Source organism: Pseudomonas guariconensis (assembly GCF_015680235.1).
GTDB lineage: Bacteria > Pseudomonadota > Gammaproteobacteria > Pseudomonadales > Pseudomonadaceae > Aquipseudomonas > Aquipseudomonas guariconensis_A.
In genome coordinates this window covers 57,075-114,624 of sequence record NZ_JADLJL010000012.1, presented here as the reverse complement: position 1 = coordinate 114,624, position 57,550 = coordinate 57,075, and the positions used below count along the sequence as shown (strand labels likewise).

The window sequence follows — 57,550 nt, the reverse complement described above, 5'->3', positions numbered from 1 at the left end:
CAGGTAGTCGGTGAGGTCCTCGGCCATGCGCTTGGTCAGCGTCGTGGCCAGCACCCGCTCCCCGGCAGCGACGCGCTTGTGGATTTCCGAAAGCAGGTCGTCGACCTGGGTCAGCGCCGGGCGCACCTCCACTTGCGGGTCCACCAGGCCGGTGGGCCGTACCACCTGCTCCACCACCCTGCCCGCATGTTCGGCCTCGTAGGGGCCGGGGGTCGCCGAGACGAAGATGGTCTGCGGGCTGACCGCCTCCCATTCGTCGAAACGCATGGGCCGGTTGTCCAGCGCCGACGGCAGGCGGAAGCCGTATTCGACCAGCGTTTCCTTGCGCGAGCGGTCGCCCTTGTACATGGCACCGACCTGGGGAACGCTGACGTGGGACTCGTCGATCACCAGCAGCGCATCGGCCGGCAGGTAGTCGTACAGGGTCGGCGGCGGCGCGCCGGCCGGGCGCCCGGACAGGTAGCGCGAGTAGTTCTCGATGCCATTGCAGTAGCCCAGCTCCAGGATCATCTCCAGGTCGAAGCGGGTGCGCTGCTCCAGGCGCTGGGCCTCCACCAGCTTGTTGGCCTTGTGCAGATACTCCAGGCGGTCCTTGAGTTCTTCCTTGATGCCCTCCACCGCCTCGAGCAGGGTTTCGCGCGGGGTGACGTAGTGGCTCTTGGGGTAGAAGGTGAAGCGCGGCAGCTTGCGGATGACCTCGCCGGTGAGCGGGTCGAAGGCGGCGATGTTCTCCACCTCGTCGTCGAACAGCTCGATGCGAATGGCTTCGAGGTCCGATTCGGCCGGGAAGATGTCGACCACATCGCCACGCACGCGGAAGGTGGCGCGGGCGAAGTCCATCTCGTTGCGGGTGTATTGCAGGTCGGCCAGGCGGCGCAGCAAGGCACGCTGGTCGAGCTTGTCGCCACGGTCGACGTGCAGGACCATCTTCAGGTACGTCTCCGGGCTGCCCAGGCCGTAGATGCATGACACCGTGGTGACGATGATCGCGTCACGACGCTCCAGCAGCGCCTTGGTCGCCGACAGGCGCATCTGTTCGATGTGGTCGTTGATCGACGCGTCCTTCTCGATGAAGGTGTCCGATGACGGTACGTAGGCTTCCGGCTGGTAGTAGTCGTAGTAGGAAACGAAGTACTCCACCGCATTGTTCGGGAAGAACGCCTTGAACTCGCCATACAACTGCGCGGCCAGGGTCTTGTTCGGTGCCAGCACCAGGGTCGGGCGTTGTACCTGCTGGATGACGTTGGCGATGCTGAAGGTCTTGCCCGAGCCGGTCACCCCGAGCAGGGTCTGGTGCGAAAGCCCGGCCTCGATACCCTCGACCATCAGGCGGATGGCCTCGGGTTGGTCGCCGGCCGGCTGGAAACGGGTGACGAGCTGGAACTCGGACATGACGGGACCTCGTGGATGACGCGGCAACTGTAAATTTAGCCAGTAGTCTAACCCAAATGAGCGCGCCCGGCGCCCGTTTCAAGGACTGGCCTTTCAATGGACCGGGCAATTAGACCAATGGTCGAAAAATATTCGCACAAAAGCCCGGAAAAGCTGCGCCAGACTGTCGCGGTGACCGGTCGGTATCACTATACTGACTCCCCGTTTGCGCACCGCTTCAACGCACTCGGCCGGAGCGTGCGCGCCCTATCACTCTCCCATTCAGAGCCAAGGTAACAATGAGCCTGTTTTCCGCTGTCGAGCTGGCACCCCGCGACCCCATCCTGGGCCTCAACGAAGCATTCAACGCCGATACCCGTACCGCCAAGGTCAACCTGGGCGTGGGCGTCTATTGCAATGAGGAAGGCCGTATCCCGCTGCTGCGCGCGGTGATCGAAGCCGAGACCCAGCGTGCCGCCCAGCACGCCTCCCGCGGCTACCTGCCGATCGACGGTATCGCCACCTACGACCAGGCAGTACAGAAGCTGCTGTTCGGCGCCGAGTCGCCGCTGCTGGCCGCAGGCCGCGTGGTGACCGTGCAGGCGGTCGGCGGCACCGGCGCTCTGAAGATCGGCGCAGACTTCCTCAAGCGCCTCTCGCCCGACGCCGTGGTCGCCATCAGCGACCCGAGCTGGGAAAACCACCGAGCCCTGTTCGAAACCGCGGGCTTCCCGGTGCAGAACTACCGTTACTACGATGCGCCGAGCAACGACGTCAACCGCGCCGGCATGCTCGAGGACCTGAACAACCTGCCGTCCGGCTCGATCATCGTCCTGCACGCCTGCTGCCACAACCCGACCGGTGTCGACCTGGGCCTGGACGACTGGAAGAACGTCCTGGAGGTGGTCAAGGCCAAGGGCCATGTGCCGTTCCTCGACATGGCCTACCAGGGCTTCGGCGATGGTATCGCCGAAGACGCCTTCGCCGTGCGCCTGTTCGCCGAGTCGGGCCTGGACTTCTTCGTTTCCAGTTCGTTCTCCAAGTCGTTCTCGCTGTACGGCGAGCGCGTCGGCGCGCTGTCGATCGTCACCGGTTCCAAGGACGAAAGCACCCGCGTGCTGTCCCAGGTCAAGCGCGTGATCCGCACCACCTATTCCAACCCGCCGACCCACGGCGCCAGCATCGTCGCCGCCGTGCTCAACAGCACCGAGCTGCGCCAGATGTGGGAAGCCGAGCTGGGCGAGATGCGCGGTCGCATCCATGGCATGCGCAAGCAGATGGTCCAGTTGCTGGCCGAATACGGTGCCAAGCGCGATTTCAGCTTCGTCGGTCGCCAGCGCGGCATGTTCTCCTACTCGGGCCTGACCGCCGAACAGGTCGGCCGCCTGAAGGACGAGTTCGGCATCTATGCCCTGGACACCGGCCGCATCTGCGTGGCCGCGCTGAACCAGAGCAACATCCACGTGGTCACCAAGGCCATCGTCGAAGTGCTGTAACCCGTTGATTGCCAGGGGGTAAGCTTGACTTCCCCTTGGCAATCAGTAAGATACGCCCAGATTCCGCGATAGCTCAGTCGGTAGAGCAAATGACTGTTAATCATTGGGTCCCTGGTTCGAGTCCAGGTCGCGGAGCCAAACACTGAAAAAACCTCCAGTTGCGCAAGCACTGGAGGTTTTTTCGTTTCTGGCGCCGGCGCTTTTATTTCAGCGGCTCGGTCACTGGCTTGTCTTCGTCCACCAGGCTCCAGACCAGCAGCTTGGCTGACTGGGTCTTGCTGGCATTACGCGAGACGCTGTGCACGGTGCCCGGCGCTTCGTACCAATACTCCCCCGCCTTGTAGGTGTGTTCCTGGTCATCGTTGAGCTTCGATACCACCGCGCCTTCAAGCACGTAGGCCATCACCGCCCCTGGGTGCTGATGGGCAGGCGATGCCTGGCCTGGAGCATAGTGAACGGTGAGCATCACGGCTTTCTTGCCCGGCGCATTGCTGGGGCGCTTTTCCTGCAGGACCTTGACCTGATCGGGCTGCTCACCGTGGGCCCAGACGGGAGCCTGGACGCCTAGTACGCAGAAGGCAAACAGCATGGCGATGGATAGACGGGGAATGTTCATGGTGTTCTCCTGTTGGCGACTGCCAGCAGGTTATGCCCAGGCGGCTCGCGGACAAATGGCCAATACAGGGAAAAACGAGGAGGCCTATTAGGGCCGCAGGCGACGCACACGCTGTACCCATGTACGAGCGGCCTCGCCCGCGATAAGGCTGCAAGGCAGCCCCAGAATCCTCAAAGACGCCCCACCGGATAGAACTCCCCGCCACTCCAGACCCCAAGCCACTCCTGCCCGTCGATCTCACGCGGCACCGCCAGCTCCACCAATTGGTAGAACACATTGCGGTGGATCAGCGCCTCGAGGTTGCTGCGCATCAGGATGTAGGGCGAAGGCTCTTGGGTCAGAGGGTCGATCTCGACCCGCAACGGGTGCTCTGGGCCCGCCTCGACCTGATCATCGACATTGCTGGTAAAGCGCAGCACCTGCTGCTCGCCACTGCCCTGCACCTCGAGCAGCACGGCGACGAAAGGCGCGTCATCGACCCGGATACCGACCTTCTCTACCGGCGTAACCAGGAAATAGTCATCGCCATCACGACGGATGATGGTGGAGAACAACCGGACCATCGGCTTGCGCCCGATCGGCGTCCCCAGGTAGTACCAGGTGCCATCGCGGGCGATGCGCATGTCGATGTCGCCGCAGAAATCCGGGTTCCACAGGTGTACCGGCGGCAAACCCTTTTCCTTGGGGATCTGCGCCAGAAGATCATTGGCCTTGCCGGTACCTGTCATCACCCTACCCTCAACGACTCATGCCCAAGAGGCTACGAGCGTAATCGCGCATAGGGGGGCCAAGCAAATCTTCCGGCGCCTTGTCGTGAAACGTCAACAAACCGCCACGGCTCTTGATCCGCGCGGTATCGATCAAGTAGCGGGTGCTGGTCTCGATCAACATCATTTGCACCACGCCGGTGTCGACGCCCAGGCGGTCGACGGCCTGCTCGTCATACCATTCGTCACCGTTGCCAATGCGATCGTCGGTTCGGGCGAAACGGGTGTAGAGCACATAATGAGCGCCCACCGAACGCGCTTCGGCCAATGCCTCCTCCAACCCCAGCGGGCCTTGGGCACGACGCACCAGCGGGAAGTATTCGACGAAGCTCTTGTAGGCCTCCTCGGCCACCACGTTCGGCCGAGGCACAGGCCCCTTGCCTGGCGGTGCGAAATGCCCCTGGCCGATGAAGATGAACGAGTCGGGCTGCAGGCGCACCGACAGGCTGCGACGGGTATCGCTGTGATCCAGCAGCCCGGCATCGCTCATGTGGTAGCGAACCCCCTCGCCCATATCACTGACATTCATGCAACCGCCCAGCGCCAACAGCGCCAGCGGCAAGACCAGCCTACGCATTCTTCCTCCAGAAACCGGCGACGAAAAACCGGCGAATAGCCGCCAGATGCAGCTTTTACGCCAGGTCAGCCGCCGATCACCTTCATCACCGTCACACCACCGGAAAACGCCACGTCCTGCTTGTCCGCCAGAGCCTTGACCAGCAAGCGTTGCAGGGCCGGCAAGGCTTGGTGGCGAGGCTTTTCCAGTAGGTCGCCGACAAAATGCCGGTTACCCGACGACAGGCAGCCGTGCAACCAGCCCGTGGAAGACAAGCGCAGCCGTGAGCAGGTCCGGCAGAACGGCACGCTCTCGTTGGCGATCACGCCAAAATGGCCTTTACCGGCCACCCGATAGCGTAAGGCGGTGGCATCCAGCGGCGCGCTGGCCTGTTGGAAGGCATGGGCTTGGCCAACCAGGCCGAGCAATTGCTCGAGGCTGACGAACTGCTGAAGAAATGCGTTGTGGTCGCGGGCAAGATGGCCCATGCGCATCAGCTCGATGAAGCGCAATTCGTAGCCCCGTTCCAGGCAGTAGTCGAGCAATGGCACTACCTGGTCCAGGTTCTGCCCGCGCATCGGCACCATGTTCACCTTGATGCCCATGCCGGCGGCACTGGCCTGTTCCATGCCGGCCAGCACCGTGGCCAGGTCGCCGCCACGGGCGATGCGGCGGAAGGCGTCGGGGTCGAGCGTGTCGAGGGATACATTCAGCCGACGGATACCGGCGGCCTTGAGCAACGGGAGCTTGCGCGAAAGCAACTGGCCATTGGTGGTCAGGCCGATATCCGCCAGGCCCAGCTTCCCCACGGCCTCGAGAAAGGCCTCGAGCCGCGGGCTGACCAGCGGCTCTCCCCCAGTGATACGCAGCCGCTCGATACCGGCAGCCTCGACCAGGTAGGCCACGCCGCGGGCCAGCAGCTCGGCCGAGAGTTCGTCCTGCGCCGCCACCAGACGCTTGCCGTCAGGCACGCAATACGTGCAGGCGTAGTTGCAGGCAGCCGTCAGGCTGACACGCAGGTTGCGAAAGCGCCTGCCTTGACGATCGACGATCATGGGTGGGTGACTCCGGCACGGATGAATCGGGGCTGGCAAAACCTGACTCATAAATCAGGTTTTTGCAAGCCCCTTCTTTTGCCGGGCGATCGAATGGAGGCTGCTACGCGGCCTTTTCGCGGCATAGGCCGCTCCTACAGGCGCGCAAGCCTTGCGTATACCTGGGCTCTAGTTCGCGATTTCCGGGTCGCGCTTGCGCTTGTTGCCCATGCGCACGCCGATGTCCATGAGGAACTGGAAGAAGCCTTCCTGATCCTCCAGCACATTGCTCCAGAACGGCGAGTGATACAGCGCCACGGCGCCATGCACCAACGCCCAGGCGGCGCAATAGTGGAAGTAAGGCGGCACATCCTCGAGCTTGCCCTCGCTGATGCGGCCCTTGATCAACAGGGTGAGGCGATCGAAGTTGGAGGCGCGGATACGGTGCAACTCCTCGACCATCTCCGGCACCTGGTTGCCCTTGACGACCTTTTCTTCCAGGCGGTCGAACAACCGGTAGCGCTGCGGGTCGCGCATGCGGAACTCGAAATAGGCGCGCGACAGGGCTTCCTTGTCGCGGTCGACGTCGTCCGAGTGCAACAGGGCGTTCAGGTCGCGTTCATAGTCGAGCATCAGGCGCAGGTAAATCTCCGCCTTGGACTTGAAGTGCTTGTAGATCGTGCCTTTGCCGATACCCACGGCGTCGGCGATCATCTCGACGGTGACGGTATCTTCACCTTGGTCGAGGAACAGCTTGAGCGCGGTATCGAGGATCTCTTGTTCGCGGCGGCGAAACTCACGGACCTTACGAGGTTCTTTCTGCATAGGAAGGACTGGATGGACAATCGAAGCGGTTTATTATGCCTAACTTGCAGGAAAATGCACGGATCATCCTCGCTTCTATGTATCACGATACGTGTAGAAGGCTTTCCAGGCGGGCAGAAAAACCGCCATTGGCCCTGCGTGCCATGCAGGGAAGACCCTATGGTTTCCAGGCGTATTCCAAATCTGTTTAAAAAACGACCAGTTGTCGCTGGCACTGTGCCAAACCTGACCGATACTTGGAGTGTTGGCGCGGCGCATCCCCCCAAGTGGCGCGTCAATAAAGGTGCCCAGGGACCGCGGTACCTTTGTTTTACTCCTAATGGTCTTAACCCGGATTCCCCCCCCAGAACCCGGGTTTTTTTTATGCGTGTGCCTTGTGAGGTGTCCGACGTGAAAGGCTCAGCGCCTGTAAGATCGAGCGCCGCCCGCGCGGCGCGCGATTTACGCCCCAGCACCAGCCAGTCAGGCCACTCGCGCCAATGGGAACAACCGCTTGAAGTTGGCCGTGGTCTGCTCGGCCAACTGTGCATAGCTCACCCCACGCAACGAGGCGACGTATTCGGCCACTTCACGCACATACTGCGGCAGGTTCGGCTTGCCGCGGTACGGGATCGGCGCAAGATACGGCGAGTCGGTTTCCACCAGCAGGCGGTCGGCAGGGACCTGGCGAGCGACCTCGCGCAAGGCATCGGCATTGCGGAAGGTGACGATGCCCGACAACGAAATGTAGTAGCCCAGGTCCAGCGCGGCCCGCGCCATCTCCCAGTCTTCGGTGAAGCAGTGCAGCACACCAGCTTGCGGCAGGCCGGCCTCGCGCAACAGCGCCAGGGTGTCGGCCCGCGCCGCGCGGGTGTGGACGATCACCGGCTTGCCGGTCTGGCGCGAGGCTTCCAGGTGCAGGCGGAAGGACGCCTGCTGCAGCTCGGCGGCCTCAGGCTCGTAGTGGTAGTCCAGGCCGGTCTCGCCGATGGCCACCACATGCGGGTGGGCCAGCTCGCGTAGCAGCCATTCCAGCGCTGGCGTTTCGCCGGGCGCCAAGTCCAGCGGGTGGATACCGACCGAACAGTCCACATCGGCGTAGCGCTCGCTCAGGGCCTTGACCGCCCCGGCGTTCTCGGCGCTCACGCCGATGCACAGGAAATGCCCCACGCCCCGCTCGCGGGCCGCCTGCAGGGCAGCATCGAGGGAACCGCCATGGGCGCCCAGGTCAAGTCGGTCGAGGTGGCAATGGGAATCTACGAGCATGGAATTTCGACACACATGAAGGAAACGAAAGAGGAATCAGCGTGAACCCGGCAGCTGGACCCAGTGGGCCAGCAAGGCTTCGAGCAGCAGGACACGATTGAGGTTGGCCTTGGCGAGTACCTTCTGACGCTGCTCGAGGATCCACGCCTGGACCTCCAGCACCCTGCCCTGCCGGCTTTTCTGCGCCAGGTACTGGACCACCTTGCGCATATCGCCCAAGCCTAGCCCCTCCTCGTCCTGGGTCAATTGGTAGCGCAGGATCAGGTGCGACCAGTCGCAGAACCAGTCGAACAGCAACAGCAATGGCACGTTGCTCCAGGCCTCGGCCAGCTGGCTGGGGGACTGTTGCTGCTTGAGCAGCTTCTTCACCCCATCGGTGACCAGGGCACGCTGTTCGCGCACGCCCTGGGCCTGCAAGCTCATGGCCATCAATGGCGAACCGGCAGCCAGGGCCAACAGTTCGTCGCGCTCCTCTGGCGCAACGTCGGGCAAGGCGTCGGCCAGGAAGGCCTGGCTTTGGGCCAGGCTCGGCTGCGGACAGGCGACCTGCTGGCAGCGGCTCTTGATGGTCGGCAGCAGGCGGCTGGGCTGATGGCTGACCAGCAGCAGCACGGTATCGCCCGAAGGCTCCTCGAGGCTCTTGAGCAAGGCATTGGAGGCATTGACGTTCATCGCCTCGACCGGCTCGATCAACACCACCTTGCGCCCGCCCTGCTGCGCGGTCTGCACCACGAACGACACCAGCTCGCGCACCTGGTCGATCTTGATCGGCTTGTCGGCCTCCTCCGGCTCCAGCACGAAGTTGTCCGGATGGCTGCCGGCCTTGAGCAACAGGCACGCCTTGCACTGGCCACAGGCATCCAGGCCCTGGGGTTGCTGGCACAGTAGACGCGCCATCAGGCGCTCGGCCAGGGCCCGCTTGCCGATCCCCTGGGGCCCGTGCAACAGGTAGGCATGGGCGTGCTGGGCGCGCCCGGCCAACTGCTGCCAGAGCGCCTGTTGCCAGGGGTAGGCCTCAGCCACGGCAACGCTCCAAGATGCCCGGCAACAACGCGTCGATGGCGCGCTGTACAGCGGCCAACGGCTGCGCGGCATCCAGCAGGCTGTAACGCTGGGGCTCGCGCGCGGCGCGCTGCAGGTAGGCTTGGCGCACGGCCTCGAAGAATGCCTGGCCCTCCTGCTCGAAGCGGTCCAGGCGACCCCGGGCGGCGGCCCGGGCCAGGCCCACTTCCACCGGCAGGTCGAAGACCAGCGTCAGGTCGGGGCGCAAGGTGCCCTGGACGAACGCCTCAAGGGTGGCGATGCGCGCCTGGGGCAAGCCGCGACCACCGCCCTGGTAGGCGTAGGTGGCGTCGGTGAAACGATCGCAGAGCACCACCGCACCGCGGGCCAGTGCCGGGCGGATGACCTCGGCCAGATGTTGGGCACGGGCGGCGAACACCAACAGCAGCTCGGTGTCGGCAGCCATGGCCTCGTCGCTGGGCGCCAGAAGCAGCTCGCGGATCCGCTCGGCCAGCGGCGTACCGCCGGGCTCGCGAGTCAGAACCACGTCCAGGCCCTGTTCGCGCAGGTGCTCTGCCAGGTATTCGCGATTGGTGCTCTTGCCCGCGCCTTCGGGGCCTTCCAGGGTGATAAACAAACCGCTCACGGGCAGTCCTTACTGTTGTTCGTCGGGAGCCGGCGCATCGGCCGGCGCGGGTTCGCTGGCGGGCGCGTCATTCTCGGGCGCCAGGCTTTCGCCAGATGGCTCGTTGGAGGGAGGAGGCGCAGGTTCGCCCGGCGCCTGCTCGCCAGCACCAGGCACCTGGGGCCCGGGGCTTGAGCGGTAGCCGCTGCGGCGCTTGAGCTGGAACTCCCGCACGGCGCTGTTGTGGTCGTCCAGGTCGTCGGAGAACACATGGCTGCCGTCGCCGCGAGCGACGAAGTACAAGCTGGAGCCGTCGGAGGGGTTCAGCGCGGCATGGATGGCCTCGCGGCCGACCATGGCGATCGGCGTAGGCGGCAACCCGGTCATGGTGTAGGTGTTGTAGGGCGTCGGCTCGCGCAGGTCGGCGCGGGTGATACGGCCGTTGTAGCGCTCGCCCATGCCGTAGATCACGGTCGGGTCGGTCTGCAGCATCATGCCCAGGCGCAGGCGGCGCACGAACACGCCGGCGATCTGCCCACGCTCCTGGGGAATACCGGTTTCCTTCTCCACCAACGACGCCATGATCAGCGCCTGGTACGGGTCGCGGTATGGCAGGTTGGTGGCACGCTCGGCCCATTCTTTGGCGAGCACTTCTTCCAGGCGCATGTAGGCCTGCTGCAGCAGCTCGACATCGCTCATGCCGCGCACGAAGCGGTAGGTGTCGGGGAAGAAGCGGCCCTCGGGAAATACCCCGGTATGGCCAAGCTTGTCCATTACCTGCGAGTCGGACAGCCCGTCGAGGGTGTGCTTGATCTTTTCATGCTTGGCCACGGCCGCGCGCACTTGGCGGAAGGTCCAGCCTTCGACCAGGGTCAGGTTGTACTGCACCACGTCGGCACGGCGCCAGGCATCGAACAGCTCGGCCACGGTCATGCCGGGGGTGAGGCGGTATTCGCCGGTGTGCAGCGGGGTTCCCGCCATGTTGAAGCGCCAGTACAGGCGCAACCAGATGGCGTCGTCCAGCAGGCCCTCGTTCTGCATGCGGTAGAACATGCGGTTGGGCGTGGTGCCGGTGGGCACGTCGAGCAGTTGCTCCTGCGTCACGTGCAAGGGCTGCTCCAGGACCGAGTTGACCTTCCAGGCCGACCAGCCCAGGGCCAGGCCAGCGAGGATCAACCCCATTTCCAGCAGCAGCAGGAATTTGCGTCTCACGAATCAGGTTTCCAGTAACGTACGGGCAACGGCCTGCAGTTTACGGGTGAGTGGGCCTGGCGGCCAGTCGAGCTTTAAGGCAGAAAATGTACGCACCGGCCATACACCATAGACGCTGTTGCACAGGAACACTTCGTCGGCCAGTTCCAGGTCGGCGAGCTCGAGGTCGCGCACCCGAACCGCGATGCCCAACGTTGCAGTCTGCTCCAGCAAGGCTGCACGCATGACGCCCGCCACGCCGCAACGGCTGAGGTCGGCCGTCAGCAGTTCGCCGTCGCGGACCAGGAAGAGATTGCTGTACACACCTTCGATCAGCCGGCCGCGCATGTCACGCATCAGCCCTTCGGCGTATTCGCCACCTTGCCATTCGCTTCGCGCCAGTACCTGCTCCAGGCGGTTCAGGTGTTTGAGGCCGGCCAGCAGCGGTTGTTCCGCCAGGCGGGTCTGGCAATCGAACAGGCTCACGCCCAGCTCGGCGTTTTCCTTCGGGTAGGCGGGCAACGGGCTGCCCTGCAGAATGCGCCGGGGCGCGGCCCCCACCACAGGTGCATAGCCACGCTGGCTGTCGCCACGGGTAAGGATCAGCTTGGCCACGCCTTCGCCGAGTTGGCTGGCATAGGCGATGATTTCGTTGCGCACAAGAGACACGTCGGCTTCGATCGCCAGACGCTGGCAACCCAGCGCCAGGCGGTCGAGGTGCTGCGCAAGCAGGCTGGGCCTGCCGGCACGCACGGCGATGGTCTCGAATAGGCCATCGCCGTAGGCCAGGCCGCGGTTCTGCAGGTTGAGCGCAGTCGCGGGCTGGCCGTCGATCCAGCTGTGCATCAGCCGACGAACCGGCGGAATACCAGCGAACCGTTGGTTCCGCCAAAGCCGAAGGAGTTGGACAGCACCACATCGATCGGCATGCTGCGGGCTTCGTGGGGTACGAAGTCCAGATCGCAGCCTTCGTCCGGCTCGTCCAGGTTGATGGTCGGCGGCGCCATCTGGCTGTTGATCGCCAGCACGCTGAAGATCGCCTCGACCGCACCTGCAGCACCCAACAGGTGGCCGGTCATCGATTTGGTCGAGCTGACCGCCAGCTTGTAGGCATGCTCACCGAACACCTTCTTGATCGCGGCCACTTCGGCGATGTCGCCGGCCGGGGTCGAGGTGCCGTGGGCGTTGATGTAGCTCACCGCTTCAGGCGCGATGCCGGCGTCACGCAAGGCGTTGACCATGCAGCGTGCGGCGCCGTCACCGGTATCGGGTGGCGAAGTCATGTGGTACGCGTCGCCACTCATGCCGAAACCGACCAGTTCGGCATAGATGGTCGCGCCACGGGCCTTGGCGTGCTCGAGCTCCTCCAGGACCAAGGCACCGGCACCATCGGACAGCACGAAGCCATCGCGGCCCTTGTCCCACGGACGGCTGGCGCGGGTCGGCTCGTCGTTGCGGGTCGACAGGGCGCGGGAGGCACCGAAGCCGCCCATGCCCAGGCCACAGGCAGCCATTTCGGCGCCGCCAGCGATCATCACGTCGGCCTCGCCATAGGCGATGTTGCGCGCGGCCATGCCGATGCAGTGGGTGCCGGTGGTGCAGGCCGTGGAAATGGCGTAGTTCGGGCCCTGCAACCCCAGGTGGATCGACAGGAAGCCGGAGATCATGTTGATGATCGAGCCGGGCACGAAGAACGGCGAGATCCGCCGCGGGCCCTGGTCATGCAGGGTCCGGCTGGTTTCCTCGATGTTGGTCAGGCCGCCGATGCCCGAGCCCATGGCCACGCCGATGCGCTCACGGTTGGCGTCGGTGACTTCCAGGCCGGCGTTGCGCACCGCCTGGAAACCGGCCGCCAGACCGTACTGGATGAACAGGTCGAGCTTACGGGCCTCTTTGGCCGACAGGTACTGCTCGACCTCGAAGCCCTTCACCGAGCCGCCAAAACGGGTGGTATAGGCAGACAGGTCCGTGTGTTCGATCGGCCCAATGCCACTGCGGCCAGCCAGAATGCCCTGCCAGGTGCTCGGTACATCGGTACCCAGTGGCGACAGCATACCCATACCGGTGACCACGACGCGTCTACGCGACACAGTACTCTCCTCTTTTAATCACAGAGTTTCTTGCCATTGCATTTCAAGGCAATGGAATGAAATGGCAACAAGCTCTCGGCGCTCAAAGAAAAAACCGCACGCCGGCAAAGGCAGTGCGGTTTTTCCCGACAAGAAGCGTCGACTACTGCGTCTTAGGCCTGGTGGCTTTTGACGTAGTCGATTGCAGCTTGAACGGTAGTGATCTTCTCGGCTTCTTCGTCAGGGATTTCGGTCTCGAATTCCTCTTCCAGAGCCATCACCAGCTCAACGGTGTCAAGCGAATCGGCACCCAGGTCATCGACGAAGGACTTCTCGGCAGTCACTTCTTCTTCCTTGACGCCCAGTTGCTCGGCGACGATTTTCTTGACGCGTTCTTCGATGGTGCTCATACCTAGTTTTCACTCCTAATGGACATATGTCAGGCAGCTGGCCGGTGACCAAGTTTATAGAAAGACGCCTGCTTTTCAAGCGCAACGCGCCGTTCACCCAGTCACCCCACCCTCTGCCTGGAATCTGGTTGCAGCTTTATAACGGATTTTAGGCTTCGTGTATGACTCTTTTTTGAAGCGATCCGTCACATTGCACTGCGTTTTTTACATGTACATACCGCCGTTGACCGGCACGGTGGCGCCGGTAACGTAGCCTGCACCTTCGGATGCCAGGAAGGAAACCACTTTGGCGATCTCCTCGGCCTGGCCCAGGCGGCCCAGCGGAATCTGGGTTTGCAGCGCTTCACGCTGCGCTTGCGGCAGCTCGCGGGTCATGTCGGTGTCGATGAAGCCCGGGGTCACCGAGTTGACGGTGATACCGCGAGAACCCACTTCACGCGCCAGGGCGCGGCTGAACCCTTCCAGGCCGGCCTTGGCGGCAGCATAGTTGGCCTGGCCGGCGTTGCCCATGGCACCGACGACCGAGCCGATGCTGATGATACGACCCCAACGTGCCTTGGTCATGCCGCGCAGCACACCCTTGGACAGACGGTAGAGGCTGTTCAGGTTGGTGTCGATCACATCGAACCACTCGTCGTCCTTCATGCGCAGCATGAGGTTGTCGCGGGTGATACCGGCGTTGTTGACCAAAATGGCCGGCGCGCCGAACTGCTCGCCGATGGCGGCCAGCACGGCGTCCACGGACTCGGCGCTGGTCACGTTCAGCTCCATGCCGGTACCAGTGATGCCGTGTTCCTTCAGGGTGGCGGCGATGCGTTCGGCGCCCGAAGCCGAGGTAGCGGTGCCGATCACGGTCGCGCCCTGGCGGCCCAGTTCGAGGGCGATGGCCTGGCCGATACCACGGCTGGCGCCGGTGACCAGTGCGACTTTACCTTGCAGGCTCATGCAAGCTTCTCCAATTTCAGGCCAGCGCCGCGCGGGTGGCGGCGACAGCGTCAGGGGTATTGAGGTTGTAGGTGGTCACGCCGTCGGCGCAACGCTTGTTCAGGCCAGCCAGGACCTTGCCCGGGCCACACTCGACCAGGTTGACCGCGCCATTGGCGGCCAGGGTCTGCACGCACTCGACCCAACGCACCGGCTGGTACAGCTGGGCCAGCAGGTCTTGCTTGAGGGCGGTGAGGTCGGCGGCGACCGCAGCGGTGACGTTCTGCACCACCGGAATTTGCGGGGCCTTCCATTCGATGGCGTTGACCGCTTCGGCGAAACGCTCGGCAGCCGGCTTCATCAATGCGCAGTGCGACGGCACGCTGACCGCCAGCGGCAGCGCGCGCTTGGCACCCTTGGCCTTGCACAGCTCGATGGCGCGGTCGACCGCAGCCTTGTTGCCGGCGATCACGACCTGGCCTGGCGAGTTGAAGTTGACCGCGCTGACCACTTCGTCTTCGGCGGCCTCGGCACAGATGGCGACGACATCGGCGTCATCCAGGCCGAGGATCGCGGCCATGGCACCATGGCCTGCCGGTACGGCTTCCTGCATCAGTTGGCCACGGCGCTCGACCAGGCGCACGGCGTCCTTGAGGCTCAGGCTGCCAGCGGCGACCAGCGCACTGTACTCACCCAGGCTGTGGCCCGATACGAACGCCGGGCGGGCGCCGCCCTCCTCCAGCCACAGGCGCCACAAGGCGATGGAGGCGGTGAGGATCGCCGGCTGAGTTTTGTCGGTTTGGTTGAGTTGTTCTTCCGGACCTTCCTGGACCAACTTCCACAGGTCGTAGCCCAGAGCCTCGGAAGCTTCCTTGAAGGTCTCGACGATCACCGGCTTTTCTGCGCCGAGTTCGGCGAGCATGCCCAGCGACTGGGAGCCTTGACCGGGAAAGACGAATGCGAGGGATGCAGACATTGAACAAGCCCTTATGATCTTGTCGTCGGATAGGGTGCGCCAGCCCCAAGGCCGGACGCGGAAACTGAAAACTTGGATGGGAAAAGGGACCAAGCGGTCACATTTAAGCACTTCATAGCCGATATGCCTAAGGTCTTTGTTTGACTGTACCGCCCCTGTGGCAGCAGGCTCGTCCCGCGATCAAGGGCCAAGCCCTTGCCAGGCGACGGTGATATCGGGCCCGGCCAATCGCGAGGCAAGCCCGCCCCTACAGTAACAAGTCCTCCAGGCGACCATGCAGGCGCTGCGGCAGGTTCTCCTGGATCTCGATCAACGCCCGCTGGATAGCGCTCTGGAAGCCTTGCACGCCCGCCGAGCCATGGCTCTTGATGACGATGCCCTGCAGGCCAAGGAAACTTGCGCCATTGTGCCGGGCCGGGGCCAGGTCGGCCTGCAGGCGCTTGAGCAGCGGCATGGCCAGGGCACCGGCGGCGCGCGCCAGCACACCTGCGCGGAACAACGCCTCGATGCGCGCACCGATCATGGTCGCCAGGCCCTCGCTGGACTTGAGCAGGATATTGCCGACGAAACCGTCGCACACCACCACATCGGCTTCACCCCGATACAGGCCATCGCCTTCGACGAAACCGATGTAGTTGAGCCCACGCGCGCTCTGCAGCAGGTTCGCCGCCAGCTTGACCTGCTGGTTGCCCTTGATGTCCTCGGTCCCCACATTCAGCAACGCCACGCGTGGCCGGGGGATACCCAGGGCCTGGGCCGCCACGGAGCCCATCACCGCGAACTGGTAGAGGTTCTCGGCACTGCAATCGACATTGGCGCCCAGGTCGAGCAATTGACAGTAGCCGGCCTGGGTCGGGATCGCTGCCACCATCGCCGGCCGGTCAATGCCCGGCAAGGTCTTGAGCACGAAGCGCGACAACGCCATCAGCGCGCCCGTGTTACCGGCACTCACGCAGGCCTGAGCCTTGCCGTCTCGCACCAATTCCAGGGCGACGCGCATCGACGAGTCAGGCTTGCCACGCAACGCCTGGGATGGCCGCTCGTCCATGCCCACCACCTCGCTAGCCGCAACGATCTGCAGGCGCGCGCGATCCGCAGCCGCAAGGCCACTGATGAGTTCTTCGAGGAGGGAGGGTTGACCGACGAGGGTCAGGTGCAGCGAGGGGGTAGCCGAGAGGCAAGCAATACTTGCCTGGACAATGCTGCGGGGACCGAAGTCCCCGCCCATTGCGTCGATCGCGATGATCTGAGCGGACAAGGATTACTCGTCAGCGCCCTTGTCGATCACTTTGCGACCACGGTATACGCCTTCTGGCGAAACGTGGTGGCGCAGGTGTACTTCACCGGTGCTCTTTTCTACGGACAGCGCGTTTTCCGACAGGGCGTCGTGGGAACGGCGCATGTCACGGGCAGAGCGGGATTTTTTGTTCTGCTGAACAGCCATAATTGATTAACTCCTAAACGTTTGGGTCACGCTTTAACTGCGCCAAAACACTGAACGGGTTGGACCGCGATACCTCGTCCTTGCTCGGTTCGGGCTCATCGGCGCCCGCCGGCTGCTGGCATTCTTCCGGATGATGAGCAGGTACGATCGGCAGGGCGAGCAATAGCTCTTCCTCGATCAGCGCCTGCAGATCCAAAGGATCTTCGCCCAGTTCCAGCACGTCATAGCCTTTCGGCAACGACTGGGTATTCGCACCCTCCTTCACCACGGCGTACGTACATTCGCTGTGGATCGGCAGGGTGACCAGCTCAAGACAACGCTGGCAAACCATCTTGACCTCGACGTCGAGTTCGCTGTGGATAACCACGGCGTTCTGTTCGTCTCGCTCAAAATCGAACTTCGCCTGCACCGTACCGACATCGTCGGAAAGCGGGTCGCAGAGTCTTTCCAAATCAGCGAGTTGCAGCGAACCTTGGATGGTTACGCCGCGATCAGCCAATTTGCGCGGGTCAACGTGAGGTGGAATCGGGTCATTCAACATAGGCGCAGCATTCTAGGGATGCCCCCCGCCCCTGTCAAAGGAAATTCGGCAGCATCACGCATGTTAGAATCGGGGTCATCTGCCCAGGAGTCTATCATGCTTCCCTTGTTACTGGCTTCCAGCTCCCCCTACCGGCGCGAACTGCTCGAGCGCCTGCACCTGCCCTTCACCTGGGCAAGCCCCGACATAGACGAGCGGCGCCTGGATGACGAGCCGGCCGTCGAACTGGTTCGCCGCCTGGCCCGACAAAAAGCCGAGGCCCTGGCCAGCAGCCACCCCGACCATCTAATCATCGGCTCCGACCAGGTGGCGGTCCTCGGCGAACAGGTCCTGGGCAAGCCGCACACCTTCGAACGCGCCTGCGAGCAATTGCTGGCTGCCAGTGGGCAGCAGGTCAGCTTCCTCACCGGCCTGGCCCTGTACAACAGCGCCACCGGCCAGTGCCAGGTGGACTGCGTGCCGTTCACCGTGCACCTGCGGGAGCTGGACCGTGAGCGTGTGGAGCGCTATGTGAGGGCGGAGCAGCCGCTGGACTGCGCAGGCAGTTTCAAGGCCGAAGGGCTGGGGGTGAGCCTGTTTCAAAGCACCCACGGCTGCGACGCCACCAGCCTCATCGGCCTACCGCTGATCCGCTTGGTGGACATGCTGACCCGGGAAGGCGTGGTCATTCCTTAGCCCGACACCTCTACCGCCCGTTAGATCGAGCGCCGCGCGGGCGGCGCTCGTTCGCACAGCCGCCGCAAAACATGCGACGGACTCAACGCAATTGCGGCCCCTGGAACCCCATCCACATGGCCAGGCGCTCGGCCACGCTAGCGCCCAGGCGCTTGGAGAAGCGATCGAACGGCGACTCCTCGACCGTGAAGTCCACCAACTCCTTCTCGCCCACGACCTCACGCGCCACGTAGCTGGCACTGCCCAGGCCATCCACCAGCCCCAGGGTCTTGGCCTGCTCGCCCGACCAGATCAGGCCGCTGAACAGCTCCGGGTGCTCCTTATCCTTCAGACGATCGCCCCGCCCCTGCTTGACCATGGCGATGAACTGCTGGTGGGTGGTGTTCAACACGCCCTGCCAGAACTCGGTTTCCTCGGGCTTCTGCGGCGAAAACGGATCAAGGAAGGCCTTGTGTTCGCCGGCCGTGTAGGTACGCCGCTCCACACCCAGCTTCTCCATGGCGCCGACGAAGCCATAACCGGCTGCCGTCACGCCGATAGAGCCCACCAGGCTGGCCTTGTCGGCATAGATCTCGTCGGCCGCACTGGCAATGTAGTAGGCACCCGAAGCGCCCAGGTCGGCGATCACCGCATAGAGCTTGATCGCCGGGTACTCGGCGCGCAGGCGACGGATCTCGTCATAGACGTAGCCCGCCTGCACCGGACTGCCACCCGGACTGTTGATGCGCATGACCACAGCCTTGGTCTTCGGGTCCTTGAACGCATCGCGCAGGCTCTTGACGATGTTGTCCGCGCTGGCCGGCTCCTGGTCGGCGATGATGCCGCGCACTTCGACCAATGCGGTATGGCTGGCGCTGCGCGAAGCCGCCTTGTCCATGTCCATCAACGGCGTGAACAGCAGCAAGATGCCGAACAGGTAGACGAAGGTCAGCAGCTTGAAGAAGATCCCCCAGCGCCGCGCCCGACGCTGCTCCTGCACACCTGCCAGCAGGGTCTTCTCCAGCAGTTTCCAACCCTTGCGCTCGTCGTTGCCCCCAGAGCCCTCGGGCTCGGGTGCCCGCCACTCGTCAGCCATGCTCACCTACCTTGGAATGAGTGCGCGACGCGGCCAGCCACTCGCGCAACTGTGAAAAATGATCGATGCACACCTGCGGGCCGAATTCGCTCAAGGCCGCCAGGGACATGGCACCATACCCCACCGCGACCGAATGCATGCCGGCATTGCTGGCCATCTGCAGGTCGAATGCCGAATCTCCGACCATTAGTGCGCGCTGCGGTTCGACCCGGCAATGAGCCAGGATCTGCTCGAGCATCAGCGGGTGCGGCTTGCCTCGGGTTTCGTCGGCAGCACGGGTGATGTCGAAGTAACCCTCCCAACCATTGGCCTTGAGCACCCGGTCCAGGCCACGGCGCGCCTTGCCGGTGGCGACCGCCAGGCGGTAGCCCTCGGCCCGGAAGGCCTCCAGCGACTCCACCACCCCCTCGAACAGCGGCGAAGGCTCCTGGTCCAAGGCCATGTAGATCTCGGCGTAGTACTGACGAAACACCTCGACCTGAGCGGTATCCAGGTGTGGATACAGCGTGGCGATCGCCTCGCCCAGGGCGAGACCGATGATGCCCTTGATCGCGTCATCGCTGCTGGGGGCCACGCCGGCACGCTCGGCGGCGCTGTTCATGGCCAGGACGATGCGCCCGATGGAGTCGGCCAGGGTGCCGTCCCAATCGAAGATCAACAGCTCATAGCGTTTGTTCATGAGAAGTCAGGTCGCACTCAGGCGCTCCACGGTCTTGGCCCACACCTCGTCCACCGGCGCCTCGACCTTCAGCTCGCCGCCGTCAGGCAGTGGCACGGTCAGGGCGTAGGCATGCAGGAACAGGCGCTTGCCGCCCAGGTCGCGGATCTCCTTGGAGAAATCCTCGTCGCCATACTTGCTGTCGCCGGCGATGCTGTGCCCGGCGTGCAGGGTGTGCACGCGGATCTGGTGGGTGCGGCCAGTCACCGGGCGCGCCTCGACCAGGGTGGCAAAGTCGCCAAAGCGGCGCAGCACGCGGAACAAGGTCAGCGCCTCCTTGCCTTCGTCGTTGACTTCGACCATGCGCTCGCCCGAACGCAGGTTGCTCTTCTGCAGCGGCGCACTGACCTGTTTCTTGGACGTCGGCCAATGACCGCGCACCAAGGCCATGTAGCGCTTGTCGACCCCATCGCCACGCAAGGCGGCGTGCAGGTGGCGCAACATGCTGCGCTTCTTGGCGATCATCAGCAGGCCGGAAGTGTCGCGATCGAGGCGATGGACCAGCTCCAGCTCCTTGGCATCCGGGCGCAGCTGGCGCAGCGCCTCGATCACCCCGAAGCTCAGGCCACTGCCGCCATGCACGGCGATGCCGGCTGGCTTGTTGAGCACGATCAGCGCCTTGTCTTCGTAGACGATGGCCGCCTCCAGGCGCTGCAGCAGCCCCTGGGCCACGGGGGCCGGCTCGTCGCGCTCGGGCAGGCGCACCGGCGGCACGCGCACGATATCGCCGGCCTGGAGCTTGTACTCGGGCTTGATCCGACCCTTGTTGACCCGCACCTCGCCTTTGCGCAGGATGCGGTAGACCAGGGTCTTGGGCACGCCCTTGAGGGCCGTGATGAGGAAATTGTCGATGCGCTGGCCGGCAAGCTCCGGCGCGACTTCGATCAGCTGTACGCCGGAAGTCGGGGGGGTATTGGTCGTCATGGAGGAATCATAACAATTTTTTATGGAATTGAAGCACTTAATCATTACTGCTATAGTCGCGAACGCCGCCAAAAGCGGCAGGCCAGCGGCAGCAGGCTCCAGGCCCGCCCCTGACCATCGCAATTCTCGAGGACGCGAGGCCGTCCTACGGGGTTTTCGCCAGTTTACCGAAATGCCTGGAATCGCCACCAGCGCTGTGTAGAGAAGACCGAAAAAAAACGACAAGTGCGGTATTTCACCTGCTTACCCGCTTCTTTTCGCCGTACCTCTGCCCGCTCCGGCGCTTGCACGCATCGCCCGGCGAATGCTTCGGAAATACCTGCCTTGGATATGAATGGCGCCAGCTCCCGAATCGGAGCTGGCGAAAAATGCAACCCGTTGCGGATTCAGCGCGCGGCAGCACCCGAATGATCAGGATACGTGCAGGGTGGAGATGCACAGCCCTCGGACCGTGTAGCACCGCGTCCGGCCAGCGGCCCCTAGTTTGGCCGATGAGCGGACCCGGTCCTGGACAGATGCCCCACGGGCGTCCACGGCCGATGGTTGATTCCTCCTCCTGACTGAGTGCACGGGGCCTGTATGGTTGATTCGGATACCACAGGTCTTTTTGGCATCGCAGCAAACAGGACGCGTCGTCGCGACCACGGCAGGCTGGGTAACCGGCTGGTGCCGAATGTCGCTGGACACGGGGGTGGCCCGCCACCCTTTGCGCACCTTGGCACCGACCATGAGCAGTCGTGTGTGCCGAACGCCGTTTCCGGCAGCCCGGAAACCGACGGTACAACATGAAAAGAATGCTGATTAACGCGACTCAACCCGAAGAGTTGCGTGTAGCCCTGGTGGATGGCCAACGCCTCTACGACCTGGATATCGAGTCCGGGGCGCGCGAGCAGAAGAAGGCCAACATCTACAAAGGCCGGATCACCCGGATCGAACCCAGCCTCGAAGCCGCCTTCGTCGACTTCGGCTCCGAACGCCACGGCTTCCTGCCGCTCAAGGAAATCTCCCGCGAATACTTCAAGAAGGCGCCCGAAGGCCGCGTCAACATCAAGGAAGTACTGAGCGAAGGCCAGGAAGTCATCGTCCAGGTCGAGAAGGAAGAGCGCGGCAACAAAGGCGCCGCCCTGACTACCTTCATCAGCCTGGCCGGCCGCTACCTGGTGCTGATGCCCAACAACCCGCGTGCCGGCGGCATTTCCCGCCGCATCGAAGGCGAGGAGCGCAACGAGCTGCGCGAAGCCCTCAACGGCCTGACCGTCCCAGGCGACATGGGCCTGATCGTGCGCACTGCCGGCCTTGGCCGCAGCAGCGAAGAAATGCAGTGGGACCTCGACTACCTGCTGCAACTGTGGACCGCCATCAAGGAAGCGTCCCAGGACCGCGCCGCGCCGTTCCTGATCTACCAGGAAAGCAACGTCATCATCCGCGCCATTCGCGACTACCTGCGCCAGGACATCGGCGAAGTGCTGATCGACAGCATCGACGCCCAGGAAGAAGCCCTGACCTTCATCCGCCAGGTGATGCCGCAGTACGCCAGCAAGGTCAAGCTGTACGAAGACAGCGTCCCGCTGTTCAACCGTTTCCAGATCGAAAGCCAGATCGAGACCGCCTTCCAGCGCGTCGTCGACCTGCCGTCGGGCGGCTCGATCGTCATCGACCCGACCGAGGCCCTGGTTTCCATCGACATCAACTCGGCGCGCGCCACCAAGGGTAGCGACATCGAGGAAACCGCCCTGCAGACCAACCTGGAAGCGGCCGAGGAAATCGCCCGCCAGCTGCGCCTGCGTGACATCGGCGGCCTGATCGTCATCGACTTCATCGACATGACCCCGGCGAAGAACCAGCGCGCCGTGGAAGAACGCGTACGCGAATGCCTCGAGGCCGACCGCGCCCGCGTCCAGGTCGGCCGCATCTCGCGCTTCGGCCTGCTGGAGATGTCCCGCCAGCGCCTGCGTCCGTCCCTGGGTGAAAGCAGCGGCATCGTCTGCCCACGCTGCTCCGGCACCGGCATCATCCGTGACGTCGAGTCGCTGTCCCTGGCGATCCTGCGCCTGATCGAGGAAGAAGCCCTCAAGGACCGTACCGCCGAGGTACGTGCCCAGGTACCGATCCCGGTGGCCGCCTTCCTGCTCAACGAGAAGCGCAACTCGATCACCAAGATCGAACTGCGCACCCGTGCACGCATCATCATCCTGCCGAACGATCACCTGGAAACCCCGCACTTCGAAGTCCAGCGCCTGCGCGACGACAACCCGGACGTGCTCAACAGCCAGTCCAGCTACGAGATCGCCGCCGCCGAAACCGAAGAAGCGCCGCAGCCGACCGCCACCCGCACCCTGGTTCGCCAGGAAGCCGCGGTCAAGACCGCTCCGGCCCGTGCCAACGCCCCGGTACCGGCCACGCCCGAGCCACAACCGACCGCCCCCGCCGCGCCGGCGCCGAGCGCACCTGAGCCGAGCCTGTTCAAGGGCCTGGTCAAGTCGCTGGTCAGCCTGTTCGCCGGCAAGGAAGAGCCTGTCGCCGCTCCCGCCGCTGCTACCGAGAAGCCTGCCGCCGAGCGCGCACAGCGTAACGAAGAGCGTCGCAACGGTCGTCAGCAGAGCCGCAACCGCAACGGCCGCCGCGACGAGGAACGCAAGCCGCGCGAAGAGCGTAGCGAGCGCGCCCCGCGTGAAGACCGCCAGCCACGCGAAGAGCGTGCACCGCGTGAAGAACGTGCACCACGCGAGGAGCGCGCACCCCGTGAAGAGCGCCAGCCGCGCCAGCCACGCGAAGACCGCCGCGGCAATCGCGAGGAGCGTGTACGCGAACTGCGTGAGCCGCTGGACGCCGCACCGGCCGCCCGCGAGGAGCGCCAGCCGCGTGAAGAACGTGCACCACGTGAAGAGCGCGTAGCCCGCGAAGAACGCGCACCGCGTGAAGAACGTGCCCCTCGTGAGGAGCGTGCGCCTCGCGAAGAACGTGCGCCTCGTGAAGAGCGTGCACCTCGCGAAGAACGCGCTCCACGCGAAGAACGTGCCCCTCGTGAAGAGCGTGCACCGCGTGAAGAACGGGCTCCTCGCGAAGAACGTGCACCGCGCGAAGAGCGTGCCGAGCGTGAAGAGCGCCAGCCGCGTCCGCCACGTGAAGAACGCCAGCCGCGTGCCGCCGAGCAAGCTGCCGAGGCCGCCGAGGAGCAACTGCCCAACGAAGAGCTGCTGCAGGATGAGCAACAGGAAGGCACCGACGGCGAACGCCCACGTCGCCGCTCCCGTGGCCAGCGTCGTCGCAGCAACCGTCGCGAACGTCAACGCAACGCCAACGGCGAGCTGATCGAAGGCGGTGACGAGGACGCCACCGGCGAAGAGCCGGCAGCACCGCAGCACCAGGCCACCGAGCTGGGTGCGGAACTGGCTGCCGGCCTGGCCGTGACCGCCGCCGTCGCCACCAGCAACATCAGCGCCGACGCCGAAGCCCAGGCCAACCAGCAGGCCGAACAGGCCACCGCCGTGGTTGCCGAAGGCGAAGTCATCGCCCTGCCGGCTGAACAGGTTGCCGCCGAGCCGACCACCCAGGTCGAGGGAGCCGCTATCGCCCCTGTGGTAGAGCAGCCTGCCAGTGAACCGGTTGCCGTGGTCGAGCCTGGTGCCGAGCCAGTTGTGGAAACGGCTGAGCAGCCTGCTGTCGAAGCCCCTGCCGTCGAAGCCGCCGAACAAGCACCGGCCGTTGAGTCTGGCGAAGCTGAGAAGGCCACTGCCATCGAGCAAGCGCCGGTTGTAGAGCCGGTTGTCGAAGTCGTCGAGGCAACGCCTGACGTGGTCGAATCGGCTCCGGTCGCTGCCCAGGCCGCGCCTGCGGAAGCGGAGCCAGAGGCACCGGCCCCGGTCGAACCCGCCACGGTGATGCTGCCCAACGGCCGCGCCCCGAACGACCCACGTGAAGTGCGTCGCCGCAAGCGCGAAGCCGAAGCTGCCGCTGCCGCAGCTGCAGCCGCCCAAGCTGCCGCCGCTGCCCAGGAGCCCGAAGCCCTGGAAACCACCGACGAGCAGAAACCTAACCACGGTTGATGTCGTCGGTTGAATGAAAAAGCCCCGCCAGTGCGAACTGGCGGGGCTTTTTCATTTCAGCTGTCTTGTGTTGCCCGCCCTGGCCAATCGCCGGCAAGCCGGCTCCCACCGGTACCGCGCCCACCACACCCTGTGGGAGCCGGCTTACCGGCGATGAGGCCCGCACAGCGCTCAGTACAGGTTCGGCTCCATCTCCAGCACCACACCAAAGCGCTTGAAGATGTCGGCCTGGATCCGGCGTGCCAGGTCATGCAACTGGGCTCCCGTCGCCTGGCCATAGTTCACCAGCACCAGTGACTGCAGGCGATGCACGCCAGCATCACCATCACGATACCCCTTCCACCCGGCTTGCTCGATCAACCAGCCGGCGGCCAGTTTCACCTGGCCGTCAGGCTGTGGATAAGCCACCACGTTCGGGTAGTGCTCACGAATGCGCTCGGCCGATGCCGCCGGAACGACGGGGTTCTTGAAGAAGCTGCCGGCGTTGCCCAGCTCGGCCGGGTCTGGCAGTTTTTCCCGGCGAATGCTGCAGATCGCTTCGCTGATGGCCTTGGCGGTGGGCACTTCGACGCCCTGCTCGGCCAGGCGCTGACGTACCGGCCCGTAGTCCAGGTGGGCGTTCAAGGCTCGGCTGAGGACGAAACGCACCCGCAGGATCAACCAACGCCCGGGGTCACGCTTGAACAGGCTGTCGCGGTAGGCAAAGGCACATTCCTCCAGCGCGAAATCGCGCAGTTCACCGGTTTGCCGGTCCAGCGCGGTCAGCCCGGCGAATACGTCCTTGATTTCCACCCCATAGGCACCGACGTTCTGCATAGGCGCAGCGCCCACCGTGCCAGGAATCAGGCTGAGGTTCTCCAGGCCGCAGAGCCCCTGCTCCAGGGACCACTGCACGAAAGGATGCCAAGGCTCACCGGCCTCGGCCTCGACCACGACCCGCTCGCCCTCCTCCTGCATCACGCGGCGGCCACGGCTGGCCATGTGCAGCACCAGGGCGTCGATATCACCGGTCAGCAGCAGGTTGCTGCCGCCGCCGATCACCAGCACCGGCACCTGCCGCGCGGCAGCCTCGGCCAGGGCCTGGCGCACTTCGCCATCGTCATGGGCCTGGGTGAAGTAGCGTGCGCGCACGTCGATGCCGAAGGTGTTGTAGGGCTTGAGCGATACCTGCTCCTGCCAACTCGCCGTCATAGCCGCCCCTTGATTTCCACGACCAGCTCGCGACAGGCCGCCTCGACCAGGTCCAGGACCTGTTCGAAACCTTCGGTACCGCCGTAGTAAGGGTCTGGCACTTCATCCAGAGCCGCGCCATAGCGGCGCAGGAACAGGTCGAGCTCGCCGCTGGCCGCCTGCGGGCGCATGGCCTGCAGATGGCCGAGGTTGCGCTTGTCCATGGCCAGGATCAGGTCGTAGTCACCGAAATGCTCGACCTTGACCTGCTGGGCGCGCTGGCCCGACAGATCGTAGCCGCGCGCCAGGGCCGCCTGGCAGGTACGGCTGTCGGGCGCCTCGCCCACATGCCAGTCGCCGGTGCCGGCAGATGCCACATGCACCTGCTCGGCCAGCCCTGCGGCCTGCAATTGATGACGCAGCACGCCTTCGGCGGTCGGTGAACGACAGATATTGCCCAGGCAGACGAACAGGACGCGCATCAGGCCTCCAGCAAGCGCCGTACGCGCTCCAGGTCTTCAGGGGTGTCCACGCCGACTGCCGGCGCCTCGATGGCGTCGGCGACATGGATACGCACGCCGTGCCATAGGGCGCGCAGCTGTTCAAGCGCCTCGGTCTGCTCCAGCCAGCACGGGCCCCAGCCGACGAAGTCCTGGAGAAAGCCCACGCGGTAGGCGTACATGCCGATATGACGGCGATACGGCACGCCCGCGGGCACGCTGTCGCGCGTGTTGGCGAACGCATCCCGTGCCCAGGGCAGCGGTGCGCGGCTGAAGGTCAGGGCCAGGCCGTTCTTGTCGCTGACCACCTTCACCGCGTTGGGGTTGAAGACGGTTTCCGGCTCGGCGATCGGCTCGGCCAGGGTGGCGATGCCGGCCTCCGGATGGGCCGCGAGGTTGGCGGCCACCTGATCGATGATCACCGGAGGAATCAAGGGCTCGTCGCCCTGAACATTGACCACGATGGCATCGGCGGGCAATGCCAGCTGCGCGGCCACTTCGGCCAGGCGATCGGTGCCCGACTCATGGTCGGCACGGGTCAGCAGGACTTCGGCGCCGAAGGCCTGGCAGGCCTCGACGATGCTGGCGTCATCGGTGGCGATGACCACGCGGTTGGCGCCGCTCTTGCGCGCCTGCTCCCAGACATGCTGGACCATCGGCTTGCCGGCGATCGGCAGCAACGGCTTGCCCGGCAGGCGCGTGGAGCGCAGGCGGGCCGGAATCACCACGGTGAAGTTCAGGCTCATTTATCCAGGCGCTCGTCGTCGGTCAGGGTGCGCGCTTCGCTTTCCAGCATCACCGGGATGCCGTCGCGGATGGGGTAGGCCAGGCCTGCGCCCTTGCTGATCAGCTCGGTCTTGTCGGCGCTGAGCTTGAGCGGGCCCTTGGTGATCGGGCAGGCCAGGATATCGAGCAGTTTGGTGTCCATGGAGGCTTCCTTACGTGGCCAGAGGCCGGAAAATTAACAATCTTGAGGCGCGGGGCGCCCAGGCAGCAACCGCTGCAACTGGCCGTCGAACCAGGCGACAAAAGCCTGCGACGGCACCGCATCCACGGCCAGGTACCACCAGTCGTCAACCGCGAAGGCCCGGCACTTCACCGCATCCTTCTCGGTCATCACCAGTGGCAGCGCCGGGCTGAATGCCAGGTTCTGCGCGTTGAACTGCGCGTGGTCGGCGAAGGGGTGCGGTACAGGCTGCCAGTTTAGCCCCTGCAAGGTATTGAAGAAACGCTGCGGGTTACCGATACCGGCCACGGCGTGCACGGCCTGGCCTGCCGGAAAATGTTCGAGGGGGCGGCGCTCGCCGCTGCGCAGGTTGACCAGTGCTGTCGGCCGCAGGCCGAAGGCGAAACCGCCGTCCCGGTCGCGCTCGGCGCCGTTGTACAGCACGGCGTCCGCCTCGGCCAGGCGCTCGATCGGCTCGCGCAACGGCCCGGCCGGCAGGCAACGGCCATTGCCCAGGCCACGGGCGGCATCGATCAGCACCAGCTCCAGGTCACGGGCCAGGCGGTAGTGCTGCATGCCGTCGTCGCACAAGATCAGGTCCAGCGGCTCGCTGGCCAACAGGGCCTGTACGGCGCGAGAACGTTCGGGGTCGATCATCAGCGGCACACCGGTGCGCTGCACGATCAGCAAGGGCTCGTCCCCCGCCTCGCTCGCGTCCTGGTCGGGCTGGACCCGCCAGGGCACGCTGGGCGGCGTGGCGCCGTAGCCACGGCTGACCACGCCGACCTTCAGCCCCTGGCGTCGACAGTGCTCGATCAGCCAGAGGATCATGGGTGTCTTGCCGGTGCCGCCCACCGTGATGTTGCCCACCACGATTACCGGCACCGGTGCGCGGTAGCTGGCGCTTTGGCCATTGAGAAAACGCGCGCGCTTGCGCAGGACAACGCGCCGGTACAAGGCCTCGAGCGGTCGCAGCAGCGCTAGGGCCGGGTGCCCGGTGTACCAGGCAGCGAGCAGACGGTCGGCGAAGGCCATCAAGGGGTACCCTGCGCGGCCTCGACGGTGGTCATGCGCAGCTTGCTGAAGCCGAGCTTGCCGGCCGCATCCATCGCGGTGACCACGGCCTGATGGGGCGTCTTGCCATCGGCACTGATCGACAGCGGCAAGGTGATGTCGCCGCCCGACTCACGCTCCAGGGCTTCGGTCAGGGTCGCCAGGTCGCTCTTGGGCAGCAAGTGGTTGTTCACCGAATACACGCCGTCGGCGCTGATGGTGACCTCCACGCGCTTGCCCTCCTCCGCTGGCGGCTGGGTGGCACTGACGGCCTCCGGCAGCTCGACGCGCAGCTGGGTCTCGCGGGTGAAGGTGGTGGTGACCACGAAGAACAGCAGCAACACGAACACCACGTCGATCAGCGACGCCAAGTTGATGTCGACGTTCTCCCGTTGCCGGTTGCGTCGGAACTTCACGCCTTGCCTCCGGCCACTTCGACTTCACGGTCGCCCTGCAGGACCTCGACCAGCTTGATCGCCTCCTGCTCCATGCCGACCACCAGCTCATCGATGCGCCGCTGCAGGAAGCGGTGGAAGAATACCGCAGGAATGCCGACCATCAGGCCTGCCGCGGTGGTGACCAGGGCCTTGGAAATGCCCCCGGCGAGCACCGCCGGGTTGGCGGTCATCTGCGAACCCATGAAGGCACTGAAGATGTCGATCATGCCCAGCACCGTGCCCAGCAGGCCCAGCAGCGGTGCCATGGCGGCGATGGTGCCCAGGGTGCTGATGTAGCGCTCCAACTCGTGGATGACCCGCGACGCGGCCTCCTCGATGCATTCCTTCATGATCTCCCGGCCATGGCGGGAGTTGGCCAGGCCCGCGGCGAGGATCTCGCCCAGCGGCGAATCGGCACGCAGGGCCTTGAGCTTGTCACTGGTCAGTTGCTTGTCCTTGATCCACACCCACACCTGGCCCAGCAGGTGCGGCGGGGTCACGCGACTGGCGCGAAGGGTCCATAGGCGCTCGGCGACGATAGCCATGGCGGCGATGGAACTCAGAATGATCGGCAGCATCATCCAACCACCGGACTTGACCAATTCCCACACAGTAAGCATCCCCTTGGAAAAAGGCCTGCACTCTACCATAGGCGCGAAAGCGGCTCATCTGCCGAAGGTCAGGGAACCGGCCCTTCGGGCTGCGCTGTGGGAGCGGTGGTGCGGCGGTCCGACTTGTCGCGATTAGGCCGGACCCGATATCACCGTCGCCTGGCAAGGGCTTCGCCCTTGATCGCGGGACAAGCCCGCCCCCACAAGGCCCCGCAAAATCAAATAGTTATGCGTTGATCTATGAGGGCGCCCCCCCACGATCGAGCCAATGCTGCCGACACACCTCACTGCACCTGCCGCCAGAACCGCCGCTGCTCCCGCATACCCTCCACCACCCCATGGCTCCCCAGCCGCACTCGCAACGCCCCCTCCAGCGCCGTGTCATGCACGCTCAGCCCGTGCCGCCGATAGCGTTCCAGTACCTGCGGATGCGGATGCCCGAACCCGTTGTACCGCCCGCGCGAGATCAACACGCCGCGCGGGGCCAAGGCCCGGATGAACGGCTCGGTGGACGAACTGCGGCTGCCATGGTGCGGTGACTGCAGCCAATCGACGCGCGGCGACTCGGTCGCGGCCAGCCAGGCCCGCTCGGCTCCCGCCTCCATGTCGCCCGCCAGCAGCAGGCGCTCGCCCTGCGCCTCGACCCGCAGTACACAGGAACGTTCGTTGCTTCCCGGCCCCTGGGGCCACTGCCAGAGCGCGAAGTCCACCCCATCCCACTGCCAACGCTCACCGCTGGCACATGGCAGCGCCTGCAGTTCGGCCGGGAGTTGCCCGGGTTCGCCGGCGAGCACCTGGGCAATCGGCAGGCCGCGGCCGATGGCAGCGGCGCCGCCGGCATGGTCGGCATGGCCGTGGCTGATCAGCATCAGGTCCAGTTGGCTCACACCCAGCTTGCGCAGGGTCGGCAATACGACCTGCTCGCCCAGGTCGCGGGTACCCTTGGCGGGCCCGGCATCGTAGAGCAGGCTGTGGTGGCGGGTGCGCAACAGCACGGCCAGGCCCTGCCCAACGTCCAGCTGCAGCACCTCCACCTGCCCGTGGGGCACTTGATCCCGGGGCGTCCACAGCGCCAGCAACATCACGCCACCCAAGCCCCGCAGCGGGATCCCGCGAGGCAGCAACACCAGCACCGTCCCCAGGCATACCAGCAGCCACGCCCCCAACGGCAGGGCCGGGGGCAACCAGGCCGGACGCCAGTTCGCCACCCGGCCCAGCACGTCGAACAACCCCTGCAGCGAGCCCCCGGCGAGCCACAGCAGCCCTTCGCCCGGCGCGCCAAGCGCCAGCAGCGCACTGCCCAGCAAGGCCAACGGCAGTACCGCGAAGCTGATCCAGGGCACGGCTATCAGGTTCATCAACGGTGCCGTCAGGCTGATCGGCAGCCCCAACACCAGCAAAGGCGGCAACAGGCCAACGGCAATCACCCACTGAGCCCGGCTCCAGGCCTGCCAGGGTCGCCAACCCCCCAGGCGCCCGGCGAAGCAGAAGGTCAGCACCGCGACGGCGCAGAACGACAACCAGAACCCAGGCAGCAGGCTGGCCAGCGGCTCGACCAGCAACACACCGCACAAGGCCATGAGCAAGGGCGTGAACACGCCCAGGTGGCGAAAACGCAGGCGCCACAGCAGCACCACCGCGAGCATCAGGCAGGCCCGCTGTACCGGCACCCCGAAGCCTGCAAGCCAGCCGTAACCCAAGGCGGCGCCCAGGGCCAGCGCACACGCCCAGGGCAACCAGGGCAGGCGTGTCGGCCAGGCCCCCAGGCGCGCCAACAGCGCCACCAGGCCATAGACCAACCCGGCCACCAACCCGATATGTTGGCCGGAAATCACCATCAGGTGCACCGTGCCGGTGGCCTGCAGGGCCTGCCAGTCACCTTGGGAAAGCCCCGAACCGTCGCCCAGCACCAGCGCGACCAGGGCGGCTTGCCGCCCTTGGGCGTCGATCGCCAGCAAGCGTTGGCGCAACCCGTCGCGCCAACTGCCGGGTGCCACCTCCAGCCGCTCGCCAGCCTTGACCGAACCGACCGCCCCGATGCGCCGGGCCAGCAAGGCCGCCTCCCGGTCCGGGCCGTGGGGGTTGAGCAGGCCATGGGGCCGCTTGAGCGTGACGGCCAGGCGCCAGCGCTCGCCAGATCGGATGTCGGGGCCATCGAACCAGTTCACTTGCAGGCGTCGTGGCAGCCCGGCACGGCGCGAGACCGCTTCCTCCAATTCGAAGCGCACCCCTTGCTGCGCCTGGATCGGCAACCCCACCACCCGCCCTTCGAGCCATAAGGTGCGGCCATCGAGTACCGGTGCCAGGCGGTCATCCAATGCCCCCTGCGCCGACCAGCAGGCCCACGAGACGCCAAGCAGAAACCAGCCCAGTGGCCATGCCCGGCTGCAAGCGCACACCAGGCCCAGCACCAGCAAAACCGCCCACCAACCGACCGATGGCAAGGCCGGCAGAAAACCCAGGCTCGACAACCCGACTGCGAGCGCGAACATCCCTATGCGCATGAATTAGAGCCCCAGAAGCGAAACGACCTTCTGAGGCATAGCCGAAACGGCGGCGAACCTTGCTCAACAATTGTCACAAACTCTGAACAAGGCGGTCAGGGAAAAAAGGCATACTTCCCCCATCAACCCGCCGGGAGCCTACATGCCTCGCCGCCTGTTCAAACGCTACATGCCAGATCCGACCAGCATTCGGGAACACAAGTCCTTACGCTTTTTCGGCAAATTGCTGCATGACCCGAACCTCTGGCACCTGAACCGTCATTCGGTGGCGCGGGCCATGGGTGTCGGCCTGTTCGCGGCACTCATTCCCATGCCCATGCAGATGCTGCTGGCGGCGAGCCTGGCCATTCCCCTGCGCGGCAATCTGCCGATCGCGGTCAGCCTGGTCTGGTTGACCAACCCGCTGACCATGCCGCCGGTGTTCTTCGTCACCTACATGACCGGTGCCTGGCTGATGCAGGTGCCGCCGCGCAGCCTGCCCGACGAAATCACCGTGCAGTGGGTCACCGACCAGTTGTCGACGATCTGGCAACCCTTCCTGCTCGGTTCGGTGGTCTGTGGCCTGGTGCTCGGTGCAGTGGCCTACTTCGCCACCATGCTGTACTGGCGCTGGTGGGTGGGCCGGCAGTGGCGCCGGCGCAAGGGGGAACGTGCCTCAGGCGCGCATGCCGCGGCCGCTGACCAGCAGGCGCACGCACAGCACGTAGAGCACCGCGGTGGCCACCAGCATGAAGGTGATCGCCGTGCCAATACGGATATCCGACACCCCTAGGATGCCGTAGCGGAACGAGTTGACCATGTGCAGCACCGGGTTGGCCAGCGACACGGTCTGCCAGAACGGCGGCAGCAGGTTGATCGAATAGAACACCCCGCCCAAGTAGGTCAGCGGTGTCAGCACGAACGTCGGGATGATCGAGATATCATCGAAGTTGCGTGCGAACACGGCGTTGACGAAGCCCAGCAGCGAGAAGATCGTCGCGGTCAACAGCACCACCACCACGGTCACGCCCAGGTGGTGCACCTGCAATTGGGTGAAGAACAGCGACAGGATGGTCACGATCACCCCGACCGCCAGGCCACGCAGCACGCCACCGAGCACATAGCCCACGAGGATCGTGTGCGGCGACACCGGCGAGACCATCAGCTCCTCGATCGAGCGCTGGAACTTGCTGCCGAAGAAGCTCGAGACCACGTTGCCGTAGGAGTTGGTGATCACCGACATCATGATCAACCCCGGCACGATGTACTCCATGTAAGTGAAGCCGCCCATGTCGCCGATCTGCCGGCCGATCAGGTTACCGAAGATCACGAAGTACAGGACCATGGTGATCGCCGGCGGCAGCAGGGTTTGCGGCCAGATACGCAGGAAGCGCCGCACTTCGCGGTAGACGATGGTATTCAAGGCCACCCAGTTGGTGCGCAGTTCCACACTCATACCGCCACCTTTGACAGGTTTTTTTCCACCAGGGACACGAACAGCTCCTCGAGTCGGTTGGTCTTGTTACGCAGGCTCTGCACCTCGATGTTCTGCAGGGCCAGCTGGCCGAACAGCGCGGTGATGCCCATGTCCTTGTCCACCTGCACCTCCAGGGTATGCGGAGTGATCAGGCGGCACGGGTAACCCTGCAGCACAGGCGCCTGGGGCAGGTCCTGCTTGAGGTCGAGCACGAAGGTCTCCACGTGCAGCTTGCCCAGCAGCTTGCGCATGCTGGTGTTCTCGACGATGGTGCCGTGGTCGATGATGCCGATGTTACGGCACAGCTGCTCGGCTTCCTCGAGGTAGTGGGTGGTCAGGATGATGGTGATGCCCTTCTGGTTCAGCTCGGTGAGGAAGCTCCACATCGAACGGCGCAGCTCGATGTCCACCCCGGCGGTGGGCTCGTCGAGGATCAGCAGGCGCGGCTCGTGGATCAGCGCTCGGGCGATCATCAGGCGGCGCTTCATGCCGCCGGACAACGAACGCGACGGCACATCGCGCTTGTCCCACAGGCCCAGCTGGGTCAGGTACTGCTCGGCGCGCTCCTTGGCCTGCTTGGCCGGGATGCCGTAGTAGCCGGCCTGGGTGACGACGATGTCGAAGGTCTTCTCGAACTGGTTGAAGTTGAACTCCTGGGGCACCACGCCCAGGCAGCGCTTGAGCGCCGCTGGTTCGCGGTCCAGGTCGTGGCCGAACACGTTCACCGTGCCGCTGGTCTTGTTCACCAGGGTCGAGAGAATGCCGATGGTGGTGGACTTGCCGGCGCCATTGGGGCCGAGCAAGGCGAAGAAGTCACCTTCGCTAACGTCCAGGTCGATGCCCTTGAGGGCCTGGAAGCCGTTGCCGTAGGTCTTGGTCAGCTGTCGGATGGACAGGGCGGAACTCATAGCGGGTCAGGTACCGAAAAAGGGTTCAGGACACGCCAGGTCTAGTCACTGGCGCAGTGCGTGCGGCCAATGGTGCAAGGCCTGGCCGCACAAGTACAGTCATGTGTATCGATAATGACTATCGAAGTGGCCGAGGTGTTCAGGTCAATGCGGTCATCACCGCTGCCTGATACGCAGGGCGCTCGCGCAGACGTTCGTACCAGGCCCGCAGGTGGTGCATGTCCGGGCGCTCGATGGGCATCTCGAACCAGGCGTAGATGAAGCTGCCCAGTGGGATGTCGCCCATGCCGACCTGGTCACCGGAAAGGTATGGCTGGTGCGACAGGGTCTCGTCGGCGATGGCCAGCAACTGGGCGCACTGCTTGTGGGCGGCGTTGATGGCCACCCAGTCGCGCTGCGCCTCGGGTGTGCGCAGCAGGCCCCAGAACAGCGGGCGGAACGGCGTGGCGAAGGACGAAGTGGTCCAGTCCATCCATTTGTCCGCCAGGGCGCGCTGGCGTGGGTCGTCCAGGTACCAGCCCTGGTCGCGGCCGTATTGGGCGCAGAGGTAGCGCACGATGGCGTTGGACTCCCACAGCACCAGGTCGCCGTCCTCGAGCATCGGTACCAGGCCGTTGGGGTTGCGGGCGCGATAATGAGGTTGGTCGACCACGCCGAAGGCGCCGCCGGCGTCGATCGACTCGAAATCAAGGCCCAGTTCATGGGCGATCCACAGTGCCTTGCGCACGTTGCTCGAATTCTTGCGGCCCCAGATTTTCAGCATGGTAGATGTCCTTATGAATGCGGGGGTGAGACAGTCCCGAGTATGGATCGCACTGCGGCCTGAAAACAGAGCCAGTGTCTCGGACGCTTACATAACCGTAAATGCACCTACAAAAACAAGTCTTCTATTCGAATCACTCACGCCGATATACCTACATACTCTATCCCTTGCCCCTCCTAAGCTTGCCACCGTTCCGGGTGTTGACGCCGATTGCGGATATTCCGGAACACCGCTCGTGCAAAAACCAACACAATTCGATATTAGGCAAACCCATGAACAAGACGCTTATTGCCATAGCCTTGGGGCTGGCAAGCACCACGGTATTCGCAGACACAGGTACCGGCACCATCTATTTCCAGGGAAAGATCGAAGCAGGCGGTACATGCCCAATCAGTGTGGTCGGCCCAGGCTCCAGCGCCGGGGGTATTGTTCGCCTCGGTGAATATCGCCCTGGCTATTTCACCGCGTCGGGTACAAAAACCAACGTGGAAACATTTTATCTGCATGTAGATAGAAGCGACCCAGGCTGCGACAGCTCAAAAACGAAAGCCACATTCCAATTTGAATCCGCTTATGGTGCCGCCGGTACGGGTGGCAAACTGTACGGCATCAAGTCCGGGCCGAACACCGCAACCAACCTGGCGGTCTCGATACTCGATCAGAATGATGTGCCTATTGACCACGCGACAGCAAAGGAGATCCCCATCACGAGCTCCGACCGAGTTAAATTCGGTGCACTGATGGAGTCCACCGGCGCATCCGTTGGAGCAGGTGGCGTCGATGCCGATGTCAAGGTAACAGTCACCCTGTCTTAACCCATGATCCAGGCGCTTCCGCACGCCTGGATCATTCATTTTTCAAGTTGAGATTCCTATGTGCTCAATGACACGCACATTCATTGCTGTTGGCTGTTGCATGCTTGTACTACTGAATACGATACCCAATGCCTATGCAGCATTAACCATCAGTACCACGCGCCTCGTGTACAACAGCGAACAACGCAATTTGTCCGTGGTCATCGCCAACCCCAGCCAGCACCTGTATGCCGGTCAAGCCTGGGTGAATACGCAATCCGATGATACCACCACATTCGTGCCAATCATCGCTACGCCGGCGCTGTTCAAACTCGCACCGGGAAAAGAGCGAACTGTACGACTTTCCAGCTTACCCAATAACTTGCCGACTGACCGGGAATCACTATTTTTCTTCAACTTACAGGAAATCCCCGCCGCTCAGGAAAAGCAGAAAAACACTTTGACCATTGCATTACGCACCCGTATCAAGCTGTTCTACCGTCCCAGTCAACTGACCGTCGACCCAATAGAAAGCCTAAAAGCACTACGCTTTTCGATCCCGTCCGTAAACCATCAGCGCTACTTGCGCGTGCATAACCCAACGCCCTTCCATTACACCTTCAGCCGCCTGGATCTGAGCGACGCGGACCAGCGATACAGCGTACCCGACGCAGACATGATCTCGCCAATGAGCGAACACGACTATCCCCTGCCTGCCGGTATCTCCCTTAAGGGGCTGAATGTCGTGTTCTCGGTAATCAACGATTACGGCGGCAACAGCTCCTCCTTGACCTTGCCTGTGCAAACCACGCCTTGAGCTAGACGGCACCATTCAAGGAGTCACCCTTCATGACAACTTCGCACCCTGAGCGTGCGCGCTCGCGGCTGCGCCGCTTTTGCCTGCTGACTTTCTCAGTTACGTATGGAGTGGCACTGGCCGATGACATCGCCCCCTCCTCTGCAACCTTCCAGTCAAGCTTCCTCTTTCAGCCGGGCATGACCGGCATTTCGGCTGCTACCGCACTCGAGGCATTGGCCAACGAACATGAGTTGGGGCCGGGTAGGTATCCCGTGGAACTGCTGGTCAACCAAACGTCTGTCGGGCAGCAGGAACTCGATTTCTTCTTGGATACCCAGCAAAGACATCTGAAACCTTGTCTTTCGCCAGCATTGCTGAATGAACAGGGCCTGCGCCTGGATACCTTGCCAGACCCAGCCCTGCTCGTCCAACCTTGCCTCGACTTGCCCGTCGTAGTCCCTGGTGCCCGGGTCGATTTCGATAGCGCGGCACTGCGCCTGGCCATATCGATCCCACAAATCGCCCTGCGCCGAGAGATCACCGGCTACATCGACCCGGAGCGCTGGGACAGCGGCATCACCGCGGCCTTCGTCAACTACCAGGCCTCGACCCAGCAATTGGACAACCGTACCCAAGGCCGCTCCAGCAACTACGACCTGTACCTGAGAAGCGGCATCAACCTCGGCGACTGGCGCCTGCGCAGTACCCAGTCGTGGCGTCAGAACAGCGATGGCGCACGCAGTTGGGACCGTGCCTACACCTATGCCCAGCGCGACCTGCCCGGCACCCTGGGCACCTTCACCCTGGGCGAGACCTTCACCGGCAGCGAGGTGTTTCGCAGCGTGCCGCTCCTGGGCGCACGCGTGGCAACGGACTTCGACATGCTGCCCAACCTGATGCGCAGCTACGCGCCCATCATCAGCGGCGTGGCACAGACCCGGGCCAAGCTCGAAGTCTTGCAGAACGGTTACCCCATCTACTTCACCTACGTAAGCCCCGGCCCCTATGCCATCGATGACCTGAGCGTCGGCGGCACGGGCGAACTGGAAGTGGTGCTGACCGAGGAAGATGGCCAGGTGCGCCGTTTCACCCAGCCCTACGCCAACATCGACAACCTGCTACGCCCAGGCGTGTGGCGCTACACGGCTGCGTTGGGGCGCTACAACCCAGCTGGCGACGGGGAAGCCCCCATGCTCTGGCAAGGCACCCTGGCCTATGGCACGCCATGGCACACCACATTCTACGGTGGGCTGATGGCCAGCGACGGGTACCAGGCCCAGGCCATCGGCATCGCACGCGACCTGGGCAGCCTGGGCGCGGTGGCGTTCGACGTGACCCACGCCAGCAGCCAGTTCGACACCACCGCCGACGTGAAAGGCCAAAGCTATGCGATGAAATACAGCAAGGCGTTCAACAGCGGCACTCACCTGCGCTTTGCCGGCTACCGCTATTCCACCGAGGGCTACCGCGACTTCGATGAATGGGTGAGCCAACGCAGCCACGATTCGCGCTTCACCGGCAGCCGCCGCAGCCGGCTGGAAAGCTCGGTCATCCAGCGGCTGGGCACCCGCGGTTCATTGAACCTGACGTTTTCCCAGCAGGACTACTGGCAGCGCCCGGACGTCGAACGCCAGTTCCGCTTCAGCTTCAACACCTCCTACAACAAGGTCAACTATGGCTTGCATGCCTCGCAATCGTTGAGCAACAACCGACGCGGCAGTGATCGCATGGTAGGCCTGAGCATTTCCTTGCCCCTGGATTTCGGCCGCAGCGGCAACCTGAGCTTCGATACGCAGCACAGCGCCAATGGCAATCGCCAACGGGCGAGCTTGAGCGGCAGCGGCAGCGACTACCGCCTGAGCTACAACGCCAGCGTCAGCCGCGACGAGCAACAACGACAGGCCTTGGGTTTGAACCTTGGCTACCAGACTGCGCTCGCCTCGGTGGGGGCCGGCGTAAGCGCGGCTCCCGACTACCGCAGCCTGTCGCTCAACGCCAGCGGCTCGCTGCTGGCCCATGCCGGTGGCGTCGAGTTCGGTCCGTACCTGAGCGAAACCATCGGCTTGGTCGAAGTGCCCAATACGCCTGGCGTGGGCGTGCAAAGCGCCTCGAGCGTACGCACCAACGCGCGCGGCTTCGCCCTGGTGCCCAGCCTGAGCCCCTACAGGAGCAATCAATTGGTATTGCAAACCGATCAACTGGGGCCAGAGGTCGAGATCGACAACGCAACCGCGCAAGTGGTGCCGCGCCGTGGAGCGGTGGTCAAGCACCGCTTCGACGTGCGCAACGTCAACCGCCTGGTGCTGACCCTGCGCAGCCCCGACGGCCAGCCCGTGCCCTTCGGCGCCCAGGTGTCGGACAGTGCTGGCTCATCGCTGGGTGTCGTCGGCCAAGCCGGTGTGGTCATGCTGTCGACCGAACAGCCCTCCCAGCAGGTGAAAGTGCACTGGAGCGAGCAAGCGCAATGCCAGCTCGAGCTGGACGTGGCCGATATGCCGCTGGATCAGGGATACCGCATGCAAACACTGACCTGCGGATGACGATATCCGCACTCGATCCCGTGCCCGCCGGGCACGGCCTGGAGATTCCAATGAAACGATCACTCGCCGCATTACTGCCTGGCCTGTTGCTGACGCTTGGGCATTGCACGCTTGCCCAAGCCGCTCGCGGCTGCACCCTGGAAAGCGGGACGCTCAACTATGAATACCTGCTACCCGACATCCTCGACGTCAAGCCCGACCTCGAGCTCGGTGCCCCCCTTAGTGCGCCTCAGACCTTACCCATCCCCCCCTCTTCAGGTACAAAATTCACGTGTAAGAACGACAACAGCGCAATCCCCATAAAGCTGAGTTTCAATACTTTGTATGGCGTTTCGCACATCATCGGCCCTAGAGGGGATCGCTTGATGAAAACCAATGTGGAAGGCATTGGTGTCAGCGTTCGGCTCGGAGCCCCGCTCGTTGGCTCAGCTGACAACCAGTTCATCCCTGTCGACGGCGTCGACAAGAGCTATGTCCCCTTCGAGGCCAATCTTGGAGACACGAAGGGCAACGAAATGCTTCTCGAAAACTCTCTACTGCATCGTATTCAGCTGGTCAAAATTGGTGACATTCCTGCCGGGGTCCATAACATCGATACGCCTTTGTTCACGGCCAGCACCGATGACAGTGGCGAATTCATGGGTTTCCGCTTGCGTAGCCGCGTCGTCAGCAATCCGTGCACCATACCCGGCACTTCCACCCCGGCCGCCGTGCAGTTAAAAAGCTGGCCAAAATCGGAATTCACAGGCGTCGGGCATACCACGACGCCCGTGGATTTTTTCATTGACTTGACCAATTGCGAGGCAGATTCGGCCAGCAAGACGAAGGTCGTCATCAAACTCGAAGGTAGCGCTGGATCTTCCGCTATCTATCCCGAGAAAGGCGTGTTCAGCCTCACCGCCGGGGATGGCGTAGCCAAAGGCGTCGGCATCCAGGTGCTCGCGGCGGATGACACGCCCATGCCGTTGGACCAAGAAAAGGAAATGACCAGCTTGAGCGCAGGCACACTTCGGTTGGGCTTTAAAGCCCGCTATTACCAGATCGACCCAGCCGATCAGGTGCAAGCAGGCGATGCGAATGGTGCCTTGAGGTTCACGATCAGCTACAAATGATCTTGAAAGGCTGTGCCTGACCGGCATCAGGGCCGCGCAGCGGCCCCAGGGCTTATGCAAAAAACCATCCACGCAATCGCACTCAAGCCACCAACGTCAGGACGAGCGTAGGAAATGCCTTGAACGAGCGCCCCTCATCGAAGCTGACCGCCACGCGGATCTGAAAGTTTTCATTTAGTTTCAGGCGCTCCAGAAACTGCTTGGACAAAGTCGCTTCCACTTTCCCTGCCCTATACTCCTCGGAAGTCAGCGCCACATCGTTACGCACTTTCTGGACCAATAGTTGACCGCCCTCCTTCGCCTTGCCGACGACGTCGATACGTACAGGTTGCGCCACGCCACAGAACTGCCAAGACAGCAACTCGAGCTTCGCACCCTGTTCGTTCATGCCCTTCAAGGACAAACGCCCGTCGGCCGCCACCGGGCACCTGATGGCCTTGAAAGAATTGTAATTTTCGATCCCCAGGTCATATGCCTTGGAATACTCGATCGTTCCAGCGTCCTGCAGGTTTGAGTAAAAGATTTCAAGACGTTGCCCCAGGTTGGCACTTACCACCTCCAGCGGAAACTGGAACTGCTTCTCGCCACGTTTATGCGCCTCGTAGCGTATTCCGAGCTGGTTGACGGCGAACATCGTGGACATCGAAACCGACACCTCGGCCGGAATGGAGACATCGAAAGCCCTCCTCGGCGTCAAACGCCCCTTCCCATCACCCTCGGACACAGCAGCGGCGATGGTCACGAAAAGCAGAACCGGCTCCTGGCCAACGACCAGTGACAGCGATTCGGAGATACCCGAGGCATCCGGCCGGCTCCATTGATAGCCAAGCGTAACCCGCCCACCCGCATTGGCCTTCAGCCAGCCATGGGGCAAACCGAAGCGGATCTTCCCACTTTGCAAGATGCTCACATCGACGCGCACCGCCTGGGTTACTCGCTCGCGCCCCCGCGCATGCAGCACGATCTCGTCGTCCAGTTGCATGCCATAGTCCTCGATCCGTACAACGGCACCGTCGGGATAGTCGTCCGGCTCCAGCCGGTCTCCGCTCAAGCCCTCGATGCTTGGCTTGTCCAACCTGGGCGCCTCAGGCACACCGTGGGCGATACGTACCGATTGCCTAGGAGACTCGCTGCGGGCCAGCGAATCGGCATATTCGATGCTGTAATACAGTTCTCCCTGACCATTGTCAGCCAAGCGCAGTTCATTGCCGTCCAGGGCCCAGCTCAGCGGCTTGCCGATGTCCTCGCGACCGATCGCTCGCTGCAGGCTCACCGGGCCAAGTGGCTCGCTATGTTCGGTCACACCTTGCCAGGTCAGGGTGACTTGGTCACCCGACGCCATGGCGGGATAAGGTCCGGTCTGGACGACCACATCGCCGAATGTCCGCCCCAGATCGATAGTCCGGTCATGGCCGATCAATTGAGCAGGCGGAAGCGCCCTGACCTTCGCCACGGCTTTGTCCACATAGAAGAACTGCAGGCCTGACTCCGATGTGATTTCGCCAAAGCCGGTATCCTGGCCAATCGATACGAACGCCCAACCGCCCGAGCATTGCGACAGTGTTTCGATCGAGATCGTGGTCCTGGCATAGTTACGCTCATCCAGTCGTTCGATCTTTTCGACTTTTTTTACATCAACGGTCTGCTCCCCCGCCGTGCGAGCGTGAAACCTGACCTGGTAATAATCGCCCACGTTGATATGGGCATAGGTGAACAGCACCTCGAGATCCTTACCCTCCAACGCCCCCAGGTCGAGCGATTCACCCCCTTCCAGCGCGGGAATCACGGGGGCTGCGAAGTCATTGTCGTTGAACATGGAACATCCTTCTGACAGGCATGTGGACACTGCCCGGATGGCAGCGATGAGGCCGTTGTTCTACACCCGCGCCCAATGCCGAAACAGCTGGCAAACCTGCCAGGACACCAGCAGGAAGCGCGCCCGTGCGCAACCTTCGGGCCGAATGCAGGTCTTGTCGAGAACGCCCCGCGATGCGTGGCTAAGCTGTAGGGGTGTTCTAACCCAAGTTTCCATGGAGGAAGACCTATGTGGCTGTTGTGGTTGGCGATACTGGTGGTCGGTACGGCGTACCTCGTGCACAGGCGCCTGGCGCCCTTGCAAATCCTCGGAGTTGTCGCGCTCTACGTACTGGCGATGGGTATCTGGAGTGATGCACCAGGGTGGCTGCTGGCCGTGCTTTGGCTGGCCCTGGCCTGCAAGACCGCCTTTCTGGTACTGCACGACTGGCGCCGAAGACTGTTCACGGCACCGGTGTTCCGCTGGTTCCAGCGCACCCTGCCACCGATGTCGCAAACCGAGCGCGAGGCGATCGACGCAGGCACCGTCTGGTGGGACGGCCAGTTGTTCAGCGGCCGCCCGGACTGGCACACCTTGCTCGACTACCCGGTACCCAAGCTCACCGACGAAGAACAAGCTTTCATCGACGGCCCTACCGAGACCCTCTGCGCAATGGTCAGCGACTGGCAGATCGGCCAGGACCTGGACCTGCCGCCGCAGGCCTGGGCGTACATCAAGGAACAGGGCTTCTTCGCCCTGATCATTCCAAAGGAATACGGCGGCAAAGGCTTTAGCGCCTACGCCCATTCCCAAGTGGCCATGAAGCTGGCCACCCGCAGCGGCGACCTGGCCTCCACGGTGATGGTGCCCAATTCCCTGGGCCCGGCCGAGCTGTTGCTGCATTACGGTACCGACGAGCAACGCAACCACTACCTACCACGGCTGGCGCGTGGCGAGGAGATCCCCTGCTTCGCCCTCACCGGCCCGTTGGCAGGCTCCGACGCAGGCGCCATGCCGGACACCGGCGTGATCTGCAAAGGCCAATGGCAGGGCGAGGAGGTCATCGGCCTGCGCCTGAACTGGGAAAAGCGCTACATCACCCTCGGCCCGGTGGCCACCTTGCTTGGCCTGGCGTTCAAGGCCCATGACCCGGACCACCTGATAGGCGAAGCAGAAGACCTGGGCATCAGCCTGGCGCTGATCCCCACCGACCTGCCAGGCGTTGAAATCGGCAAGCGCCACCTGCCCCTGGGCGCGGCCTTCATGAACGGGCCCAACAGCGGCAAGGACGTGTTCATTCCCCTGGATTTTCTCATCGGCGGCCAGGCCATGCTCGGCAAGGGCTGGATGATGCTGATGAACTGCCTGTCCGTGGGCCGCTCCATCTCGCTGCCGGCGGTGGGCACCGGGGCGGCCAAGTACACCAGCCTCGTGACTGGCCAATACGCCAGCATCCGCGAGCAGTTCAACGTGCCCCTGGCGGCCTTCGAGGGCATCCAGGAATCCCTGGCACGCATTGGCGGCAACGCCTGGCTGATGGACAGCGCGCGCCTGCTCACCGCCCTGGCCGTGGACCTGGGCGAAAAGCCTTCGGTGCTGTCGGCCATCCTCAAGTACCACCTCACCGAACGCGGACGTGAATGCATCCAGCACGCCATGGACGTGCACGGTGGCAAAGGCATCATCATGGGCCCGAACAATTACCTGGCACGCAACTGGCTGGGTGCACCGATCTTCATCACCGTGGAAGGGGCCAACATCCTGTCGCGCAACCTGATGATCTTTGGCCAGGGCGCTATTCGTTGCCATCCGTTCGTGCTGGATGAAATGGCCCTCGTCGGTCGCCAGGACCCGGAACAGGCCTTGAAAGCGTTCGACGACCTGCTGATCAAGCACATCCTGTTCGCCGCAGGCAACGCCGCCAGCACCTGGGTACTTGGGCTGGGCCTGGGCCACTTCGAGAAGGTGCCGGGGGATGCGCTGAGCCAAGGGTACTTCCGAGCCTTGAATCGCCAGGCCGCCGCCTTCGCCCTGCTGGCCGACCTTTCGATGATGTTGCTGGGCGGCTCGCTCAAGCGCCGTGAGCGCCTCAGCGCACGGCTGGGCGATGTGCTGAGCTACTTGTACCTGAGTTCGGCAGCGCTCAAGCGCTACCACGACCTGGGGTCGCCGGCGCACATGCAGCCCCTGCTGCGCTGGGCCCTGGAGGAAAGCCTGGGCAAGGCCGAGCATGCATTGGATCGGCTGCTCGAGAACTTTCCCAACCGTTTAGTCGGCTGCACCCTGCGCGTGCTGGTATTTCCCTTCGGCCGCCGCCATAGCGGCCCGAGCGACGAACTGGATGCAGAGGTGGCGGCGTTGATCGGCCGCCATGAAGGTGACCCGGCGCTGGAGGAGCTGTTGGCCGGGTGCATGCGTCCGCAGGCCGACGGCGACCCGGTGGCGGCCTTGCAGACCGCTCACGACCTGCTCGCCGAATGCGCCCCGCTGCACAAGGCACTGCATGAGGCACTCAAGGCAGGCAAGGTACACCCCGCCCCAGGGCAGTCGGCCATCGATGCAGCCGTCGAGGCCGGCGTGCTGCAGGCCGACGAAGGCCAACGGTTGCACCAGGCCGAGGCGGCACGGCGACAGGTTATCGATGTGGATGCGTTCGAGAAGCAGGCTCTGCAGGCGGTACCAGACAAAGTGCGCTGAGTCCGTCGCCGTCGTTTCGGTACCAGTGAGATCGCGCGCCGCCCGCGCGGCGCTCGACCTTACAGACGCCACCCGCTCCAGACCTTCTCCCGAGGCACAAACCGAACAACCGGCGTATACTCCGCCCCCGTTTCAGCCATCTCGAGGACCTTTCCATGGCCAACCCGTACCTGGAATACCATCTGCAACTGCTCCAGCACCTGCGCACCATCCTGGTTGCCCTGGGTGAAGCCGAGCAGGTACCGGAGGAGAGCCACGCCCTGTTCCTCGAACGCTTCGACGAGCTGCTCGTCCTGCTGCCCCAGGACCCGCTGCAAAGCCAGTACCTGGGCCAAGACCTGATTTGCCAGGTGATGCAACGCTACCCGCAGATCGCCCACCTGGTGCCGCGCGACCTGCTGTGGTTCTTCGGCGGCGACTGCCTGCACTTCATGCCTGACGAAGAACTGGACCTCTACCAGAGGCTCGAAGAGCTGCGCTACGAAGCCGAACAGAACGGCCAGCCCTTCGATTGGAACCAGCAAAGACAATTGCTGAGCCTGCCGGAACAAACCTCGAAGCACTGACGAAAAAACCCGCATCCACGGCGTGTGGATGCGGGTCAGCGATGCAACAGCGTCGCCCGGGTTGCGCTACAGCCTGCCGATCTGCAGCACGTTGTAACCTGTTGCCAGCACCACACCTTGATGCTCGATCTCACAGGTCGCCACGCAAAAGCCCGGAGCACCACTGGCCGGCGCGGTGAAGAGCCCATCCTCGCTCAGCTCACCGACGCCAAACAGCGTCCAACGCCGTTTCGCCTCCGGCATGAAGTCGGTGTCCTGCTCCTCCAGGCGCAACGACTCCAGGTACCCCACCTTTCGCCACACCTGCGGCTGGACAGTCAACAGCTGCGTCCCATTGTCCATGACGATCGAAGCCCTGCGACGGTGGTCGCTGTCGACACGCACTTGCTGAATGGCCAGCCCTTTGCGCTTGGCCGCAGCAGATGGAATGAACGCCGCTTGCTTGGTACTGTGCTGCAGTAACTGGCCGTTACGTTCGCCTAACAGCCTCCATGGATAACCCGGTCCCGCCCCGGCGATCTGGAGCTCGACCGATGCCTTGGAGGTAATGAACTCGACTTCCGGCTGCAGTTCGAAAAGCTGGACCGACACCCGTGCACGTGCCGACGCCTTGTAGAACATGCCGTCACGGTACAAGTGGGCCGTCACCACAATGACCTGCCCACCGGGCTTGAGACGCTCAACCGGCGAGAACCGGTAGCGACCTTCTTTCGCGTCGATATGCCCATACTCCCCAGCACTCGCCTCTCCCAGGCCGGTCACCGTCCAACGCGTGGCGCGGACCTCCTGGCCGTGCTGGTCGCGCAGAATGAAATAGTGGGTCTGGCCCACAGGCATCGTAAAGCGAGGTGCCTCCACGGTGAAAGACGCCCCCAGTGGCAGCAGGTCGCCGAACATGACGGTATCGAACGGCACATGCCTGGCTCGCTCGGTGAAGCCGTACGGGCTCGGCGGGTACGACAGTTTTTCTGACAGGCTGCCCTGTAGATGCGCCAGGGACCGGTCCTGGACCAAGGTCACCGGATAACGCTCGCCCCCCTGCTCATCCACGACCAGGTACGGGAAGACGTCCGTCGGCACGAGGCCATCGCTCCCCCTTGCCTTGACCTTGAAGAATGCCAAGAGCGCACCTTGCCCATGGTTGGACGCGTCGGACGCCTGCGAACCAGGCGCTGCCTGGGTATAGGCCTGCACACCGATTGGTGTCCAGGGCTCATTACCCTGGCAATCGACGCTCACCAGTCCGAACTCGCTCTGGTATTCAGGCAAATCGCCAAGCCAACGCAACAGCGCGGTGGCCAGGCGATCATCGGTCACGCCCTCATGGCCCAGGTTGCAACGTGCGTGCAAGGCATTGCGCAGATCGAGCATGATGATCTGACGGTCCCTGTAGGTGGCCACGCCCAGATCAACATCGACTTGCAAGGCAAAGCCCATGGTTTCATTGATGACGAAGTAGTGGCGCTTGTCATCGTCGCTCTGCGCTTCACGCCTGTACGACCCCGACAGGATCGGCAGGGTCACCTGCACACGCCTGCCTCCCGCCGTGGCATTGGCGAAGGACAGCGTCGGCGCGCCAAATTCGAGTGCCTGCACCTGGGTGCGGCTGTGCCCCTCATGGTCGATCGTCGCCTCGTACAGCGGCAACGAACGCAAGTCGCGCAACCGCTCCAGGTAATGGCGCTCTAGCAGGTCGTTCAAGCAACCACGGCTATAGACAGCCAACGCGCCCCAACCCAGGGTCACGTTGATTTCTTTCATCGTTTCAAGCACATGCTCGAGAGAATTGCCGGACATATTCCTTGTCTCCGAAGGGGTGTTCATGATGGTTGTGTCAGCAGCTTCTGACAGAGCTCCGGGAAGTCGGTCAACGGCCAAGGCAGAATCAGGTGGTTATAGAACCGAATGCCGGAGAATGTCGCTTCAGCGACGACCAGAACGACCCCTGCCTCATCGCCACGCGAATACCGCCCATCGACGATGGTCTTATCGGGTTCGAGTGGTAGCGACCATTGAACGTCCGGTAGCTCGTTACCACTGACAATGAACGCCAGCTCGATGGCCTGACCTTCTACGGGCGGTGTCTTGAGCACCACCTGACCAAGGGCATTACTCTTGGGCCGAACCAGTACATGAACCTTGCAGGTCTCATGGGTTCGCGGGTCCTCAACCAAAATGCTATCGATGAAGTGGTCTCCAATGACTGCTTCGGAGGCTGTGTATACACACCGTTTGCCATCCGCTTGCGGATCCAGCGAACCGCTCTTGCCCTCAACGGCATTTTCGATCGCCCATGCCAAGTCACCGCCCCTCAGTGAACCCGCGGTGAAGGTCAGCGTTTCTCCTGCCATGCAGGACTGGATCATTGGATTCACCGTGACGGCCCGGGTCACCGTCGTCACCAGTGTGGAAGCCAGCAGCTGGTTGCTCGCTATATCCCGGGCAACCACCAGTACCTTGCTCGGCTTGCCGCCCAACGCAGCGAGTGAGGCGGCCTGGTAGGTACTTACCGGACCTGTACTTGTATCCATGTACCCTGGATCATCAGCGCTGACCGGCAGGCTGATGACGTGCCAATTGACATTTCCCCGTGCCGGAACAAGCTGCAGGTCACAGGCTTCGCCAGCCAGTACCACGGCGCCGCGTGGCTCGATGACGTATTCCGTGGGCGTTGTGATCATGGCCACGTCATGCCCCTGCGTCACGGCCGAAGCCTGCAGGTGCACCCCCATGTCCTCGCCAACCTGCAACCCTTCCAGCCAGGATTCCGGCGCGTTGGACCGCAATTCTTTCGACAGCCCAGAAACGATGGCACGCTTGATGATCTGACCGATGAACTCCTCGATCTGTTCACGTTCGGCGTCGGGCATCTCGGGCAAACCATCGCCCGCGCGGACTTCATCGTTCCTCCAGCGCGAATACAACTGCCCCTGCAAGATTCTCGCTTGGTGCGACGGCGCTTCGAGCAGGTTGAACCGGTGAGCCAGGTTGAGCTGGAACGTGGCCTTGAGCGCTTTTTGCTCCCCGCCCAGGTAAGGCTTGTAGCGGAAGTCGACGGTGCACGACGATGTCCATGTCTGCTCGGCCGCCTCGCGTTCGAAGGTAACCGTCAGGCCCTTGTCTGCCGGAACCGTGAAGGTGTCACACTCGAAGGTATAGTCGGCGCTTTGGTACTTGCCGCTTGGAACAACCAGATGACCGGCCGTGGCATCCAGGCCAACCACCATGTTCTCGCTGTCGCGCCGCTCTGCGAAGGCGCCGCCCTCGAGCAGCTTCGCCAGGCCTCGGCCATAGCTGACGCGGTGCATCAGGCGAGCGCTGTTGACCACCGTAGTGACGGTCGGATCGATCCCCGGCACGGAGGCGTTCGCAGGAATCTGGCCAACCTTGCCCTGTTGGGTCGCTGCCCAGAGCAATAGATCACTGCGTTCGTCTTGCGCGTTCTTCTGCACCTGGATATCGACCTGCTTCATGGCCAGGGCACTATCGGCGTCCGCGCCCATGCTCACCAACACATAGGGTTCGTTGAGCGCTTCATTGGCTTGCATGATGCCCTGGATGAGCTCGCCGCCTTGCTTGCGCGACTGCTCGCTTTCATCCACGCCAAGCATCATGTCCTCGCCCTGGGCCACGTCCAGCGACAGGAGCGATTGGGCGACTATCGGCCCCAGCGGCAGGGAGCACTTCAGCGACATCGCATTCAGCGCATCATGTTGCGATACCGCGAGCACATTGGACGTCTCCGTTACCTTGACGTGCATGCCGCTGTCCAGCTGACAGGTGACGTTGAAACGGGTATCGCTGGGCATGTCCAGCGCTGGTTTCGACATCTGGTAGCCTGCCAGGTAATGCTCGATGAATGTATCGTCGACACGGAAAGAACCCTGGATATCGGTCAGTACCGTATTACTTTCCAGACGCCCTCGATGTTGATCTTGCAAAGCGGTATTTAGCCGATCGATGGGAACAATGGTCAATCCATCATAGCCACACAGGCCAGCGTTAGTATCCAGCCATTTGAGAAGGTCTGGGTTAATCGGGTAACTCATGTTCAACAATTCCCTTTGCAAAGCGTCGCAAGCGCAAGATTATCGGGTGTCAGTGGCAGGGGGATAATGATCATACCGGTAAAATTGACGATGCCTCCCAGCAGGTGGCTCCCGGAAATAACTGCAAACGATTCATTACCTGTATCACCGACGGTATAGATACCTTCTTTTTCAGATTTAGAGACCTTGCCCGGCCCATGGCTCAGCGCCCAATCTGCCTCAACCACTTCTCCGTTTATGCTGCCCTGCAGTCGTAGCGTGCCTGTCTCCACATCCGAATCAACTATCGAGACATTAAGCTCTAAAGCCTTTGTCTTTGTAATGATAACGCCTGTGCACTTTTCATTCGTTACGGTGTCCTCGACTTCGATCGTATCGAACAGATACGCGTTCTTATCGTCATTACCTGCGACATAGATGACCTCGGGCGCATTGACGCCAGGCGCCTTGATGCGACCATGTGGATTTTCATTCTTGATACGCCAGATACGCTCAACCATAGAGCCCAGCCCACTCGCTTCCAGCCTGACCTCGTCGTCAGGCAAGGCCGTCACTACCAACGGGCTCAGCATCAAGCGCTGGCGTACCACGGTCACCAATGCCGAACTCTCGGCGCCGCTCGACTTGGCGATGACCCGCGCTCGAATGAATGGGCCATCGAGGTCTTCTACCGCAGGCGCCGTGTATTCTCCTGTTTGCGGATCGACATGCCCACAGCCCTTGGGCTCTACACTCCATTGCACGTCATTTCTGACGGGAATGGTCGAGAACTTTTTCGTGCTGCCTGCAAAGAGCACCGGCTCCAGGTCGTCGACGACGAAGCTCGTGAGGGTGGGGCTGACCTTGCCGAAGGCCACGGCATCCAAAGGAAGGTGGGTGCGATCGGCGACGATCGCGTTGTTGAAGTTGTAATCCAGCGTTTCTTTGATCAGGGCCTGGGTGGGGGCCATCAGAGGAAAATCCTTTTTCAAGGCTTTTTCGAGGTATCCGCGTAGGCTAATATTCCCGCGTATCTCCTCTAGTGTTGCGGCAAGAATGGCGGCAATGGGCGCAAAAATCGCCAATAGTAGAGCCTCTAGGATCGCCTTAAAAAAATCCTCCCAACCGCTAAAGACTTGCTGGCTTGAGAGGTCCTCAAAAAAATCCGGCGCACGGATAGTTTCGAAAGTGAAGGATGTACTCCTCAACTGCCCGCCACCCTCACCTTCCAGCACATAGCTGCCGCGAACGCTATATTCATAATTAGCACTTTTCACACCCCATAACGGATCGAATACATCCGGAAAGGCTTCCAATAAAGATTTAAATATTTCATCTTCACAGGTTACACTGTGTAGCTCACCTTTGAGCTCCCCTTTGAGCGTGCAGGAGAATTCTACTTTTTTACCGGATGAATCAACGTGCACCTCCAAATTATCGGCAAGATCACACTCACCCTTATAGACTTCAAATAAGGCGTCCAGCCCCTCCCAACTGTCGGATATATCAGTCAATTCAATAACTTCCCCCGTCACGGGCAATTGCCCCGCCGTCATGCGGGCCCCCGTGAAAACTCGTCTTCCGTTCTGCTCGGTATACTTCAAGTCAAATGTCGCCCCAGGTGCCATCTCACGCAGACCCTGAAGCATTTGCGAAATAGCCAAGCGCCCACTGGTAATCGAGACAGCAGCGGAATAGTCCTTCCCGGCATCATGGGGAATCAGATATTTGAATGTATCGTTCGAGGTTGGGAACGAACCGTCTTCATCACCTTCCAATCGGATGAAGCTGACCAATGCACCGTCACCGTCAGTGGTCTTTGGATCACGAGGCTGGGTACGCAAGAGAAACTTATCCGGCCGCATGGCCTCGTTACTGCCTTCCTTGATCTTACCAAGACCATAAATGCGCTTGCTTTTATCCAAGCCTTCGAACATCTCCCCGAAGAACGCGCCCACGTCGCGCTGCTCAATTTCTGGACCGACAAGGCCGAACGAAAAATTCGAACTCTTCTGGAGATCCAAGAAAAGCTCTCCACCTTCCTTCACGCCGCCCGGCACATCAGAAAGGTTGAGATCCATTTCCAGCTCTGGGCTCAGTTGCGGTCCATACTGATCGATGCGTCGTACTTGCCACTCCCCCCTGTTTTCCAAACGGATCCGCTTGCCGCTCACCATCGCCATACGCAGCTTCGCCTTGGAGTTACTCAGGGAGGCGTTTTCAAACGACAGCCGAGGCACATCCAGTACCGCGTTCTCCATGATGTTCTTCCAGCCATCAGAGATCACCTCACCGGATTGTGCCGGCAGGTAGGAACCCTCAGCGAAATGCCTGATATATTCCTGCGTCAGCAGACGATTGGCCTTCGCGCGATCCATGACCGCGATCATGCCCCAATTAAACATCCTGCTTCTTTCTTTCAACCATGCTACGAGTTCATTCTCCGAATGACCGCTCATAAAGCCCTCTCCGTACATTAAGTGTCTTTGATTTTTCGAAACCGGCAGCGAACAGTGGCGTTCGTTCGAAGCCACTGTTCGGCACGACTATTTCGTCACAAGACACAGGTCACGGAGAACTGGCTGAGTTACTAGGTCAATCAAACCCAGTGGGCGGGATGTCGCGGGGAATATCGGTGAAATGCGAGAAAAAAAGCATAAAAAAAAACGCCCTCTCGAATGAGAGGGCGTTTTCGATTTGGAGCGGGAAACGAGACTCGAACTCGCGACCCCGACCTTGGCAAGGTCGTGCTCTACCAACTGAGCTATTCCCGCATATTTGAAGCAAACCGCTTTTTGGCCTGAAGCGCTTTGAGCCACCTTCACTGCCACCGCACCGTCATGGACGCTGCCGCTTTGAATTGGAGCGGGAAACGAGACTCGAACTCGCGACCCCGACCTTGGCAAGGTCGTGCTCTACCAACTGAGCTATTCCCGCAAATGGCGTCCCCTAGGGGACTCGAACCCCTGTTACCGCCGTGAAAGGGCGGTGTCCTAGGCCACTAGACGAAGGGGACATACCCAACGCTTTTCAGCGCACCAGATCATGAACCTTGCGATTCAGCCTGGATTTCTTTCCCGCCCTGCCAATAAGCAGCGCCGGAGAAACTGGAGCGGGAAACGAGACTCGAACTCGCGACCCCGACCTTGGCAAGGTCGTGCTCTACCAACTGAGCTATTCCCGCATTGGCGTCCCCTAGGGGACTCGAACCCCTGTTACCGCCGTGAAAGGGCGGTGTCCTAGGCCACTAGACGAAGGGGACACACACTACAACTTTTCACTCCCTGCTGCGTTTCGCGGTGCGCTTTACGCTGCAAGTGGCGCGCATTCTATGGATGCCTTGGAAGGCCGTCAACCCCTTTGTGGAAATTTATTTAAATCAATGACTTCCGTCTCTATGGAGGCCGCCATGCGCTGTGCCCGAAAGCTGACGTTGCTTTTTTGACAGGCAGCCGGCAAGCTCATGGCAAAGCGCCAGTAGGAAAAATCCCAAGACCGCCGGACGGGCTATCCGGCATAAGTCGAATTCTCCTACACTCAATACGGAAAACTACTCTTTATCAACGAGGCGTTAACGGTGACACCACTCCTGATCACCCTGCTCATCGTCGCAGGCATCGCATTACTGATCGTGATCGGTTATCTGAACAATGTCGTGGAAAACGCCAAGCTGGAACGCGCACGACTGAAGATCGAGCTGGCCGAACGCCTGCGCCGCTGCGGCGAAATCACCGAGACCTTTCCCCGGCAATTGATGAGCCCGGCGCTCAAGCTGCTGCTCACGCGCCTGGAGCTCAACCTCAACCAGCGCCAACTGGCACTGGACAAGCAAAACAGCGAGATCAAGACGCGTATCAGTGCCCTGGAAGGTCTGATCGCCCAAGGCGAGAGCTTGCCGATCGACAACCCGCCCAGCCCGATCCAGACCGAGGCCAAGGCCAAGGAAGTGCGCTACCTGCTCGAGGCGCTGCACAACCAGATCGTGCGCGCCACCCAGGAGGGCTTCCTACAGACCAACGAAGGCAAGTATTGGGTCAAGGAAATCCGCCATCTGCTGGTGCTGTTGCACATCGAGTTCTTCAACAACCTGGGCCAGCAGGCCCTGCAGCAGAACCAGCCGGGCCAGGCGCGGCTGGCGTTCGAGCGTGGCGTGCAATACCTGCGTAAGCAGCAGGATCCCAAGCAGTACGAAGAGCAGCGGGTCTACCTGGAAAAACTGCTGGCCCGGGCCAATGCCCTGGTGCAGGACCAAATGGAGCCTGCCGAGAACGACGAAAACGAACTGACCCAGGGGCTCAAGACCGACGACGACGAGACCTGGAAGAAAAAAGCCGTTTACGACTGAACAGCATTCCATTTCCGTGACGCAATCGCCGGCAAGCCGGCTCCCACAGGGCAGCGCAAATTCTGGAACTGCGCGGCCCCGGTGGGAGCCGGCTTGCCGGCGATTGACCCACCCTGACAACCCAGGCTCAGGCCCTTTGCAGCCCCTTCAGCAGTCGGTCAGTTCCAAGAAGATCGCCGCCAGGCGCTCCAGCCCCACCCGGTCCGCTTCGCTGAAGCGCGCAAGCCTGGGGCTGTCCAGGTCCAGCACACCAATCAACCGCCCTTGCTTGACCAAAGGAATCACCAGCTCGCTGTTGGACGCGCTGTCGCAGGCGATATGCCCAGGGAAGGCATGCACGTCCTCGACCCGCTGGGTCTGCCGGGTGGCCGCCGCGGCGCCACACACGCCTTTGCCGAAGGGAATGCGCACGCAGGCCACCTGGCCCTGGAACGGGCCCAGCACCAGTTGCTCGTCACGACTGAGGTAAAAACCCGCCCAGTTCAAATCCTCCACCTGGTGATAGAGGAAGGCAGAAAACTGCGCGGCGTTGGCGATGAAATCACGCTCGTCGGCGAACAGCGCCTGCACTTGCGCGGCCAGCAGGTCATAGCCATCGAGGCCGTTGCCACTGGCATTGAGGTCGATCATTGTTTTTGCTCCAGCAATTGCAGCCCGACCCAATAGCGGGCGAACTGATAGGCACACCGGCCATTACGGTTGCCGCGGCCGGTGGCCCAGCGCACGGCGAGAATGTCCAACTGCTCGTCACGCTGCCAGCGCAGGCCGGCAGCAGCGGCCAGCTGGCCGATCCAGTGTTCGACCACATCGAGGAAGTGGTCCTGGGTAAAGGGGTAGAACGACAGCCACAGGCCGAAACGGTCCGAGAGGGCGATCTTGTCCTCCACCGCCTCGCTGGGGTGCAGCTCGCCATCGACGCGCTTCCAGTGCTCGTTGTCGCTTTCCTTTTCCGGCACCAGGTGACGGCGGTTGGAGGTGGCATACAGCAGCACGTTGTCCGGCGCCTGCTCCAGCGAGCCGTCGAGTACGCTCTTGAGCACCCGGTAGTCGCCCTCCCCTGCTTCGAACGACAAGTCGTCGCAGAACAGGATGAAGCGCTGCTCGCAGGCTTGCAGCTGCTCGACCACCCGCGGCAGGTCGGCCAGGTGGTCGCGCTCGATCTCGATCAGGCGCAGGCCCTGGCCAGCGTGTTCGGCCAGCAGCGCACGCACCAGCGACGACTTGCCGGTGCCGCGCGAGCCCCACAGCAAGGCGTGGTTGGCGGGCAGGCCCTGGATGAACTGGTGGGTGTTGCGGCCCAATTGCTCACGCTGCTGGTCGACGCCGATCAGGTCGCTCAGGCGGATATCGAGGCTGACCTGCAACGGCAGCAGGTAGCCGCTGCGGCCATCGCGCTGCCAGCGCGCGGCCAGCGTGGTCGACCAGTCGATGTCCGGGCGCGGTGCCGGCAACAGGGGTTCGAGGCGCGCGAGCACGGACTCGGCGCGGTCGAGAAAAGCGGTCAAGCGGGCGTCCATTGGAGCTCCTGGGTGTCAGTAGGGGCCGCTGCGCGGCCCATCGCGGGGCAAGCCCGCTCCCACAAGAAGGCGGCACCACCAAAAGGAAGGTGCCTCACCGGACCTGTGGGAGCGGGCTTGCCCCGCGATGGGCCGCACGGCAGCCCAAAAATAGCGGCCAACCTGAAAATGAACAGACAGACCTGGCAGCAGCCTAAGGTGTCTCGGGCTATGCTTGCGCAGCGCAGGGGCGCGAAACCGGCTCGGGACTCATGGATATCAAGTTCACCAATCGCCTGTCATACAAGCAAGCCCGCTTGACAGTCCTGGTCGGCTGCGTACTGGGTACCTTGCTCAGCCTCGTCCAGATCGGTATCGATTATGCCAGCGAAGACGCGTCCATCAACCGCGAAATTCAGGCCTTGCTGCAGATCACCCATGACCCGGTCTCACGCATTTCCTACAACATCGACGCGGAGCTGGCCAAGGAATTGACCGGTGGCCTGTTGCAATCGCCGGCAGTGACCCGCGCACGCCTGGTCGATAACAACGACTCGGTGCTGGCCGACTCCCAGCGTCCACGCTTGGAGGACCGCTACCGCCCCTTGAGCGATTTTCTGTTCGGCGAGCAGCGCCAGTTCCAGGAACGCTTGTTCCTGCCGCACATGCCCAACGACTACCAGGGCACCCTGTACCTGGAAGTCGATACCTACGCCTTCGGCAGCCGCTTCCTCGACCGCGCCGGGGTCACCCTGGTCAATGGGTTCGCCCGCAGCCTGGTGCTGACCGGCATCCTTCTGGGGCTGTTCTACCTGATGCTGACCAAACCCCTGGTCAGGGTCATCGCAGCCCTGAGCAGCAGCGACCCGCGCCACCCGCAGCCGGGCCGCCTGGAATGCCCGCCCGGCCATGAACAGGACGAGATCGGCGTGCTGGTGAAGGTGACCAACCAGCAGCTCGTCAGCATGGCCGCGGAAATCCAGCAACGGCGCAACGCCGAGAACCGCCTGACCCAGTACCTGAACGAACTGGAGGACATCGTCTCGGCCCGCACCAACGAACTGAAGGCCAGCAACGACCGCCTGAGCCAGTCCAACCAGGAACTGGAACTGGCGCGCCAACGGGCGCTGGACATGGCCCAGACACGGTCCGCCTTCCTGGCCAACATGAGCCACGAGATCCGCACGCCGCTCAACGGCATGCTCGGCATGATCGCCTTGGCCCTGGACAGCCCGCTGGCAGCCGAACAACACCAGCAGCTGTCGATCGCCCACGACTCGGGCAAGGTGCTTGTAGAATTGCTCAACGACATCCTCGATTTGTCCAAGTTCGATGCCGGCCAGCTGGAGCTCGAACGCATCCCGTTCGACATGGGGGCGATGGTCGAGGACACCGCCAACCTGCTGTCGCAGAATGCCGCGGCCAACGTCGAGCTGACCTGCCTGGTCAGCCCAGGCTTCCCGAGTTCAGTCGTGGGTGACCCGACCCGGGTACGGCAGATCGTTAGCAACCTGTTGTCCAACGCCCTCAAGTTCACCCGTTTCGGTCGTGTCGATGTGCGCCTGGCGCCCATCGTCGGCGGCGTGCGGCTGGAGGTCTGCGACACCGGCATCGGTATCCCGGAGCAAGCCCAGGCTCGGATCTTCCAGCCTTTCACGCAGGCCGGCGCCGGCATCACCCGCCAGTACGGCGGTACCGGCCTGGGCCTGGCCTTGACGCGCAACCTGTGCAAGGCCATGCAAGGTCACCTGCATATCCAGTCCGAGGCCGGCTTCGGCAGCCGTTTCAGCGCCGAGCTGCCGCTGCTCGTGCACACCGAAGCGATCCCGCCCGCGCCGCTGACCGGGCGCGTGGTGGCCCTGAGCAATGCCGGCAGCGGCCTGGCCGAGCTGCTGCAAGGCCTGCTGCCCGGCTGGGGCCTGGCCTACCAACGGCTGGACGAGGTGGCCCAGGTCGCCGATGCCGCGCCCGACCTGTTGATCACCGATGACCTCGAGCACCTGTTCGCCTTGCGGCCGGGGCTGAAGGCACCGATCCTGCTGGTGACGGCCTACGGCAATTTCCTGACCGGTGACGAAGCCACGCAACTGGCGCCCTTGCTGCAACTGGCCCGCCCGCTGGCACGCAATGCCCTGTACCAGGTCCTGCGCCGTGCACTGCTAGGTGACGAGCCCGACGCGCCCCCCTCCCACGAGCAGGCCCAACCCAGGCAGCGGCGGGCACGCGTGCTGCTGGTGGAGGACAATCCGGTCAACCAACTGGTGGCCAAGGGCATGCTGTTAAAACTCGGCTGCGAGGTGCTGCTGGCCACCCAGGGCCTCGAGGCCCTGGAGCAGTTGGAGCACGAAGCGGTGGACATGGTGCTGATGGACTGCAACATGCCCGTGATGGATGGCTACGAAGCCACCCGGCGCATCCGCCAGGACGGGCGCTGGTCAGCCTTGCCGATCGTCGCCTTGACCGCCAATGCCATGCCCGAGGAGCGCGAGCGCTGCCGCGC

The 57,550-nt window shown here is 62.9% G+C and carries 49 protein-coding genes, 6 tRNA genes and 1 pseudogene (2 of these 56 only partly in view); 13 read left to right on the top strand and 43 right to left on the bottom strand.

The features are described 5' to 3' along the window. Positions 1–1,392: the 5' portion of an excinuclease ABC subunit UvrB gene (gene uvrB / locus IRZ56_RS11330; RefSeq protein ID WP_196145018.1), read on the bottom strand. Its footprint begins 624 nt before the window's first position; 1,392 of the gene's 2,016 nt are visible here — the first part of the coding sequence; its start codon is at positions 1,390–1,392; its stop codon lies off the left edge, out of view. 278 nt (positions 1,393–1,670) lie between these two features. Between uvrB and IRZ56_RS11325 the strand changes: the two genes are divergently transcribed. Then, complete coding sequence (locus IRZ56_RS11325; RefSeq protein ID WP_196145017.1) at positions 1,671–2,867, top strand: amino acid aminotransferase; 1,197 nt, start codon at positions 1,671–1,673, stop codon at positions 2,865–2,867. A gap of 62 nt (positions 2,868–2,929) precedes the next feature. Then, positions 2,930–3,005: transfer RNA gene (locus tag IRZ56_RS11320), tRNA-Asn, on the top strand. Between the two features lie 64 nt (positions 3,006–3,069). Here the strand turns inward: IRZ56_RS11320 and IRZ56_RS11315 are convergent. The 17 genes from IRZ56_RS11315 to IRZ56_RS11235 all read right to left on the bottom strand — a co-directional run bounded on the left by IRZ56_RS11315 (position 3,070) and on the right by IRZ56_RS11235 (position 17,092). After that, positions 3,070–3,456, bottom strand: coding sequence for a cupin domain-containing protein (locus tag IRZ56_RS11315; RefSeq protein WP_230390366.1), 387 nt, complete (start codon positions 3,454–3,456; stop codon positions 3,070–3,072). A gap of 197 nt (positions 3,457–3,653) precedes the next feature. Next, complete coding sequence (locus IRZ56_RS11310; protein WP_196145015.1) at positions 3,654–4,211, bottom strand: DUF1285 domain-containing protein; 558 nt, start codon at positions 4,209–4,211, stop codon at positions 3,654–3,656. 10 nt (positions 4,212–4,221) lie between these two features. Further along, positions 4,222–4,827, bottom strand: a complete 606-nt coding sequence (locus IRZ56_RS11305) for a DUF4823 domain-containing protein (RefSeq protein ID WP_196145014.1) — start codon at positions 4,825–4,827, stop codon at positions 4,222–4,224. A gap of 65 nt (positions 4,828–4,892) precedes the next feature. Beyond that, positions 4,893–5,861 (bottom strand): GTP 3',8-cyclase MoaA, encoded by a 969-nt coding sequence (locus tag IRZ56_RS11300; protein WP_196145013.1) that lies wholly within the window; start codon positions 5,859–5,861, stop codon positions 4,893–4,895. A 168-nt stretch (positions 5,862–6,029) separates the two neighbouring features. After that, positions 6,030–6,665, bottom strand: a complete 636-nt coding sequence (locus IRZ56_RS11295) for a TetR/AcrR family transcriptional regulator (RefSeq protein ID WP_196145012.1) — start codon at positions 6,663–6,665, stop codon at positions 6,030–6,032. 462 nt (positions 6,666–7,127) lie between these two features. Further along, positions 7,128–7,910 (bottom strand): TatD family hydrolase, encoded by a 783-nt coding sequence (locus tag IRZ56_RS11290; RefSeq protein WP_196145011.1) that lies wholly within the window; start codon positions 7,908–7,910, stop codon positions 7,128–7,130. A 36-nt stretch (positions 7,911–7,946) separates the two neighbouring features. Then, a complete protein-coding gene (locus tag IRZ56_RS11285) occupies positions 7,947–8,933 on the bottom strand; it encodes a DNA polymerase III subunit delta' (protein ID WP_196145010.1) in 987 nt (328 codons plus the stop codon). Continuing rightward, complete coding sequence (gene tmk / locus IRZ56_RS11280) at positions 8,926–9,558, bottom strand: dTMP kinase (RefSeq protein WP_196145009.1); 633 nt, start codon at positions 9,556–9,558, stop codon at positions 8,926–8,928. Before tmk ends, IRZ56_RS11285 begins: the two co-directional genes overlap by 8 nt. A 9-nt stretch (positions 9,559–9,567) precedes the next feature. Continuing rightward, entirely contained in the window at positions 9,568–10,749 is a 1,182-nt protein-coding gene (mltG, locus tag IRZ56_RS11275) for an endolytic transglycosylase MltG (protein WP_196145008.1), read from the bottom strand. 3 nt (positions 10,750–10,752) lie between these two features. Further along, positions 10,753–11,574: an aminodeoxychorismate lyase gene (pabC, locus tag IRZ56_RS11270; RefSeq protein WP_196145007.1), complete on the bottom strand. Its 822-nt coding sequence runs from the start codon at positions 11,572–11,574 to the stop codon at positions 10,753–10,755. Further along, entirely contained in the window at positions 11,574–12,818 is a 1,245-nt protein-coding gene (gene fabF, locus IRZ56_RS11265; RefSeq protein ID WP_196145006.1) for a beta-ketoacyl-ACP synthase II, read from the bottom strand. The genes pabC and fabF overlap by 1 nt, the downstream gene beginning before the upstream one ends. Before the next feature lie 152 nt (positions 12,819–12,970). Continuing rightward, complete coding sequence (acpP, locus tag IRZ56_RS11260; RefSeq protein ID WP_043214413.1) at positions 12,971–13,207, bottom strand: acyl carrier protein; 237 nt, start codon at positions 13,205–13,207, stop codon at positions 12,971–12,973. A 204-nt stretch (positions 13,208–13,411) separates the two neighbouring features. Then, positions 13,412–14,152 carry a 3-oxoacyl-ACP reductase FabG gene (gene fabG / locus IRZ56_RS11255; protein ID WP_196145005.1) on the bottom strand — a complete coding sequence of 247 codons (741 nt, stop codon included), beginning with the start codon at positions 14,150–14,152 and terminating at the stop codon, positions 13,412–13,414. 16 nt (positions 14,153–14,168) lie between these two features. Next, positions 14,169–15,107, bottom strand: a complete 939-nt coding sequence (fabD, locus tag IRZ56_RS11250; protein ID WP_196145004.1) for an ACP S-malonyltransferase — start codon at positions 15,105–15,107, stop codon at positions 14,169–14,171. A 247-nt stretch (positions 15,108–15,354) separates the two neighbouring features. After that, positions 15,355–16,365, bottom strand: a complete 1,011-nt coding sequence (gene plsX, locus IRZ56_RS11245) for a phosphate acyltransferase PlsX (protein WP_196145003.1) — start codon at positions 16,363–16,365, stop codon at positions 15,355–15,357. Between the two features lie 3 nt (positions 16,366–16,368). Further along, on the bottom strand, positions 16,369–16,551 hold the full coding sequence (gene rpmF, locus IRZ56_RS11240; protein ID WP_008096416.1) for a 50S ribosomal protein L32: 183 nt from the start codon (positions 16,549–16,551) through the stop codon (positions 16,369–16,371). A gap of 13 nt (positions 16,552–16,564) precedes the next feature. Further along, positions 16,565–17,092 carry a YceD family protein gene (locus tag IRZ56_RS11235; RefSeq protein WP_084855024.1) on the bottom strand — a complete coding sequence of 176 codons (528 nt, stop codon included), beginning with the start codon at positions 17,090–17,092 and terminating at the stop codon, positions 16,565–16,567. Between the two features lie 96 nt (positions 17,093–17,188). Between IRZ56_RS11235 and IRZ56_RS11230 the strand changes: the two genes are divergently transcribed. Next, complete coding sequence (locus IRZ56_RS11230; protein ID WP_196145002.1) at positions 17,189–17,767, top strand: Maf family protein; 579 nt, start codon at positions 17,189–17,191, stop codon at positions 17,765–17,767. An 82-nt stretch (positions 17,768–17,849) separates the two neighbouring features. On the opposite strand, the gene IRZ56_RS11225 is transcribed toward IRZ56_RS11230, so the two are convergent. Genes IRZ56_RS11225 through rluC form a run of 3 tightly spaced genes read right to left on the bottom strand, consistent with a single transcriptional unit; the run spans position 17,850 to position 20,484 of the window. Then, positions 17,850–18,842: a S49 family peptidase gene (locus IRZ56_RS11225; RefSeq protein WP_196145001.1), complete on the bottom strand. Its 993-nt coding sequence runs from the start codon at positions 18,840–18,842 to the stop codon at positions 17,850–17,852. Next, positions 18,835–19,521 carry an HAD family hydrolase gene (locus IRZ56_RS11220; RefSeq protein ID WP_196145000.1) on the bottom strand — a complete coding sequence of 229 codons (687 nt, stop codon included), beginning with the start codon at positions 19,519–19,521 and terminating at the stop codon, positions 18,835–18,837. Before IRZ56_RS11220 ends, IRZ56_RS11225 begins: the two co-directional genes overlap by 8 nt. A gap of 6 nt (positions 19,522–19,527) precedes the next feature. After that, positions 19,528–20,484: a 23S rRNA pseudouridine(955/2504/2580) synthase RluC gene (gene rluC / locus IRZ56_RS11215; RefSeq protein WP_196144999.1), complete on the bottom strand. Its 957-nt coding sequence runs from the start codon at positions 20,482–20,484 to the stop codon at positions 19,528–19,530. A 785-nt stretch (positions 20,485–21,269) separates the two neighbouring features. Here rluC and rne point away from each other — a divergent pair. Beyond that, positions 21,270–24,530, top strand: a complete 3,261-nt coding sequence (gene rne / locus IRZ56_RS11210) for a ribonuclease E (protein WP_196144998.1) — start codon at positions 21,270–21,272, stop codon at positions 24,528–24,530. Between the two features lie 171 nt (positions 24,531–24,701). On the opposite strand, the gene murB is transcribed toward rne, so the two are convergent. From murB to IRZ56_RS11170, 8 genes are all read right to left on the bottom strand, one after another. Next, positions 24,702–25,721: a UDP-N-acetylmuramate dehydrogenase gene (gene murB, locus IRZ56_RS11205; protein WP_196144997.1), complete on the bottom strand. Its 1,020-nt coding sequence runs from the start codon at positions 25,719–25,721 to the stop codon at positions 24,702–24,704. Next, the gene (locus tag IRZ56_RS11200; protein WP_196144996.1) at positions 25,718–26,182 is read right to left on the bottom strand and encodes a low molecular weight protein-tyrosine-phosphatase; all 465 of its coding nucleotides are present in this window, start codon (positions 26,180–26,182) and stop codon (positions 25,718–25,720) included. The genes murB and IRZ56_RS11200 overlap by 4 nt, the downstream gene beginning before the upstream one ends. Continuing rightward, positions 26,182–26,946, bottom strand: a complete 765-nt coding sequence (gene kdsB, locus IRZ56_RS11195; protein ID WP_196144995.1) for a 3-deoxy-manno-octulosonate cytidylyltransferase — start codon at positions 26,944–26,946, stop codon at positions 26,182–26,184. The genes IRZ56_RS11200 and kdsB overlap by 1 nt, the downstream gene beginning before the upstream one ends. Then, on the bottom strand, positions 26,943–27,128 hold the full coding sequence (locus IRZ56_RS11190) for a Trm112 family protein (RefSeq protein ID WP_003247142.1): 186 nt from the start codon (positions 27,126–27,128) through the stop codon (positions 26,943–26,945). The genes kdsB and IRZ56_RS11190 overlap by 4 nt, the downstream gene beginning before the upstream one ends. Before the next feature lie 33 nt (positions 27,129–27,161). Beyond that, on the bottom strand, positions 27,162–28,181 hold the full coding sequence (lpxK, locus tag IRZ56_RS11185) for a tetraacyldisaccharide 4'-kinase (RefSeq protein WP_196144994.1): 1,020 nt from the start codon (positions 28,179–28,181) through the stop codon (positions 27,162–27,164). Continuing rightward, entirely contained in the window at positions 28,181–28,615 is a 435-nt protein-coding gene (locus IRZ56_RS11180) for an ExbD/TolR family protein (RefSeq protein ID WP_196144993.1), read from the bottom strand. Before IRZ56_RS11180 ends, lpxK begins: the two co-directional genes overlap by 1 nt. Next, positions 28,612–29,247 carry a MotA/TolQ/ExbB proton channel family protein gene (locus tag IRZ56_RS11175; protein ID WP_196144992.1) on the bottom strand — a complete coding sequence of 212 codons (636 nt, stop codon included), beginning with the start codon at positions 29,245–29,247 and terminating at the stop codon, positions 28,612–28,614. Before IRZ56_RS11175 ends, IRZ56_RS11180 begins: the two co-directional genes overlap by 4 nt. A gap of 284 nt (positions 29,248–29,531) precedes the next feature. Continuing rightward, positions 29,532–31,751 (bottom strand): DNA internalization-related competence protein ComEC/Rec2, encoded by a 2,220-nt coding sequence (locus IRZ56_RS11170; protein ID WP_196144991.1) that lies wholly within the window; start codon positions 31,749–31,751, stop codon positions 29,532–29,534. Between the two features lie 142 nt (positions 31,752–31,893). Here IRZ56_RS11170 and IRZ56_RS11165 point away from each other — a divergent pair, with 142 nt between their 5' ends. Further along, positions 31,894–32,523, top strand: a complete 630-nt coding sequence (locus IRZ56_RS11165) for a DUF2062 domain-containing protein (RefSeq protein ID WP_196144990.1) — start codon at positions 31,894–31,896, stop codon at positions 32,521–32,523. On the opposite strand, the gene IRZ56_RS11160 is transcribed toward IRZ56_RS11165, so the two are convergent. From IRZ56_RS11160 to IRZ56_RS11150, 3 genes are all read right to left on the bottom strand, one after another. Beyond that, the gene (locus IRZ56_RS11160) at positions 32,407–33,186 is read right to left on the bottom strand and encodes an ABC transporter permease (protein WP_196144989.1); all 780 of its coding nucleotides are present in this window, start codon (positions 33,184–33,186) and stop codon (positions 32,407–32,409) included. The genes IRZ56_RS11165 and IRZ56_RS11160 overlap by 117 nt on opposite strands. Further along, the gene (locus IRZ56_RS11155) at positions 33,183–34,115 is read right to left on the bottom strand and encodes an ABC transporter ATP-binding protein (RefSeq protein WP_196144988.1); all 933 of its coding nucleotides are present in this window, start codon (positions 34,113–34,115) and stop codon (positions 33,183–33,185) included. The genes IRZ56_RS11160 and IRZ56_RS11155 overlap by 4 nt, the downstream gene beginning before the upstream one ends. Positions 34,116–34,254: 139 nt before the next feature. Then, complete coding sequence (locus IRZ56_RS11150) at positions 34,255–34,878, bottom strand: glutathione S-transferase (RefSeq protein ID WP_196144987.1); 624 nt, start codon at positions 34,876–34,878, stop codon at positions 34,255–34,257. Positions 34,879–35,150: 272 nt separating this feature from the next. Here IRZ56_RS11150 and IRZ56_RS11145 point away from each other — a divergent pair, with 272 nt between their 5' ends. The 4 genes from IRZ56_RS11145 (at position 35,151) to IRZ56_RS11130 (ending at position 40,123) form a co-directional block, all read left to right on the top strand. Beyond that, positions 35,151–35,693 (top strand): fimbrial protein, encoded by a 543-nt coding sequence (locus IRZ56_RS11145; protein WP_196144986.1) that lies wholly within the window; start codon positions 35,151–35,153, stop codon positions 35,691–35,693. Between the two features lie 100 nt (positions 35,694–35,793). Further along, entirely contained in the window at positions 35,794–36,489 is a 696-nt protein-coding gene (locus tag IRZ56_RS11140) for a molecular chaperone (protein WP_230385985.1), read from the top strand. A gap of 32 nt (positions 36,490–36,521) precedes the next feature. Then, on the top strand, positions 36,522–39,011 hold the full coding sequence (locus IRZ56_RS11135; protein WP_196144984.1) for a fimbria/pilus outer membrane usher protein: 2,490 nt from the start codon (positions 36,522–36,524) through the stop codon (positions 39,009–39,011). A 50-nt stretch (positions 39,012–39,061) separates the two neighbouring features. Continuing rightward, complete coding sequence (locus IRZ56_RS11130; protein WP_196144983.1) at positions 39,062–40,123, top strand: fimbrial protein; 1,062 nt, start codon at positions 39,062–39,064, stop codon at positions 40,121–40,123. 82 nt (positions 40,124–40,205) lie between these two features. Here the strand turns inward: IRZ56_RS11130 and IRZ56_RS11125 are convergent, their stop codons facing one another. Further along, on the bottom strand, positions 40,206–41,939 hold the full coding sequence (locus IRZ56_RS11125; RefSeq protein WP_196144982.1) for a hypothetical protein: 1,734 nt from the start codon (positions 41,937–41,939) through the stop codon (positions 40,206–40,208). Between the two features lie 228 nt (positions 41,940–42,167). Here IRZ56_RS11125 and IRZ56_RS11120 point away from each other — a divergent pair, with 228 nt between their 5' ends. Then, entirely contained in the window at positions 42,168–44,615 is a 2,448-nt protein-coding gene (locus IRZ56_RS11120) for an acyl-CoA dehydrogenase (protein WP_196144981.1), read from the top strand. A gap of 155 nt (positions 44,616–44,770) precedes the next feature. Continuing rightward, positions 44,771–45,181 (top strand): PA2817 family protein, encoded by a 411-nt coding sequence (locus tag IRZ56_RS11115; protein ID WP_196144980.1) that lies wholly within the window; start codon positions 44,771–44,773, stop codon positions 45,179–45,181. Positions 45,182–45,247: 66 nt separating this feature from the next. Here the strand turns inward: IRZ56_RS11115 and IRZ56_RS11110 are convergent, their stop codons facing one another. The 8 genes from IRZ56_RS11110 to IRZ56_RS11075 form a co-directional block, all read right to left on the bottom strand. Then, complete coding sequence (locus IRZ56_RS11110; RefSeq protein WP_196144979.1) at positions 45,248–47,005, bottom strand: hypothetical protein; 1,758 nt, start codon at positions 47,003–47,005, stop codon at positions 45,248–45,250. Further along, positions 47,002–49,230: a hypothetical protein gene (locus tag IRZ56_RS11105; protein WP_196144978.1), complete on the bottom strand. Its 2,229-nt coding sequence runs from the start codon at positions 49,228–49,230 to the stop codon at positions 47,002–47,004. The genes IRZ56_RS11110 and IRZ56_RS11105 overlap by 4 nt, the downstream gene beginning before the upstream one ends. A gap of 2 nt (positions 49,231–49,232) precedes the next feature. Further along, on the bottom strand, positions 49,233–51,668 hold the full coding sequence (locus IRZ56_RS11100; RefSeq protein WP_196144977.1) for a hypothetical protein: 2,436 nt from the start codon (positions 51,666–51,668) through the stop codon (positions 49,233–49,235). A gap of 239 nt (positions 51,669–51,907) precedes the next feature. Beyond that, positions 51,908–51,983 (bottom strand) — tRNA-Gly (locus tag IRZ56_RS11095). Between the two features lie 87 nt (positions 51,984–52,070). Then, positions 52,071–52,146, bottom strand: a tRNA-Gly gene (locus tag IRZ56_RS11090). A 3-nt stretch (positions 52,147–52,149) separates the two neighbouring features. Then, positions 52,150–52,225, bottom strand: a tRNA-Glu gene (locus tag IRZ56_RS11085). A gap of 92 nt (positions 52,226–52,317) precedes the next feature. Beyond that, positions 52,318–52,393 (bottom strand) — tRNA-Gly (locus tag IRZ56_RS11080). A 2-nt stretch (positions 52,394–52,395) separates the two neighbouring features. Next, positions 52,396–52,471, bottom strand: a tRNA-Glu gene (locus IRZ56_RS11075). 315 nt (positions 52,472–52,786) lie between these two features. Here IRZ56_RS11075 and IRZ56_RS11070 point away from each other — a divergent pair. After that, a complete protein-coding gene (locus IRZ56_RS11070) occupies positions 52,787–53,554 on the top strand; it encodes a hypothetical protein (RefSeq protein WP_196144976.1) in 768 nt (255 codons plus the stop codon). Between the two features lie 147 nt (positions 53,555–53,701). Here IRZ56_RS11070 and IRZ56_RS11065 read toward each other — a convergent pair whose 3' ends face one another. Continuing rightward, on the bottom strand, positions 53,702–54,184 hold the full coding sequence (locus tag IRZ56_RS11065) for a GAF domain-containing protein (protein ID WP_196144975.1): 483 nt from the start codon (positions 54,182–54,184) through the stop codon (positions 53,702–53,704). After that, positions 54,181–55,071: an ATP-binding protein gene (locus tag IRZ56_RS11060; RefSeq protein ID WP_196144974.1), complete on the bottom strand. Its 891-nt coding sequence runs from the start codon at positions 55,069–55,071 to the stop codon at positions 54,181–54,183. Before IRZ56_RS11060 ends, IRZ56_RS11065 begins: the two co-directional genes overlap by 4 nt. A gap of 210 nt (positions 55,072–55,281) precedes the next feature. Here IRZ56_RS11060 and IRZ56_RS11055 point away from each other — a divergent pair. Then, positions 55,282–57,550 (top strand): annotated as a pseudogene (locus IRZ56_RS11055) (response regulator) (it continues 112 nt past the right edge of the window).

Coding starts and splice junctions, on each gene's coding strand:
- pabC (WP_196145007.1), bottom strand. CDS start 11,574: ATGCACAGCTGGATCGACGGCCAGCCCGCGACTGCGCTCAACCTGCAG.
- fabD (WP_196145004.1), bottom strand. CDS start 15,107: ATGTCTGCATCCCTCGCATTCGTCTTTCCCGGTCAAGGCTCCCAGTCG.
- IRZ56_RS11220 (WP_196145000.1), bottom strand. CDS start 19,521: ATGAACAAACGCTATGAGCTGTTGATCTTCGATTGGGACGGCACCCTG.
- IRZ56_RS11290 (WP_196145011.1), bottom strand. CDS start 7,910: ATGCTCGTAGATTCCCATTGCCACCTCGACCGACTTGACCTGGGCGCC.
- rne (WP_196144998.1), top strand. CDS start 21,270: ATGAAAAGAATGCTGATTAACGCGACTCAACCCGAAGAGTTGCGTGTA.
- lpxK (WP_196144994.1), bottom strand. CDS start 28,181: ATGGCCTTCGCCGACCGTCTGCTCGCTGCCTGGTACACCGGGCACCCG.
- IRZ56_RS11230 (WP_196145002.1), top strand. CDS start 17,189: ATGCTTCCCTTGTTACTGGCTTCCAGCTCCCCCTACCGGCGCGAACTG.
- IRZ56_RS11325 (WP_196145017.1), top strand. CDS start 1,671: ATGAGCCTGTTTTCCGCTGTCGAGCTGGCACCCCGCGACCCCATCCTG.
- rpmF (WP_008096416.1), bottom strand. CDS start 16,551: ATGGCTGTTCAGCAGAACAAAAAATCCCGCTCTGCCCGTGACATGCGC.
- IRZ56_RS11110 (WP_196144979.1), bottom strand. CDS start 47,005: ATGAACACCCCTTCGGAGACAAGGAATATGTCCGGCAATTCTCTCGAG.
- fabG (WP_196145005.1), bottom strand. CDS start 14,152: ATGAGCCTGCAAGGTAAAGTCGCACTGGTCACCGGCGCCAGCCGTGGT.
- IRZ56_RS11105 (WP_196144978.1), bottom strand. CDS start 49,230: ATGAGTTACCCGATTAACCCAGACCTTCTCAAATGGCTGGATACTAAC.
- IRZ56_RS11125 (WP_196144982.1), bottom strand. CDS start 41,939: ATGTTCAACGACAATGACTTCGCAGCCCCCGTGATTCCCGCGCTGGAA.
- IRZ56_RS11100 (WP_196144977.1), bottom strand. CDS start 51,668: ATGAGCGGTCATTCGGAGAATGAACTCGTAGCATGGTTGAAAGAAAGA.
- IRZ56_RS11300 (WP_196145013.1), bottom strand. CDS start 5,861: ATGATCGTCGATCGTCAAGGCAGGCGCTTTCGCAACCTGCGTGTCAGC.
- IRZ56_RS11135 (WP_196144984.1), top strand. CDS start 36,522: ATGACAACTTCGCACCCTGAGCGTGCGCGCTCGCGGCTGCGCCGCTTT.
- IRZ56_RS11295 (WP_196145012.1), bottom strand. CDS start 6,665: ATGCAGAAAGAACCTCGTAAGGTCCGTGAGTTTCGCCGCCGCGAACAA.
- IRZ56_RS11310 (WP_196145015.1), bottom strand. CDS start 4,211: ATGACAGGTACCGGCAAGGCCAATGATCTTCTGGCGCAGATCCCCAAG.
- IRZ56_RS11150 (WP_196144987.1), bottom strand. CDS start 34,878: ATGCTGAAAATCTGGGGCCGCAAGAATTCGAGCAACGTGCGCAAGGCA.
- IRZ56_RS11060 (WP_196144974.1), bottom strand. CDS start 55,071: ATGGACGCCCGCTTGACCGCTTTTCTCGACCGCGCCGAGTCCGTGCTC.
- IRZ56_RS11160 (WP_196144989.1), bottom strand. CDS start 33,186: ATGAGTGTGGAACTGCGCACCAACTGGGTGGCCTTGAATACCATCGTC.
- IRZ56_RS11140 (WP_230385985.1), top strand. CDS start 35,794: ATGCTTGTACTACTGAATACGATACCCAATGCCTATGCAGCATTAACC.
- IRZ56_RS11120 (WP_196144981.1), top strand. CDS start 42,168: ATGTGGCTGTTGTGGTTGGCGATACTGGTGGTCGGTACGGCGTACCTC.
- IRZ56_RS11305 (WP_196145014.1), bottom strand. CDS start 4,827: ATGCGTAGGCTGGTCTTGCCGCTGGCGCTGTTGGCGCTGGGCGGTTGC.
- IRZ56_RS11065 (WP_196144975.1), bottom strand. CDS start 54,184: ATGATCGACCTCAATGCCAGTGGCAACGGCCTCGATGGCTATGACCTG.
- IRZ56_RS11165 (WP_196144990.1), top strand. CDS start 31,894: ATGCCTCGCCGCCTGTTCAAACGCTACATGCCAGATCCGACCAGCATT.
- IRZ56_RS11130 (WP_196144983.1), top strand. CDS start 39,062: ATGAAACGATCACTCGCCGCATTACTGCCTGGCCTGTTGCTGACGCTT.
- IRZ56_RS11315 (WP_230390366.1), bottom strand. CDS start 3,456: ATGCTGTTTGCCTTCTGCGTACTAGGCGTCCAGGCTCCCGTCTGGGCC.
- kdsB (WP_196144995.1), bottom strand. CDS start 26,946: ATGAGCCTGAACTTCACCGTGGTGATTCCGGCCCGCCTGCGCTCCACG.
- murB (WP_196144997.1), bottom strand. CDS start 25,721: ATGACGGCGAGTTGGCAGGAGCAGGTATCGCTCAAGCCCTACAACACC.
- IRZ56_RS11200 (WP_196144996.1), bottom strand. CDS start 26,182: ATGCGCGTCCTGTTCGTCTGCCTGGGCAATATCTGTCGTTCACCGACC.
- IRZ56_RS11225 (WP_196145001.1), bottom strand. CDS start 18,842: ATGGCTGACGAGTGGCGGGCACCCGAGCCCGAGGGCTCTGGGGGCAAC.
- IRZ56_RS11115 (WP_196144980.1), top strand. CDS start 44,771: ATGGCCAACCCGTACCTGGAATACCATCTGCAACTGCTCCAGCACCTG.
- acpP (WP_043214413.1), bottom strand. CDS start 13,207: ATGAGCACCATCGAAGAACGCGTCAAGAAAATCGTCGCCGAGCAACTG.
- IRZ56_RS11155 (WP_196144988.1), bottom strand. CDS start 34,115: ATGAGTTCCGCCCTGTCCATCCGACAGCTGACCAAGACCTACGGCAAC.
- IRZ56_RS11235 (WP_084855024.1), bottom strand. CDS start 17,092: ATGTTGAATGACCCGATTCCACCTCACGTTGACCCGCGCAAATTGGCT.
- IRZ56_RS11190 (WP_003247142.1), bottom strand. CDS start 27,128: ATGGACACCAAACTGCTCGATATCCTGGCCTGCCCGATCACCAAGGGC.
- IRZ56_RS11170 (WP_196144991.1), bottom strand. CDS start 31,751: ATGCGCATAGGGATGTTCGCGCTCGCAGTCGGGTTGTCGAGCCTGGGT.
- IRZ56_RS11145 (WP_196144986.1), top strand. CDS start 35,151: ATGAACAAGACGCTTATTGCCATAGCCTTGGGGCTGGCAAGCACCACG.
- rluC (WP_196144999.1), bottom strand. CDS start 20,484: ATGACGACCAATACCCCCCCGACTTCCGGCGTACAGCTGATCGAAGTC.